The 55563-nt window shown below is 66.7% G+C and carries 46 protein-coding genes, 1 tRNA gene and 1 pseudogene; 27 read left to right on the forward strand and 21 right to left on the reverse strand.

The genetic code is table 11. From position 1 onward, the window contains the following. Window positions 1–184: 184 nt before the first annotated feature. From ABLE92_RS20300 to ABLE92_RS20315, 4 genes are all read right to left on the reverse strand, one after another. Window positions 185–1765: an HNH endonuclease signature motif containing protein gene (locus tag ABLE92_RS20300; protein ID WP_348806601.1), complete on the reverse strand. Its 1581-nt coding sequence runs from the start codon at window positions 1763–1765 to the stop codon at window positions 185–187. A 380-nt stretch (window positions 1766–2145) separates the two neighbouring features. Then, the gene (locus ABLE92_RS20305; protein ID WP_348806602.1) at window positions 2146–3681 is read right to left on the reverse strand and encodes an AMP-binding protein; all 1536 of its coding nucleotides are present in this window, start codon (window positions 3679–3681) and stop codon (window positions 2146–2148) included. Then, window positions 3678–4811: an acyl-CoA dehydrogenase family protein gene (locus tag ABLE92_RS20310; RefSeq protein WP_348806603.1), complete on the reverse strand. Its 1134-nt coding sequence runs from the start codon at window positions 4809–4811 to the stop codon at window positions 3678–3680. The genes ABLE92_RS20305 and ABLE92_RS20310 overlap by 4 nt, the downstream gene beginning before the upstream one ends. Before the next feature lie 27 nt (window positions 4812–4838). Then, window positions 4839–6056 carry an acyl-CoA dehydrogenase family protein gene (locus ABLE92_RS20315; protein WP_348806604.1) on the reverse strand — a complete coding sequence of 406 codons (1218 nt, stop codon included), beginning with the start codon at window positions 6054–6056 and terminating at the stop codon, window positions 4839–4841. A 129-nt stretch (window positions 6057–6185) separates the two neighbouring features. On the opposite strand from ABLE92_RS20315, the gene ABLE92_RS20320 reads away from it, so the two are divergent. The 14 genes from ABLE92_RS20320 (at window position 6186) to ABLE92_RS20385 (ending at window position 20763) form a co-directional block, all read left to right on the forward strand. After that, on the forward strand, window positions 6186–6377 hold the full coding sequence (locus ABLE92_RS20320; RefSeq protein WP_348806605.1) for a ferredoxin: 192 nt from the start codon (window positions 6186–6188) through the stop codon (window positions 6375–6377). A gap of 100 nt (window positions 6378–6477) precedes the next feature. Then, window positions 6478–7368 carry a 3-oxoacyl-ACP reductase gene (locus tag ABLE92_RS20325; protein WP_348806606.1) on the forward strand — a complete coding sequence of 297 codons (891 nt, stop codon included), beginning with the start codon at window positions 6478–6480 and terminating at the stop codon, window positions 7366–7368. 81 nt (window positions 7369–7449) lie between these two features. Further along, complete coding sequence (locus tag ABLE92_RS20330; RefSeq protein ID WP_348806607.1) at window positions 7450–8214, forward strand: MlaE family ABC transporter permease; 765 nt, start codon at window positions 7450–7452, stop codon at window positions 8212–8214. A 4-nt stretch (window positions 8215–8218) separates the two neighbouring features. Further along, complete coding sequence (locus ABLE92_RS20335; RefSeq protein WP_348806608.1) at window positions 8219–9070, forward strand: MlaE family ABC transporter permease; 852 nt, start codon at window positions 8219–8221, stop codon at window positions 9068–9070. A 3-nt stretch (window positions 9071–9073) separates the two neighbouring features. Then, complete coding sequence (locus tag ABLE92_RS20340; protein WP_348806609.1) at window positions 9074–10255, forward strand: MCE family protein; 1182 nt, start codon at window positions 9074–9076, stop codon at window positions 10253–10255. After that, window positions 10248–11309 (forward strand): MCE family protein, encoded by a 1062-nt coding sequence (locus ABLE92_RS20345; protein WP_348806610.1) that lies wholly within the window; start codon window positions 10248–10250, stop codon window positions 11307–11309. The genes ABLE92_RS20340 and ABLE92_RS20345 overlap by 8 nt, the downstream gene beginning before the upstream one ends. Beyond that, entirely contained in the window at window positions 11306–12544 is a 1239-nt protein-coding gene (locus tag ABLE92_RS20350) for an MCE family protein (RefSeq protein WP_348806611.1), read from the forward strand. The genes ABLE92_RS20345 and ABLE92_RS20350 overlap by 4 nt, the downstream gene beginning before the upstream one ends. A 1-nt stretch (window position 12545) precedes the next feature. Then, entirely contained in the window at window positions 12546–13817 is a 1272-nt protein-coding gene (locus ABLE92_RS20355; protein ID WP_348806612.1) for an MCE family protein, read from the forward strand. Next, a complete protein-coding gene (locus ABLE92_RS20360) occupies window positions 13817–15085 on the forward strand; it encodes an MlaD family protein (RefSeq protein WP_348806613.1) in 1269 nt (422 codons plus the stop codon). Before ABLE92_RS20355 ends, ABLE92_RS20360 begins: the two co-directional genes overlap by 1 nt. Then, window positions 15085–16578: an MCE family protein gene (locus ABLE92_RS20365; RefSeq protein WP_348806614.1), complete on the forward strand. Its 1494-nt coding sequence runs from the start codon at window positions 15085–15087 to the stop codon at window positions 16576–16578. Before ABLE92_RS20360 ends, ABLE92_RS20365 begins: the two co-directional genes overlap by 1 nt. After that, window positions 16539–17486 carry an Rv1363c family protein gene (locus tag ABLE92_RS20370; protein ID WP_348806615.1) on the forward strand — a complete coding sequence of 316 codons (948 nt, stop codon included), beginning with the start codon at window positions 16539–16541 and terminating at the stop codon, window positions 17484–17486. The genes ABLE92_RS20365 and ABLE92_RS20370 overlap by 40 nt, the downstream gene beginning before the upstream one ends. Continuing rightward, window positions 17486–18160 carry a hypothetical protein gene (locus tag ABLE92_RS20375; protein ID WP_348806616.1) on the forward strand — a complete coding sequence of 225 codons (675 nt, stop codon included), beginning with the start codon at window positions 17486–17488 and terminating at the stop codon, window positions 18158–18160. The genes ABLE92_RS20370 and ABLE92_RS20375 overlap by 1 nt, the downstream gene beginning before the upstream one ends. Window positions 18161–18448: 288 nt before the next feature. Beyond that, window positions 18449–19450 (forward strand): isopenicillin N synthase family dioxygenase, encoded by a 1002-nt coding sequence (locus ABLE92_RS20380; protein ID WP_348806617.1) that lies wholly within the window; start codon window positions 18449–18451, stop codon window positions 19448–19450. Continuing rightward, entirely contained in the window at window positions 19447–20763 is a 1317-nt protein-coding gene (locus tag ABLE92_RS20385) for an amidohydrolase family protein (RefSeq protein WP_348806618.1), read from the forward strand. Before ABLE92_RS20380 ends, ABLE92_RS20385 begins: the two co-directional genes overlap by 4 nt. Before the next feature lie 120 nt (window positions 20764–20883). Here ABLE92_RS20385 and ABLE92_RS20390 read toward each other — a convergent pair whose 3' ends face one another. The 3 genes from ABLE92_RS20390 to mhuD all read right to left on the reverse strand — a co-directional run bounded on the left by ABLE92_RS20390 (window position 20884) and on the right by mhuD (window position 23453). Further along, window positions 20884–22371, reverse strand: a complete 1488-nt coding sequence (locus ABLE92_RS20390) for an aldehyde dehydrogenase (RefSeq protein WP_348806619.1) — start codon at window positions 22369–22371, stop codon at window positions 20884–20886. 123 nt (window positions 22372–22494) lie between these two features. Then, window positions 22495–23130: an LON peptidase substrate-binding domain-containing protein gene (locus ABLE92_RS20395; RefSeq protein ID WP_348806620.1), complete on the reverse strand. Its 636-nt coding sequence runs from the start codon at window positions 23128–23130 to the stop codon at window positions 22495–22497. A 14-nt stretch (window positions 23131–23144) separates the two neighbouring features. Beyond that, window positions 23145–23453 (reverse strand): mycobilin-forming heme oxygenase MhuD, encoded by a 309-nt coding sequence (gene mhuD / locus ABLE92_RS20400; RefSeq protein ID WP_348806621.1) that lies wholly within the window; start codon window positions 23451–23453, stop codon window positions 23145–23147. Window positions 23454–23610: 157 nt separating this feature from the next. On the opposite strand from mhuD, the gene ABLE92_RS20405 reads away from it, so the two are divergent. Further along, on the forward strand, window positions 23611–24405 hold the full coding sequence (locus tag ABLE92_RS20405) for an alpha/beta fold hydrolase (protein ID WP_496560831.1): 795 nt from the start codon (window positions 23611–23613) through the stop codon (window positions 24403–24405). Between the two features lie 50 nt (window positions 24406–24455). Here the strand turns inward: ABLE92_RS20405 and ABLE92_RS20410 are convergent, their stop codons facing one another. Both ABLE92_RS20410 and ABLE92_RS20415 read right to left on the reverse strand, forming a co-directional pair. Further along, window positions 24456–25514: a DUF2189 domain-containing protein gene (locus tag ABLE92_RS20410; RefSeq protein ID WP_348806622.1), complete on the reverse strand. Its 1059-nt coding sequence runs from the start codon at window positions 25512–25514 to the stop codon at window positions 24456–24458. Window positions 25515–25605: 91 nt separating this feature from the next. After that, window positions 25606–26508 (reverse strand): HhH-GPD family protein, encoded by a 903-nt coding sequence (locus tag ABLE92_RS20415; protein WP_348806623.1) that lies wholly within the window; start codon window positions 26506–26508, stop codon window positions 25606–25608. Here ABLE92_RS20415 and ABLE92_RS20420 point away from each other — a divergent pair. Then, complete coding sequence (locus ABLE92_RS20420; RefSeq protein WP_348806624.1) at window positions 26507–27184, forward strand: carbonic anhydrase; 678 nt, start codon at window positions 26507–26509, stop codon at window positions 27182–27184. The genes ABLE92_RS20415 and ABLE92_RS20420 overlap by 2 nt on opposite strands. 120 nt (window positions 27185–27304) lie before the next feature. Then, complete coding sequence (locus tag ABLE92_RS20425) at window positions 27305–28075, forward strand: hypothetical protein (protein ID WP_348806625.1); 771 nt, start codon at window positions 27305–27307, stop codon at window positions 28073–28075. A 22-nt stretch (window positions 28076–28097) separates the two neighbouring features. On the opposite strand, the gene disA is transcribed toward ABLE92_RS20425, so the two are convergent. Continuing rightward, the gene (gene disA / locus ABLE92_RS20430) at window positions 28098–29210 is read right to left on the reverse strand and encodes a DNA integrity scanning diadenylate cyclase DisA (RefSeq protein WP_348806626.1); all 1113 of its coding nucleotides are present in this window, start codon (window positions 29208–29210) and stop codon (window positions 28098–28100) included. 110 nt (window positions 29211–29320) lie between these two features. On the opposite strand from disA, the gene ABLE92_RS20435 reads away from it, so the two are divergent. Continuing rightward, complete coding sequence (locus ABLE92_RS20435; protein WP_348806646.1) at window positions 29321–29872, forward strand: PaaI family thioesterase; 552 nt, start codon at window positions 29321–29323, stop codon at window positions 29870–29872. A gap of 22 nt (window positions 29873–29894) precedes the next feature. On the opposite strand, the gene ABLE92_RS20440 is transcribed toward ABLE92_RS20435, so the two are convergent. The 6 genes from ABLE92_RS20440 to ABLE92_RS20465 all read right to left on the reverse strand — a co-directional run bounded on the left by ABLE92_RS20440 (window position 29895) and on the right by ABLE92_RS20465 (window position 37337). Next, entirely contained in the window at window positions 29895–30863 is a 969-nt protein-coding gene (locus ABLE92_RS20440) for an alpha/beta hydrolase-fold protein (RefSeq protein ID WP_348806627.1), read from the reverse strand. 169 nt (window positions 30864–31032) lie between these two features. Next, window positions 31033–32427 carry a DNA repair protein RadA gene (gene radA / locus ABLE92_RS20445; protein WP_348806628.1) on the reverse strand — a complete coding sequence of 465 codons (1395 nt, stop codon included), beginning with the start codon at window positions 32425–32427 and terminating at the stop codon, window positions 31033–31035. Window positions 32428–32507: 80 nt separating this feature from the next. Then, on the reverse strand, window positions 32508–34313 hold the full coding sequence (gene selB, locus ABLE92_RS20450; protein ID WP_348806629.1) for a selenocysteine-specific translation elongation factor: 1806 nt from the start codon (window positions 34311–34313) through the stop codon (window positions 32508–32510). Then, window positions 34313–35644: an L-seryl-tRNA(Sec) selenium transferase gene (gene selA, locus ABLE92_RS20455; RefSeq protein WP_348806630.1), complete on the reverse strand. Its 1332-nt coding sequence runs from the start codon at window positions 35642–35644 to the stop codon at window positions 34313–34315. The genes selB and selA overlap by 1 nt, the downstream gene beginning before the upstream one ends. A 16-nt stretch (window positions 35645–35660) precedes the next feature. Continuing rightward, window positions 35661–35756, reverse strand: a tRNA-Sec gene (locus tag ABLE92_RS20460). A 591-nt stretch (window positions 35757–36347) separates the two neighbouring features. Further along, the gene (locus tag ABLE92_RS20465) at window positions 36348–37337 is read right to left on the reverse strand and encodes an HNH endonuclease (protein WP_348806631.1); all 990 of its coding nucleotides are present in this window, start codon (window positions 37335–37337) and stop codon (window positions 36348–36350) included. Window positions 37338–37339: 2 nt separating this feature from the next. Here ABLE92_RS20465 and ABLE92_RS20470 point away from each other — a divergent pair, with 2 nt between their 5' ends. The 3 genes and pseudogenes from ABLE92_RS20470 to ABLE92_RS20480 form a co-directional block, all read left to right on the forward strand. Then, a complete protein-coding gene (locus tag ABLE92_RS20470) occupies window positions 37340–37516 on the forward strand; it encodes a hypothetical protein (protein WP_348806632.1) in 177 nt (58 codons plus the stop codon). A gap of 476 nt (window positions 37517–37992) precedes the next feature. Next, window positions 37993–38991 carry a selenide, water dikinase SelD gene (gene selD, locus ABLE92_RS20475; RefSeq protein ID WP_348806633.1) on the forward strand — a complete coding sequence of 333 codons (999 nt, stop codon included), beginning with the start codon at window positions 37993–37995 and terminating at the stop codon, window positions 38989–38991. Between the two features lie 615 nt (window positions 38992–39606). Beyond that, window positions 39607–40119, forward strand: a pseudogene (locus tag ABLE92_RS20480) (GGDEF domain-containing protein); the annotation flags it as partial. Between the two features lie 75 nt (window positions 40120–40194). On the opposite strand, the gene nrfD reads toward ABLE92_RS20480, so the two are convergent. From nrfD to fdh, 3 genes are read right to left on the reverse strand one after another with little or no spacing between them, the layout of a single operon-like run. Beyond that, entirely contained in the window at window positions 40195–41298 is a 1104-nt protein-coding gene (gene nrfD, locus ABLE92_RS20485; RefSeq protein ID WP_348806634.1) for an NrfD/PsrC family molybdoenzyme membrane anchor subunit, read from the reverse strand. A 1-nt stretch (window position 41299) separates the two neighbouring features. Then, window positions 41300–42298: a 4Fe-4S dicluster domain-containing protein gene (locus tag ABLE92_RS20490; protein ID WP_348806635.1), complete on the reverse strand. Its 999-nt coding sequence runs from the start codon at window positions 42296–42298 to the stop codon at window positions 41300–41302. Then, window positions 42299–45583: a formate dehydrogenase gene (fdh, locus tag ABLE92_RS20495; RefSeq protein ID WP_348806636.1), complete on the reverse strand. Its 3285-nt coding sequence runs from the start codon at window positions 45581–45583 to the stop codon at window positions 42299–42301. Window positions 45584–45733: 150 nt separating this feature from the next. Between fdh and ABLE92_RS20500 the strand changes: the two genes are divergently transcribed. Further along, window positions 45734–46117: a hypothetical protein gene (locus tag ABLE92_RS20500; RefSeq protein ID WP_348806637.1), complete on the forward strand. Its 384-nt coding sequence runs from the start codon at window positions 45734–45736 to the stop codon at window positions 46115–46117. A 43-nt stretch (window positions 46118–46160) separates the two neighbouring features. Here the strand turns inward: ABLE92_RS20500 and ABLE92_RS20505 are convergent, their stop codons facing one another. After that, complete coding sequence (locus tag ABLE92_RS20505; protein WP_348806638.1) at window positions 46161–48437, reverse strand: sensor histidine kinase; 2277 nt, start codon at window positions 48435–48437, stop codon at window positions 46161–46163. A 101-nt stretch (window positions 48438–48538) separates the two neighbouring features. Here ABLE92_RS20505 and ABLE92_RS20510 point away from each other — a divergent pair, with 101 nt between their 5' ends. Together ABLE92_RS20510 and ABLE92_RS20515 are read left to right on the forward strand one after the other, a co-directional pair. Further along, window positions 48539–49186 carry a response regulator gene (locus ABLE92_RS20510; protein WP_348806639.1) on the forward strand — a complete coding sequence of 216 codons (648 nt, stop codon included), beginning with the start codon at window positions 48539–48541 and terminating at the stop codon, window positions 49184–49186. 135 nt (window positions 49187–49321) lie between these two features. Continuing rightward, complete coding sequence (locus ABLE92_RS20515) at window positions 49322–52300, forward strand: cadherin-like domain-containing protein (protein WP_348806640.1); 2979 nt, start codon at window positions 49322–49324, stop codon at window positions 52298–52300. Window positions 52301–52403: 103 nt separating this feature from the next. Here ABLE92_RS20515 and ABLE92_RS20520 read toward each other — a convergent pair whose 3' ends face one another. Next, the gene (locus ABLE92_RS20520; protein ID WP_348806641.1) at window positions 52404–53135 is read right to left on the reverse strand and encodes a hypothetical protein; all 732 of its coding nucleotides are present in this window, start codon (window positions 53133–53135) and stop codon (window positions 52404–52406) included. Between the two features lie 417 nt (window positions 53136–53552). Here ABLE92_RS20520 and ABLE92_RS20525 point away from each other — a divergent pair, with 417 nt between their 5' ends. The 3 genes from ABLE92_RS20525 to ispF all read left to right on the forward strand — a co-directional run bounded on the left by ABLE92_RS20525 (window position 53553) and on the right by ispF (window position 55293). After that, window positions 53553–54041: a CarD family transcriptional regulator gene (locus tag ABLE92_RS20525; protein ID WP_006372593.1), complete on the forward strand. Its 489-nt coding sequence runs from the start codon at window positions 53553–53555 to the stop codon at window positions 54039–54041. Between the two features lie 86 nt (window positions 54042–54127). Next, the gene (gene ispD / locus ABLE92_RS20530) at window positions 54128–54838 is read left to right on the forward strand and encodes a 2-C-methyl-D-erythritol 4-phosphate cytidylyltransferase (protein WP_348806642.1); all 711 of its coding nucleotides are present in this window, start codon (window positions 54128–54130) and stop codon (window positions 54836–54838) included. Beyond that, window positions 54835–55293 (forward strand): 2-C-methyl-D-erythritol 2,4-cyclodiphosphate synthase, encoded by a 459-nt coding sequence (ispF, locus tag ABLE92_RS20535; protein ID WP_348806643.1) that lies wholly within the window; start codon window positions 54835–54837, stop codon window positions 55291–55293. Before ispD ends, ispF begins: the two co-directional genes overlap by 4 nt. Window positions 55294–55563 lie beyond the last annotated feature (270 nt).

Consider the following 55563-nt stretch of genomic DNA (forward strand, 5'->3'; position numbering starts at 1 on the left):
CGGGCCGAGCTCTGTCGACGTCGAGACCACGCAACCTGACGCCGGAAACATATTGCAGCACAATCTCACTCCCGCCGGTCGAGGTGCGAGGAGCCCCTGGGCGACGAGCCTCGAGACCACCCAACACGGGGCTGGAAACCGATCACAGCGCAACACCACCCGACGGCAGGCCAAAGCCAGCGTCTTACCGCGGATAGGTGGTGATGGTCTCCCCGGTGGCCGGGTCTCGCCAGATGACAGCCCGGTCCGACAGCATGGTGGGGATCAACAATCCCATGTGTTTTCGCTGATGGTCCGGGGTGCACAACGGCATCAGGTTGAATTCCACGGTCCAGCCACCGGTGATCGGATCCTGGTGCACGAATTTCACCAGGTGATCGATCTGGCATTCACTGGCCGGTCGGCCGCAATGCGGGTACCGGCAGGTGCCATCCAACTCGATGATCTTCTCCCGCCACCACTCTGGTATCCGATACGTCAACGCACCTGATGGCGGGAGCAGATGTCCGCCGTGTCCGGTGGGGTCGATCGGTGGCGCGGGGAACGGATCGTCGAGGCGACGCCACGCCGCGGGTATCCGGTCCAGTGAGGTGGCGGTGTTGATGGTGGGGATGTCGAGGGTGGGAAACTCGCTGACGGTGACCAGCTGTCCCGAAGTGATCAGCGATCGGGCGTGGGAGTTGTCAATCACGCCGAAGTACTCCAGCCGGGCTTCCCGTTGCCCGGACGGGTCGGTGATCAACGACAGCGACAACTGCGAATCGGTGTCGGTGTCGGTGTCGGGTTGCGACTCTTCGGTATCCGTTGCTGCACAGTCAGTGTCGTCGCCGGTGATTGTCTCGGCATCGGCGGTCACGTCGGCGTCCGCATCGACATCGCCAGACAGATCAGGCGCGTCGTCGTCGACATCGATGTCGAGGTCGGTCAGACCACTGGGCTCTTCCGGCAAGGGGATCGCCCGCGAGCAGTCGCCCCGACCGCATTCACACGACAGGTGTGCCCCGGGCAGTCCTTGGATTTCGGCGAATGCCGCGACCTGCACCTGACCCTGACGACGCGGATCACGCGGGCAGATCCGTTCGCTGATCATCTTCGCGATCCGCGCCGCCAGATGGGCACCCATCTCACCTGGTGCGTAGACGGAGATGCTGCAGTGCCCGTTGGTGTCTCGGCGCACGCGAACGTTCTGATCGCGTGCGGCGGCTTCCTCGCGACGGTCGGCGGCGCCGTCGGGATCCAGGGCGATCACCATTTCGACGACCTGATCCCGCAGGGTCTTATCGGCCTGGTTACGTTCGGCGAGTTGCAGTGCACGGGTTTCGGCGAACGCGCGGGCATCGTCGTCGGACAGGACGGCGATCTCGTTGGCGATGATGCGGATACGTTCCAGGGAGTGGTCACCGTCGAGGAATGCGGCGGTCACCGTCGGGAGTGTCGACAGCAGGAAGCTCAACGTCATCCACGCCGTCGCTTGCGGCACCGACACACCCAGGGTGGTGGATACCTTGCCGGTGGCGGCCTTGTCGACGGCGCCGGTGGTGTGCACATTGGTCTGATGGCCTGAGAGCAGCATCTCGTCGTATACGGCGTGTCCGATCCGCGCCGCCGACAGCACTTTCCGAGCGATCACTTGCCGTTCCTGGCGTTGCAGCGAGCGGGCGAGTGCGGTGGCCGCCTCGACAGGGAGGTGATCGATCATGGCCGCGTCGGCGGCGGTCATCGACAGTTCCGGTGCCTTGCTGCTGCCAATGGTGTTGGTGGCCATAATGTTCACCTCCTCTGATCGGTCGGATCAACTGAACTGAGTCAAGTGTAGCGAGGGGGTACGACAACTATGTTGGCGCGGAATCGGTTGGGGGTGAGCGCTGTCAATGTCGGCAGAGCTGTGTTCGGTTGGCGGTGACCCGGTTTCGTCGTCGGGTTGCGGAGGTCTCGACTCGGTCCTCCGCTATCGCTCCGGACCGGCTCGACCAACGGAAGGGGCGGGTCGGCCACCGGAAGGGTGGCTCGACCAGCGGGGTTGCGGATGCACTCGACCGGCGGGGGTCGGGTGGTCTCGACCTCGACAAGCTGGCCCGGCGGATACGCGGGGCACTCGACCGGCGGGGGTTGGGTGCACTCGATCCGCGGGGTGGGAAGGTTGCGCTACTCGATCGGTGGGATGTAGTGGCCGTTCGTGCGGATCCAGGTGGGTGGTGTGCTGGTCTGCCGTAGATGGCGTTTCACGGTCTTGAAGGTCGCGGTCTCGGGGAGTGATTCGACGATCCGAACCCGGTGCGGCCATTGCTTCGGTCCCAGATCCCGCTGGGCGGAGAGGAAGTCGACGAAGTCGGTGGCGGTGAGGTGGTCCGAGCAGACCAGGACGGCCTCGATCTCGTCGCCGATCTCGACCGGTACTCCGAAGACCGCGGCCTGGCGGATCAGTGGGTTTCGCAGCAGGATTCGTTCGATCGGGCCGGTGCCGAGGTTCTCGCCATCCACGCGCATCCAGTCACCCAAGCGGCCCGCGAAGTGGATGAAACCCGCGTCGTCGACCCAGCCGAGGTCGCCCGTGTGATAGATGCCGCCACGCATCCGCTCGGCCGTGGCCTCCGGGTCGTTGTAGTAGCCACTGAACAGTCCTGGGCCGGAACTGTTCACCAACTCGCCGACCTGGCCGGCCGCGACAGGTTCACCGGTGTCCGGGTCGACGATCTGCGTCGGAGAAGTCAACGGTCCCAGCGCGTCCGGCGGTGTATCCGGAGTGCGGGTGATCGCCACACCGCCCTCCGTCGACCCGAATCCGTCCACGACGCGGCAACCGAAGCGCCGCGCGAAACGGTCCCGGTCGGCTGCCGAGGCCTCGTTCCCATAGACGATCCGCAACCGGGTCGACGCGTCGTCGTCCTGTTCCTCGGTCGCCAGGATGTAGTGCAGCGGCTTGCCGACGTAATTGGCGTAGGTGACCCCGTACTGCTTCACATCCTCGACGAATCCGCGTGCAGAGAACCTGCGCCGCAGCGCGATCGACGCCCCACCGGCCAACGCCACCGACCACCCCGCGATCATCGCATTCGAGTGGAACATCGGCATCGACAGGTAGACGACGTCGTCGGCGCCGATCGAGAAGCGCTCGGCCAGCATCACACCCGCAGCGGCAAAGGTGCGCTGTGTGCATCGCACAGCCTTCGGTTCGCCGGTGGTTCCGGACGTGAAGATCAGCATCAGCAACTCGTCCGGGAGGACTTCCCGAATACCCACGCTGTCGGCCGCAGGAGACTCGCCGCCGAACACCTCGGCAACGTCGAGAACCGCCATCCCCATGTCCACGCCATCGACCAGACCGGCTGTCTCGGAGTCGACGAGAACGAACTGACAGTCGGCGCGCGCCGCGTCGGCGGCCAGCGCCTCACCCCGGCGAGTGGTGTTGAGTCCGACCATCACCAATCCGTCGATCGCCGCGGCGGCGACAAGAACGGCGAATTCGATGGTGTTGGAGAGTAATACGCCGACGTGGGGTGGCCGCTCAGAGTCGAGACGCTCACGCAACCGGCCCGCGCACAGGCGCGCGTCCGACACATACCGGGAAAACGGTGTGAAGCCGTTCTCGTGATGAATCCCGCGATCGTCGACGTCGGCGAGTGCGGTGAGCAACGACGAGATCGTCGCGGTGGACGCCGTCAGCTGCCCTGCTCCGGTCATGCCGGCGCCGATGCCAACCCCGCGCCGATGGACTCGAGGACCACCGGCGCCGAACCCATCGTGAACTCGTTCTGCTTGGCGCGCAGAAAGTATCGGTGCGCCGGATGCGTGGTGTCGAGGCCGACGCCGCCGTGCACGTGGACGGCGGTATGGGCCACGCGGTGCCCGGCGTCGCACGCCCAGAACTTGGCGGTCGCGATGGCCATCCCGACGTCGTCACCGTCGTCGAGGTCGTCGGCGCGGGCGAACAGCCACGCCGCCTGGGTGGTGGTCAATGACAAGCCCTGCGCGTCGATGTATCCGTCGGCCAGACGCTGCGCCACCGCCTGGAAGGACCCGATGGCGCGACCGAACTGCTCTCTCTCGACGGCGTACGAGGCGGTCAATTCCATTGCACGAGAGACCGTTCCGGATTGATCGGCACACACCGCCAAGGTCATGCGGTCGGCCACCTCGGCGACGGTGTCGCCACCACCGGCGAGGACATGATCGTCGTCGATCACAACCGAGTCGAAGTCGACGATGAATGTCGGGGTCTTGCCGGTCACCGGGGTGTCGGTGATGCCGACCCCGGGAGCGGTACTCGCCACGGCGACCACCCGCACCCCGTCGTCGGAGACCGCGTTCACCAGAATGGCCGCGGACTCGGCGGCGTAGGGCACGTTGACCTTGGTGCCCGACAGCACCCACCGGGAGTCGTTCCGTGACAGCGTGGCCTGTGGCGCACGGACATCGGCACCGAGTTCCTCCTCGAACGCCACCGTCAGGATCTTCTTGCCGGTCGCGGCGGCGGCCAGCAGCGACTCGCGTAGCGTCGACGATCCGGTCTTCGCGAGTACCGGTAGCGCTGCCACCGCATGCGTCCCGAACGGGACACGCGCCAGTGCACGTCCCAATTGCTCTGCCACCGTGACGGATTCGACGATGCTCAACCCGTCGCCGACATCGACGGCGTCGGCCGACAATTCGAGTGCCAACAGTCCGGCGGCGCCGAGTTCCCGCCACAGCACGTCGTCCATACGACCCGCGGCCTCCAACTCGGCGACCCGCTCGTCGGTGCTGACCTTGGAGGCGATGTCACGGGCCAACCCCGCAATGTCGAGGGTGGCCTCATCCAGCGTGAAATCCATTGTCCTGCTCTCGAAGTAGGGGTTGTCTCAGCGTCGCTGATGCGGTAGCCCGAGCGCGGCCATCGCGATGATGTCGCGCTGCACCTCATTGGTGCCGCCGCCGAACGTGAGGATCAGCGAGGTGCGCTGGAATCGCTCGACCCGGCCGAGTAGCCGGGCATGGGAACTGTCCGCGCGGATGGTGGCGGCCGGACCGATCACCTCCATGAGCAAACGGTATGCCTCGGTGGCGAATTCGGTGCCGAAGACCTTGGTCGCCGAGGCATCCGCGGGGCTCGGTGCGCCCCCGGAACTGGCCGCGGACGCGATCTTCCAGTTGATCAACTTCAGGAACTCGACCTTCGCGTGCACCCGTGCGAGGTTCTGCCGCACCCAGTCGGTGTCGATCACCCGGCTGCCGTCGCCGGTCTTGGTCTGCTGCGCCCATGCCACGGTCTCGCGCAACGCGGTCTGAATCGGTGCGGCACTACAGAGGGCGACGCGTTCGTTGTTGAGCTGATTGGTCACCAGCGACCAGCCGCGTCCCTCGTCGCCGACCCGCGCGGTGACCGGCACCCGCACGTCGGAATAGTAGGTGGCGCTCGTGTCGACGCCGGACATGGTGTGCACCGGAGTCCAACTGAAACCCTCCGCGTCCGCGGGGACGATGAGCACCGAGATCCCGTGATGCCGCTTGAGTCCGCGGGCGCGACCCTCCTCGGTGAGCACGTCCGGATCGGTGCGGCACGCCAGCCAGATGTAATCGGCATAGGCGACCAGCGAGGTCCACATCTTCTGACCGTTGACCACGTAGTCGTCACCGTCGCGGACTGCGGTGGTGCGCAGCCCCGCCAGATCGGTGCCCGCGCCGGGTTCGGAGTAACCGATCGAGAAGTGCAGGTCGCCCGCGGCGATCTTCGGCAGGAAGAACGACTTCTGCTCATCGGTGCCGTAATGCATGATCGTCGGCGCCACCGAGTTGATAGTCAGGAACGGCACCGGCGCACCCGCGATCGCGGCCTCGTCGGTGAAGATCAGCTGATCCATCATCGAGCGGTTCTGGCCGCCGAACTCCTCCGGCCATCCCAGTGCCAGCCAGCCGTCGGTGCCCATCTGACGTACGACGTCACGGTAGGCATCACCCTCGCCGAGTTCGCCGTCACCGCCGGACAACGCGGCCCGACGTTCCTCGGTCATCAGGCCGGCGAAGTAGGCGCGCAGTTCGCGTCTTAGGTCTGCCTGTGCGTCGGTGTAGGCGATGCGCATGGAATGCTCCTTCATCGGTGGCGCCGATAGTCGGCGAATGCAACGGCACTCGCCAATATCTGAAACACGTTCTAACCTGTTTGACGAAGCCCGTCAACCAGCGGGCGCATGCAAAAGGAGTGTCAGGCGATGAAGATCAAGGCCGATTTCGACCTCTGCGAGTCCAACGCCATCTGCGTGGGGATGGCACCCGACATATTCGACCTCGATGATGACGATTACCTGGTCATTCTCTCCGACGAGGTCCCCGAGGGCAGGGAAGAGGAGCTCCGTCAGGTGGTGGCGAGCTGCCCCAAATCCGCGCTCTCAATCGAGGAGTGAGTTTCTGACGAAACCGCCCCGGAGGTACGGCCGCACCGACTAACCTGTTAGAACAGGTTCTAGTTTCTGTTCGCCGGTGTGTGTCAAGGGGAGGTCTCGCGTGACTGGATCGTTGGAGGGCAAGGTTGCCGTCGTTACCGGCGCAGGAGCCGGATTGGGCCGGGCCGAGGCCCTGGGACTGGCGGCACAGGGAGCGACCGTCGTCGTGAACGACCTCGCCTCGGCACTCGACGCCAGCGACGTCATCGACACGATCACCGCATCGGGCGGCACCGCGATCCCGGTGGCCGGCGACATCTCCGACTCGGCGACCGCCGCCGAGATCATGCGCACCGCCACCGAAGAGCACGGCGGCCTGCACGTGGTGATGAGCAACGCCGGAGTCGTCCGCGACAAGATGCTGTTCAACATGAGCGACGACGACTGGGATCTCGTCATCCGCGTGCACCTGCGCGGGCATTTCCTGCTCAACCGCAACGCGGCCGCCTACTGGCGCGCCGAATCCAAGGCCGCCGGCGCGCCCGTGTACGGCCGCCTCATCAACACCGCGTCGGAGGCCGGGCTCCTCGGCCCCGAGGGCCAGGCCAACTACGGTGCCGCGAAGGCCGGCATCACCGCGCTGACGCTGTCTGCGTCGCGCGCGCTCGGACGCTACGGCGTCCGCGCCAACGCGATCTGTCCGCGCGCCCGGACCGCGATGACGGCGGCGGTGTTCGGGGAGGCGCCCACCGACGGTATCGATCCACTCGACCCCGAGCACGTCGTCCGGCTTGTGCAATTCCTTGCCGGAGCGGATTCCGATTCGGTCACCGGCCAGGTCTTCGTCGTGTACGGTCCTCGGGTCATGGTGATGGCCGCACCGAGCGTGGACCATGTGTTCGTCGCAGACGGGGATGCCTGGGACGCCCACGATCTCGCGAAGACCCTGGGGTCCTACTTCGCCGACCGCGACCCGCGCCGAACCTTCTCGGCGAGCGGACTGATGGGGTGAGAGAATCCAGTGGGTCGATCGTCCCACTGGCGCGGTCTTCAATGGTAGCTTTTGTGTGCTGTACGAGTCGTGAGGAGTGCTGTGCTGAACAAGCTGGCCGGACCCCTCGACGGAGTGGGTGACTTCGTCGCACTCGGCGTCGACTCGACGCGCGAGTTGTTCCGCCGCCCGTTCCAGTGGCGTGAAACGGTCGAGCAATCCTGGGCCATCGCACGCGTGTCGATGGTGCCCACTGTTCTCGTCGCCATCCCCTTCACCGTGCTCGTCAGCTTCACCCTCAACATCCTGCTGCGTGAGATCGGTGCGCAGGACCTCTCGGGTGCCGGAGCCGCACTCGGCACCATCACCCAGATCGGTCCGATCGTCACCGTGCTGATCGTCGCCGGCGCCGGCGCCACCGCCATCTGTGCCGACCTGGGGGCCCGCACGATCCGCGAGGAGATCGACGCGATGAAGGTGCTCGGCATCAATCCGACGCACCGACTCGTCGTCCCCCGGATCATCGCGTCCACCGGGGTGGCACTGCTGCTCAACAGCCTGGTCTGCACCATCGGCATCGGCGGCGGATTCGTCTTCTCGGTCTATCTGCAGGACGTCAACCCGGGTGCGTTCATCGCGAATCTGACCCTGCTCACCGGGTTCGGCGAGTTGATGATCTCGATGGTCAAGGCCGCCCTGTTCGGACTGTTCGCCGGTATGGTCGGCTGCTATCAGGGCCTCAACGTCAAGGGCGGCGCCAAGGGTGTCGGCGACGCCGTCAACGAGACCGTCGTCTACTCCTTCATGGCGCTGTTCGTGGTGAACGTGGTGGTCACCGCGGTCGGTCTCAAGGCGACGGCGGGCTGAATCGATGGTCCTTCCGTTCACCACCCGGCTGCGCACCGCGCGCGTCGCGGTCAAACGCGCCGGTGAGGACTGGAACCAGATCGGCGATCAGGCGCTGTTCTACTGGGACAGCATCGTCTCCATACCGCGCGCGGTCCGCCTCTACAAGAAGGAAACCCTGCGGCTGATCGCCGAGATCTCCATGGGCACAGGCGCTTTGGCGATGATCGGCGGCACCGTCGTGGTCGTCGGGTTCCTCACCCTGTTCACCGGCGGAACCATCGCGGTGCAGGGCTACAGTTCGCTGGCCAACATCGGTGTCGAAGCGCTCACCGGCTTCTTCTCCGCCTTCATCAACGTCCGCATCGCGGTCCCGGTGATCTCCGGTATCGCACTCGCCGCGACGATCGGTGCCGGGGCGACAGCACAATTGGGTGCGATGCGGGTCAGCGAGGAGATCGACGCGCTGGAGACGATGGCCATCGCCTCGATCCCGTTCCTGGTGAGCACCCGCATCGTCGCCGGGATGATCGCGATCATCCCGCTGTACTCGCTGGCCTCCCTGGCGTCATTTCTGGCCAGCCGGTTCGCCACCGTCGTCCTCTACGGGCAGTCCCCGGGCGTCTACGACCACTACTTCGACACCTTCCTGATCCCCTCGGACATCCTCTGGTCGTTCGTGCAGGCCATCTGCATGGCCATCGCGGTCATGCTCATCCACACCTATTACGGCTACAACGCCACCGGTGGTCCGGTCGGCGTGGGCGTCGCGGTCGGCAACGCGGTCCGTGCGTCGCTGGTCGTCGTCGTCATCATCACCCTGCTCACCTCGCTGGCCATCTACGGCTCCGACGGCAAGTTCAATCTGGCGGGCTGAGCGATGGCGAAACGACAACAACGCAGCAACACCACGCGCAAGATCGCGGCGGTCATCATGGTCGGCGCCCTCATCGCGATCATCGCAGCGGCATCGGGATCCTTCCTGGGCTGGTTCGCCTCCACCGAAACCGTCACCCTGCAGGCACCACGCGCCGGGCTGGTGATGAGCCCCGATGCCAAGGTGCGCCTACGTGGAGTGCAGGTCGGCAGCGTGAAATCGATTACCGAACAGGGCGATCAGGCGGTGCTCGTCCTCGATATCAACTCCGATCAGATGTCGCAGATCCCCGGCAACGTGACCGCGGCCATCAAGTCGAACACGGTGTTCGGCGCCAAGTCGGTCTACTTCGAGGTGCCGCAGTCGGGGGCGGAAGGCCGGCTGCAACCCGGCCAGGTTCTCGACGCCGATCACGTCGTCGTCGAACTCAACACCGTCTACGAGCAACTCGTCACGGTGCTCGCCGATCTGCAACCGGAGAAGCTCAATGCCACCGTCGGTGCGGTCAACACCGCGCTCACCGGGCGCGGTGAGGCGATCGGCAACGCGCTGGCGCAGTTGTCGGATCTGCTGGGCAAGACCAATCCGCATCTGCCTGAGCTGAATGAGCTGATCCGGCAGACCGCGACCGTCACGAACGTCTACGGCGACGTGATGGGTGATCTGATGCGCACCGTCGACAACGCGGTGTACACCGGAAACACGTTGCGCGCCAACGCTTCCAACTTCGATTCGCTGTTGATCAACGTCACCGGGATGGCCGACACCATCAACGACGACGTGCTGGTGCCGTCGAAGAACGACCTGATGGCGACGCTGACGCAGTTCTCCCCGGTATCCCAACTGCTGGGGTATCAGTCACCGGGCATCTCCTGCTTCCTGCGGACCGCTGCGACCGCCGCGGACATGGCCAAACCGTTGATGGGCGGCAACAACGGCATGCTTCAGCTGTACGCGGGTCTGCTGCCCGGCAAGGAGCCCTACACCTACCCCGAAAGCCTGCCGGAGGTCGGAGCGGCCGCACCACCCACGTGCGCAGGCGGATTGAGCGATCCCAACACCACCGTGCACACCGACTTCTACGTCACCGACAACGCGCCGGTCCCGTATCAGCCGCGGACGACACCAAAGGTCAACCGGCAGAAGCTGTTCAACCTGCTGTTCGGGGAGCCGGCACTTGGATAACCGCGCCCGCGCCTTCCGCGCGACCCTCATCAAACTCGGTGCGTTCGCCATCGTGATGGTCCTGGTCTTCATCGGGCTGGTCGTCGTCTTCAGCAACTACCGACCCGGCAGCTCGGATGACTACAAGGCCCTGTTCACCAGCGCCTCGCAGATCAAACCCGGCAGCAAGGTCAAGATCGCCGGCGTGGAGGTGGGCACCGTCGATGACGTGTCACTGACCCCCGACAACGAGGCGCAGGTGAGCTTCAGCGTCGACGACAAGTACACCGTCCCGACGTCGGTGCGGGCACTGATCCGATATCAGAACCTCACCGGGGATCGGTACCTGGAACTGCAGCAGGGACCCGGCGATCCCGACGACCGATTGTCTTCCGGCGTCACCATTCCCGTCTCGCAGACCGAGCCCGCCCTCGATCTGGACAAACTGCTCGGCGGGTTCAAACCACTGTTCCGGACGCTGGACGCCAACGAGGTCAACGACCTGTCGACCTCGCTCGTCGCGGTCTTCCAGGGGCAGGGCCCGGCGCTGAACAAACTCCTCGCCGACACCGCGTCGTTCACCAATCAGCTCGGTGACCGCGACGAACTGATCGGCAGCGTCATCGACAACCTCAACGACGTGCTCGGCACCCTCGACGGGGATCGGCGCGGACTCGACACCAGCCTCGATCAGCTGCAGATGCTGATCACCGGGCTGTCGGCGCAACGTGGCACCATCGGCAACGCGATCACCCAGACCGCGCAGGTCACCGATTCGCTGACCGACGTCTTGGCGGCGACCCGCCCCGGACTACATCAGACGCTGACCAGCATCGGCACCGCGTCGGGCACGCTGTTGCAGGCCGAGCCGTACCTGCGGTCGCTGCTGCCCCGGTTGCCCACCGACTACAAGATGCTTGCCGACCTCGGCAGCTACGGTGCCTGGCTGCAGATCTATTTCTGCCGGATCCGGTTGTTGCTCAGCGGACCCGACGGCAAGCAGTACTTCTTCACCTCCAACGACGTCATGGGCGACACCACCAAGGCCGGGGGGAGGTGTGCGACGCAATCATGAGTGGATCATTCGGAAACCTCTTCCGCAGCAACCGCTCCGAGTCGGACTCGGCGGATGTGGCACGCGAGAACAAGCGTGGTGGGCGCACCCGCCGGCAGATCGGCGTCATCGGCGTCGTGGTCACCGCGATGGTGGTCGTCGTCGCGCTGCAGATGGACAAGCTGCCGCTCATCTCCCCGATCAGCACCTACACCGCCTACTTCGACGACGCCGGCGGTCTGGTGACCGGTGACGTGGTGATCGTCGCCGGCGTGACCGTCGGCACCGTGGAGGGCATCGAACTGGCCGATACCGACGACGGCACCAAGGCGGCGGTGAGCTTCCGGATGAACGACACCGTGTCGATGGGCACCGACACGCAGGCGGCGATCAAGACCGAGACCGTCCTCGGGCGTCGCAACCTGACCGTGATCCCGCACGGGCCGGGACGGATCGCACCGGGCGGCGAGATCGCCTACCGCAACACGGTCGCCCCATACTCGCTGACCGACGCGCTCGACGACGCGACGTCCACGCTTGCCGAGACCGACACCACCAAGCTCAACAAGGCCCTCGACACCCTGTCGGTGACCTTCTCGGCCACCCCCGATCAGGTGCAGGGCGCCGTCGACGGCGTCGCGAAACTGTCCAAGGCCGTCGCCGACCGCGACAACGCCCTGCGCGCCCTGTTGGCCAAGGCCAACGGGGTCAGCGAGATCCTCGGCGCCCGCAACCAGCAGATCAACCAGCTGCTCGTCGACGCCAACCTGCTGCTCGGCGAACTGCAGTTCCGGCGTGCGGCCATCGCCCAGCTCATCACCGGGACACGCGATGTGGCCGCTCAGATCAGTGGGTTCATCAACGACAACAATGCCGAACTCGCCCCGGCGCTCGACAAGTTCAACTCGGTCCTCGATATCCTCAACGACAACGAGGAGAACCTGAAGAACACGGTGGATCGCCTGGGGCCCTTCGCCAACGCGCTCGGCGAATCGGTCGCCAACGGCCCCAACTTCGATTCTCTCGTCGGCGTCAGCACCTTCGGCGACTACACGGCGACCTTCATGAAGGTGCTCCAGCAGAAGTATCCGGAAGTCGCTCAGGCGTTTGCCTATTCGGGATTCCCGTTGCTGCCCAACGCGTGGAGTCAGGCGCCGGGTGCCGGCTCTCGCCCCGCCCCGGCGCCGGCGCCGAGCCCGACGATTCCCACGCCCCCGCCGGCGACCCCGAATACAACGCCAAGGTCAGGTGGTTGAGATGACCAGACGATTCGGGATGGGGAAGCGGTTCTGGCAGGTCGCCGCGCTCGTGGTGCTGCTCGCACTGCTCGCGACGGCCGCCTACATCGGCTTTCACCGCGCCACCACCAAACGGTTCACCGCCTACTTCGCCACCACCACCGGACTGTACGAGGGCGATCCGGTGAAGGTGATCGGCGTCAACGTCGGACGCGTCACCGCCATCACGCCGCGCACCGGGGATGTGAAGGTGGACATGGAGATCGACCGGGACGTCGACGTGCCCGCCGACGTCAAGGCGGTGGTGGTCGCCCAGAGCCTGGTGTCCGGTCGCTTCGTCCAACTCTCACCGGTGTACTCCGGTGGTCCGCAACTGTCCGACGGCGCCGACATCACCATGGATCACACCGCCGTCCCGATGGAATGGGATCAGGTCAAGGCGCAACTGCAGCGCCTCACCGAGGCCGTCGGGCCGCAGGGTGCCGACCCGGGTACCGCCGCCCGCGCCATCGACGTTGCCGGCCAGAACCTCGAGGGCAACGGGGAATCCATCAACACCTCCATCACCGAACTGTCGGATGTGATGGGCACCTTGGCTTCCGGCCGCGACGACTTGTTCGCCACCATCCGGAATCTGCAGAAGCTGACCGATGCGTTGTCCACCAGCCACGAACAGTTGGTGCAGTTCAACGGTCGCATCGCCTCGGTGACCGACGTCCTCGCCGACAACACCGAATCCCTCGACGGCGCACTGCACAACCTCGATTCGGCGATGACCGACGTGCAGAAGTTCATCGACACCAACCAGTCCGCCATCAACGGCGCCGTGTCGAAACTGGCTCAGACGGCCGGGATTCTGGCCGAGAAGGACGAGCAGATGCGGGGGCTGCTGCATTCGTCGCCCAATCAGCTCGCCAACTTCTACAACATCTACAACCCGCTGACCGGATCGTTGTCGGGCGTCTTCGGACTCGGTATGGGCAACAACCTGATCACCCTGCTGTGCGGCACCATGGAGGCCAACAACCGGCCCGGACAGAGTCAGGTCGACATCGACAAATGCGTCGACACCCTCGCCCCGATCCTGCAGTCGATCGTGGTGGCCTATCCGCCGTTCATGGCCAACCCGGTCAACGGCATCAACGCCACCCCGGACCAGATCACCTATCAGAACACGAGCGTACAGGCGCGTGCGCAACAAGGGATCCGAGACCAGGATGCGGCCACGCGGAAGGCCAACGGCGGTGGGCCGCTTGCCGATCTGCTGGTCCCGTGGGGAGGTGAGGGGTGATGGGTCGCAGGACGTCGCGGATTTCTTCGCGTCGCGGGCGTGGTCTGCGGGCCGCGGTACTCGTCGCCACCTCCGCCGCGCTGGCCTCGGCCTGCGGCTTCGACGGCGTCAACAGCCTGCCGGTGCCCGGCGCGGAGGGCGCCGGAGAACACTCGTATCAGATCAGCGCGGTGATCCCCAGCGCCGCCGGACTGGTGAACAACGCGCCGGTCCTCGTCAACGACGCCACGGTCGGCAGTATCGGTGACATCTCGGTGGAGCCCAACTGGAGTGCGAAGGTCGACATCCGGCTCAACCCCGGTGTCAAGGTGCCAAACGGCTCGTACGTGATGGTCGGGATGACCAGCGTGCTCGGCTCCACCCACCTCGAGATCGTCGAACCCGAACAGGCCCAGAACGGCTACCTGCAGGCCGGCGACCAGATCCCGCTGCCGAAATGTCCGACGCCGACCAACATCGCGCAGCCGACCGACGACGCCGTCGCCGATGTGAACTCCGCACAACAGATCCCGGGCTGCAACTACCCGACCACCGAACAGGTGCTCAGCGCGCTGTCGGTGGTGCTCAACGGTGGTGGTCTCTCGCAATTCGGCGACATCGTGCACGAGATGAGTCAGATCTTCGACGGCCGCGACGCCCAGATCCGGGCGCTGATCCCGCGGCTGACGGTGCTCGTCGGCGACCTGAATCGGCAGACCGGCAACATCATCCGGGCCACCGAGGGCCTCGACCGCCTCACCGCCACGATCAATGAGCAGACGCCGACCGTGGAGAAGGCGTTGCGTGACGGACCGGAAATTCTGAAACTGCTCAACGATGAACGAGCGCAGTTCATCTCGGCGTTGGCGTCGGTCGGCAAGCTCTCGTCGACCACCAACGACGTCCTCGACGCCAACTCCGAGGACATCAAGACGATCGTCGCCAACATGGCCAAGGCGTTCCAGGGTCTCGCCGACGCTGGACCGGGGCTACCCGGTTCGCTGCGCCTGCTGCTGACCTTCCCGTTCCTCGAGGAGATGATCCCGACCATCGTCAAGGGTGACTACGTCAACTCCGACCTCGTGCTCGACCTCACGGTCCCCAAGCTGCAGCGCAGCATCCTGCGTTCGGTGGGAGTCGTCGGGCCGTCGGCGGTCGCCGGGCAACCGGCCGGTGCCGCCGGCCGCGGCCTCAACCCGTTCACCTCGCCCCTGCAATCCGGTGATGAGACACCCTCGCCGACAAGCACTCCGGCGCCCGCGCCATCCACCCCGGCAGGTGGTCGCTGATGAAGATCACCCGCTTCGTGCGCATCCAGCTGATCGTCTTCGCCATCATCACCGTGATCGCGATGGTCGCGATGGCGATCTATTACGTCCGGGTACCCGCGATGTTCGGCGTCGGGCGATACACGGTCACCCTGAACATGCTCAACACCGGCGGGCTCTACCAGAACGCCAACGTGAGCTTCCGCGGCGTCAACGTCGGCAAGGTCGAATCGGTCAGCCTCACCGAGGACGGCGTCACCGCACAACTGTCCATCGACAGTTCGGCCGACATCCCGACGAACTCGGAAGTCACCGTGCGCAGCGTGTCCGCGGTCGGCGAGCAGTATGTGGAATTCACTCCGCCGAGCGGGGATTCGAGTACCGACTTCCTCACCGACGGTGCGACGGTGTCGGCCAAGGACCAACCGGTGGAGATCTCGGCCGTCCTCGATCAGGCCACCGCGTTGCTCAACAAGGTCGGTGACACCAACCTGCGCTCACTGATCGACGAGGCGTTCACCGCATTCAACGGGACCGCAGAAGATCTACGGCGACTGATGGATTCGATGATCCTGCTCGTCGACGACGCCGACAAGAACGCCGACGTCACCATCGACCTGGTGCGTCAGGCCGGACCGCTGATGGCCACCCAGTCGGCGACCGCCGCGCAGATCCGGGCGTGGACCGCCAACGCGGTGAAGGTGACCGATCAACTGCGCGCGAACAATCCGGAGATCACCGACCTGCTGCAGAAGGGCCCGGCAACCGCGGCGTCGGCGCAGGAGTTCTTCGCGTCGATGGATCAGTCGTTGCCGCTGCTGCTGGCCAATCTCAACGTGGTGTCGAAGACGACCGCGGTGTATCTGCCCAATCTGCAACAGGTCCTGGTGATCTATCCGCGGCTGATCAATGCCCTGCTCACCGCACTGAACGCGGGCGATCCACGGTACGGTCCGAGCGTCGAGTTCTCGCTCGGCTTCCAGGACCCGCCGCCGTGCACGATCGGCTATCTGCCGCCGTCGGAATGGCGTTCACCGGCGGTCCAGACCGCTCGTGACCTGCCGCCCGGCATGCTGTGCCGGGTGCCGCAGAACTCGCAGATCGCCGTCCGCGGTGCGCGCAACTTCCCGTGCGTGGAGTTCCCCGGACGGCGGGCCCCCACTCCGGAGGAATGCGTGACCGGATACAAGCCGCTGAGCAACCGGGTGGTGCCGTTCCCGAACGGCATTCCCGGACTGTTGCCCCGTCCCGCCGGGTACGTGACACCCGGGACGCCATCCGACCAGCAGGACGGAACCGCCGTGTACGGCACCACGTACGATCCGGAGTCAGGAGATTTCATCGGCCCCGACGGACGTACCTACAACGCCGGAACCGGGGCGCAGGCCACCGGTACACAGGGCAGCGGCGGGACGCAGGACAACGGGACGCAGGACAGCGGGACACAGGGCAGCGAGCAGGGACAGGGCACGTCATGGCAGAGTCTGATCACCGGGGCGGTGACCGACCGGTGACGTCGACGACGAAGGACACCGCACCCGAGGGTGCGGCACCGGACGAGGCCGCACAGGTCGCGCCGGTGCCCGTCCGGTCTGCGCCGGTCAAGTCTGCACCGGTCAGATCTGCACCGCTGCGACGCCGCAAGTCCGGCAAGAAGGCCGCCTCCGCCGCCGCGACGCCGGCCGCCGAGTCCGACGCGGATGTCGCTGCAGACGAGCCCACCGGGGGCGATTCCACCGACGTCGAGGCCACCGCACCCGAGACGGCCACCGTCGATCTGACCAAGCGCGCATCATCGGCGGACACCACCACCGATCCCGATGACCTGTCGGCCGGGCTGAGCTACCGGGAGCGTCGTCGTCGACGCACCGCCGCCCAGCCCACCGAACCCGCACCCGTCGCCAAGGTGTCGGCCCTGCGTCGGCGTTCGGACCGCTCGGTGGTCTACCTGGTCGCGATGTCGTTGTCGGTGCTGGTCATCGTCGGCGCTCTGGTCGCCTCCGCCGTCTTCACGATCGCCTACGGACGTATCCAGCATCAGCGCGACCTGCGGGCGGAGTACTCGAGTTTCGCCCAGCAGATGACCGTCACCATGACCAGCCTCAATCCCGGCAACGTGGACGCGGCGATGAAGACGATGACCGACCGGACCAGCGGGGCGGCGCAGCAGCGGCTCAAGGAATCGATGGCGCAGGCGGTCTCGCTCATCCGGGACCAGAACCTGGACGTGAAGTCGACGGTGATCAGCGACGCCGTCACCAAGGCCACCGACGACGAGGGCACCGTCATCCTGGTGTACGGCTGGCAGATGAAGCCGGAGAATCCGCAGGAGGAGACCATCGTCCAGACCTTCCGGTGGAAGATCGACATCACCCGCATCAACGGTGAGCTGAAGATGACCAGCTTCGAGTGGGTGACCTGATGCGCCTTCGGGTTTCGCAGGTCGTCGCCGGCGTCGTCGCGCTGCTCGTCGTCGCATCCGCGGCATTGGCGGTCGCGCTGGGCTACCGCTACCTCGACGCGCGCTGGACCGAGGGGTCACGCGACGAGTCGCTGGATGCCGCAAAGTCGTACGCCACAACGATGTTCGGCTACGATCCGGGGAATGTCGCCGACCACGTGGCGCGGTCCCAGTCGGTGGTCACCGGGTCGGCGAAGTCCCAGTACGACAAGCTGATCGCCAATCCCATTCCCGGACAGGACATCAACTTCGTCGACGGGGTGAAGCAGCAGCAGGTGGTGTCACAGGCGGTGATCCAGGACGCCGGCGTCGTCACCAACACCCGCGACACCTCGACGGTGCTGATCTTCATGAATCAGTCGGTCAGTCGTGGCGGCAAGGACCTCATCCGCGTCGATCCGAGCCGTCTCACCTTCAGCATGGTCCGCACCGACGGCCGCTGGCTGATCGACAACATCGACATCATCACCGACGACTCCTTCCGCAGCCGGATCTCGCAGGTGTCGACGCCGCCGTCGGGTGCGGTGCCGCTCCCCGCGCCGAGTGAGTCGGGCGAGCCGTCGGGTGCCCCGGCGTCGGTCCCGGCGGCCCCCGAATCCGCTGTTCCGGAGGCGTCGACGGTGCCGACGCCCTGACGCGGTTGTCGCTGGTCGGCGCGGTGGTTCCATACTCACGCGCGCTGTGCAATGACCGCGCGAGCACAGCGGTGCCGCGCCGACGAGAAGCGCCCGCGTCGGCGTGGTGAGGTTGGGCGGTCACGGCTTCGGGTGGCGAGCCGGACGGGCGCAGGCTAGTCTGTTCCCCACGAGAGCGTATGTAGCAGCCGGCACGAGTCCGGATGTTCGCGTCCGCCGTGGCCTTTCTCTCAGGTCGCAGCGTCGAAAAGCGCATGTCGCTCTCTTCGCACAAGAGAGATCACCACCATGACGAACACGTCCGCATACGACATGACCGAACTCAATCGCGAGGCGGCGATGGGCGGTCTGGGTACCGAGACCACCGACCGTGAGGTGCGGCGCATCAGCCTCGCCGACTTCGAGAGCCGCCGTGACCGGATCGCCGACGAACTGTGGTCGGCGGCAACCGATATCGGCTTCTTCCAGGTGGTCGATCACGGTATCGACCTGGCGCAGGTGCAACACGCCTTCGACATGTCCGAGAAGTTCTTCGCGCTGCCGGGCGAGGTCAAGGAACAGTTCCCGCTGAAGAAGGGCACCAACGTCGGCTGGGAGTTCATGAGCCAGGTCCGCCCGTCGGTGGGGACACCGGACCAGAAGGAGTCCTATCAGGTCACGCTGCCCCGGATGGATGGGCTGTGGCCGTCGGAGGACGAACTCGCCGGCTTCCGGGCGATCCTCCTCGACTTCGAGCACCGCTGCTGGGAACTGGCGATGAACATCCTCGGTTGCTTCGCCGAGAAGCTCGGCTTCGACCGTGACTTCTTCACCCGCGCACACGATCCCGCGTCGTCGACCTACCAGTCGACGTTGCGTCTGCTGCACTATTACGCCTTCCCCGACGAGATGCTCGATCAGGACAATGTGTGGCGCGCCGGTGCACACACCGACTTCGACGCCTTGACGCTGCTGTTCCAGCGCGCCGGTCAGGGTGGCCTGCAGGTGCTGCCGGGTGCCGAGGCCGCCGATCAGGCGTGGACGCCGGTCGAGCCGTCCGACGAGGCGATCACCTGCAACATCGGTGACATGCTGATGCGCTGGTCCGATGACCGGCTGCCGTCCAACTTCCACCGGGTGCGCGCACCGCGCCGTGGCGAGTACCAGGGTCCGCGCTACACCATCGCCTACTTCGCACAGGCCAACACCGACGTGCTGATCGAGAGTGCGGCAGGCAAATACGAGCCGATCACCGCCGCCGATTACATCGCCGCACGTCTGTCGGCCAACTTCGACAAGAAGAAGCCATGAGCGACACCGTCTTCGCCGACGTCACCGTGTACAGCGGCGGCATCTGGCTGCCCCATCGGGACGTCCGGGTGACCGGCGGTGTGGTGGAGTCGATCGACGACACCGGTTCCGGTGCAACACCTTCGGATGCGGACATCCGGTTCGGCGGGTACCTGATCCCCGGATTCGTCAACACCCACACCCATCTGCAGCAGTCGTTGATGCGGGGCATCGCCGAATGCACGCCGCTGCTCGAATGGCTGCTCGCCGTCGGTGAGGAGTCGGTGGCGATCACCCCGCAGCGGGCGTACACCGCCGCGGTCGCCGCCTGCCTCGAGGCGCTGCGGTCGGGTACCACCACCGTCGTCGAACACATGTGGCCGCATCCCGACGACGAGGTGCACGGTGCGGTGATCCAGGCGTTGCGCGACACCGGGATTCGTGCGGTGCTCGGACGTGGCGTCGCCGACCGTCCCGACGCCACGCGCAAGTGGGGATTCGAACCACGACTGATGCAACCCCTCGACGAGGTGTGCGATCACATCGATCACCTCCGGGATCAGGTGAACGGATCGCCGATCACGATGGCGCTGGCCGTACCGAATCCGCGCTCGCTCACCGAGAACGGCATGACGCACCTGCGGGAGTTCGCGCAGGAACGCGACATGTCGGTGTCGATCCACCTGCTCGAGACGCCCACCGACGACCGGATGTGTCTCGAACACGCCGGCGTCGGCGCCGTCGAATACCTTGACGGCGCAGGATTTCTGTGGGACCGGGTGCTGGCCGTGCACTGTGTGGAACTCGACGACGTGGGGCAGGGCATTCTCGCCGAACGCGGAGTTGCGGTGTCGCACAACCCGTTGTCCAACATGCGTCTCGGCAGCGGGGTGGCCCCGGTCCCGCAGATGCTCGACCGCGGGCTCGCGGTGGGACTCGGGGTCGACGGTGCGGCCAGCAACGACACCCAGGACATGCTGGAGACCTTCCGGATCGCCGCTTATCTGCAACGTGCGACGCACAAACGTGCCGACCTGCTCGGCTTCGGTGAGATGCTCGACATCGCCTGCGGCGGAGCCAATGTGGCACTCGGACTACCGGAGATCATCGGCGGCGTGAGCGTCGGCGATCCGGCGGATCTGACGCTGATCCGCTTCGACCGCGACTACGCGACGCTGCCGGTCCGTGACCCGGGTGCCTCGGTGCTGACCACCGGATCACCCCGCATCGTCGACACCGTGATGGTCGACGGGCAGGTCGCCGTCGCCGACGGCCGCAGCACGCGCATCGACGAGGACGAATTCACCAAAGAGGTTCTGGCACTACAGAAGTAATGTGCCCACTCGACGGGGATGGGCGCCCACTCGACGGGAATGGGCGCCCACTCGACGGGGATGGGCGCCCACTCGACGCGAAAGGGCGCCCACTCGACGGGAAACAGTGCCCACTCGACGTCACTGCGGTTCGTAACCCATCGGCAGCATCGTCGATTTGTGTTCGACGAAGGACTCGAGTCCCTCGGGGCCGCATTCGCGGCCGATGCCGGAGCTCTTGAACCCACCGAACGGCGAACCGGGGTCGATGGCGTAGAAGTTGATGCCGAAGGTGCCGGTGCGGATCTTTCCGGAGATCTCGATCCCGCGTTCCACATCGGAGGTCCACACGGAGCCGGCGAGCCCGTAGTCGGAGTCGTTGGCGATGGCGATCGCCTCGTCGACGTCGTCGTAGGTGATCACCGACAGCACCGGACCGAAGATCTCCTCCTGCGCGATCACCATGTCATTGGTGACGTCGGTGAAGATGGTCGGGGTGAGGAAGTGGCCGCCGGAAAGTCCCTCGGGCCGCCCGCCTTCCAGTGCTGCGGTGGCCCCGGCCTGCTTACCGGCGGCGATGTAACCCTCGATTCGTTGCAGTTGCCGATCACTGATCACCGGGCCGAGCTGGACCTCCGGGTCGGTCGGCAGGCCGACCTTCATCGCCTTGGCGGCCTCGACCATCGCGGCGACGATCTCGTCCTTGCGGCTGCGCGGCACCAGCACCCGGGTCTGGGCGACGCAGGCCTGCCCGGTGTTGAACAGTCCGAGGAACACCAGCATGCCGATGTTGGCGGCGACGTCGACGTCGTCGAGGACGATGGCCGCCGACTTGCCGCCCAACTCCAGCGAACACCGCTTGAGTGACTGGGCGCAGGCCGCGCCGATCGCCTTGCCCGCGGCGGTCGATCCGGTGAAGGTGATCTTGTCCACCTCGGGGTGGGCGACGAGCGCCTCGCCGGTGGCCGTGGCACCGGGCACCACCGAGATCACGCCCTCCGGCACGCCCGCCTCGGTGAAGATCTCGGCAATCAGGTTGGCGGTCAACGGTGTTTCGGGTGCCGGCTTGAGCACCACGGAGCAGCCGGCGGCGAGGGCGGCGCCGAACTTGTTGCACACCAAGAACAATGGGACATTCCATGCCGTGATCGCGCCCACCACGCCCACCGGTTCACGGGTGATGCGGGTGGTGCCGAACATGCCGGTGCGGTATTCCTCCCAGGCGTATTCGCGGGCCGCGTTCGCGTAGGCGCGCAGCACGCCGGTGCCGGGCAGCTTCTGCAGCATGTCCACCGCACTGGGCGGGGCGCCCATCTCCGCCGACACCACCGCACCGATCTCGTCGATGCGGGCGTCGATCAGATCGGCGACGCGATCGAGGACGTCGGCGCGTTCGGCGGCCGGTTTCGCCGACCACACACCGGAGGCGAAGGCCTCGCGGGCGGTACGCACCGCGGTGTCGACGTCGGTCCCGTCGGCCAGTGGGACCGAGCCGATACGTTCGCCGGTGGCGGGGGAGAACACCTCCAGTGTCTCGGTGGAATGGGGGGCGACCCACGTCCCGCCGATGTACAGCGCGCTCTGGTCGGTCCCGATGCCGGTCTGCGCGGCCTCGACGGTGTCGGTCATGAAGGTGCTCCTCGCCTGCCTGTCTCCGCGTACACGCGCCGATGCGCGCGACGGGGTGTGAACTACTCCACAACCGATACTAGAACACGTTCTAATTCGAGGTGACGGGGATGACGAAGTCGCTTACCCGCCGAAGCGAATCCGGGCCTCGAGGGTGGCGATGGCGTCGTCGAACACGTGGCAACGCGCGGGGCCGTCGTCGGCTTCGAGGAGGGCCTGGCGGTCGGCGGCGCCGATGGGCAGGCGCCCGGCCCAGCCGAAGATGCCGACCTCGGCGAGGTCGGCGGCGTCGAATCGTGGGATGTCGTCACCGACCGGGAGGTCGCGGTGGGCAAAGGATTCCTCGATGAGGGAACGAATGCGTGAGCCGAGGGTCACCAGCCGTGCGGTGGTGGCGTCGTCGGCGGGAGGTTCCGGCAATGGCGTGATGTCGGCGCGGGGATACGGGTCGTCGGGCAGCCATCGGTTCACGCGGAACCGCCAGGTCCCGGTGCAGGACAACAGGGATTGGCCGTCGGGATCGCGGACGACGGTGTCGATGGTCGCGAAGGTGCCGATGCCGGTTCGCGCGTCGCCGCCGCCCACCTCGTGGCCGCGTTCGATGAGGACGACACCGAAGCCGTGCGCGCCATCCGGGGTCGGCGACGTCGCCGGTGCCTCCTCGGACAGGCAGTCGTCGAGCATCTGCCGATAGCGGGGTTCGAAGACCCGCAGAGGTAGACGTTCCCCCGGCAGCAGCGCGCTGCCGAGGGGAAACATCGGGCTGAGGATGCTCAGGAGCTGGGCTTGGCGTCGAGGACGACCTCGAACTCGAGGAGATCCGCGCCGGTGGCGACCGGCTTGGCGCGTTCACCGGCATGGGCCTCGCGGGCCGGTCCGGCGGCCCACGCCTGGAAGTCCTCGTCGGACTCCCATTGCGTCACCACGAAGTATCGGTCGTCGCCCTTGACCGGACGCAGCAACTGGAATCCGAGGAAGCCCTTGGAGCCGTCGACCGAGTGGGCGCGGTGGGCGAAACGCTTCTCGAGTTCTTCGCCGGAGCCTTCGGGGACATGGATTGCGTTGATCTTCACTACTGCCATGCGTCAACCCTAATCAGCCGGCGCGCGGGCCGACAGGGCCTTGGGTCGCTCGTGTGGTTGCCGGGTTCTGCAATCCGGGGAAACACGCGCCACCGCGCGGCCCCGGAGTGGCGTTGCGGGCCGCTGCGGACCACCCGGGTAACCTCGGTGCGTGCCGATTCCCGCCGCCGACCTGGGCTTACTCGATCATGGTGGGCTCGGCGTGGACGATCCGGACGTGGGCGTCGGTCCCATCGTCCTGGTGCACGGCCTGATGGGCCGCGGCCGCACGTGGCGTCGTCAGATCCCGTGGCTGCGCCGGTACGGCCGGGTGTTCACCTTCGACGCCGCATTTCACACCGGCCGCGACGCCCCGGCCGACCCGAACATCTCCACCGAACGTTTCGTCGCCGATCTGGCCGAGATCCTCACCTGGATCGACCTCGGGCCGGCCGTCGTCATCGGGCATTCGATGGGTGGCCTGCACGGCTGGTGCACCGCGGCCGCCTACCCGGAACTGATCTCCGCGCTCGTCATCGAGGACATGGCGCCGGACTTCCGGGGCCGCACCACCGCCAACTGGACGCCGTGGTTCGACTCGTGGCCGGAGCGGTTCGACGACGAACGGGTCGCGGTGGCCCTGTTCGGCCCGGTCGCCGGACGCTACTTCTACGACGCCTTCGACGACGGCCGGCTGCACGGCGACCTCGAGGTCTGGGCGGCCATCGCCGAGGAATGGGGACAGCGGGACTTCTGGTCGCAGTGGCGGGCCGTCGGCGTGCCGACGCTGCTGATCGAAGCCGGCAACGGTGTCACCCCGCCGGGACAGATGCGAAAGATGGCCTCGGTCAACGACTCCGCGACCCACATCGCCGCGGCGGGAGCAGGGCACCTGGTACACGACGACGCCCCCGACTTCTACCGGGGTGCGGTCGAGGCATTCCTGTCGGGATTGCCGTTCACGCGGGGGTAGCGGTCGGGGGCGTCGGTCGTCGGGGTCGGTGACTTTGTCGGGGTGGGTGACTACTGCGGGGCGGGTGCCACGTAGCCGCCGGACAGGCGCCGGTAGCAGTGGGCGTAGAAGAGCTGACCCAGCGGCCAGGTCACGATCAGGCCGACGTAGCAGAGGAGGGCGCCGACATAGGACAGCGCGTACGAGACCACCAGCGTCAGAAGCGAATTGGACACCGACGACCGGGCCAGTTCGCTGGACGCCTTCATCGCCTCGACCGGTGAGAGTCGCTTGTCGATGACGAAGAAGAGCGAGAACTGCAGCAGGAAGATCGCGATCAGTCCCGGGACGATGCACAGCACGATGCCGATCGCGGTGATCAGGCCGACGAGGATCGCGGTGCCGATGACCACACCGAGACGCTCCGGCTTCAGGAAGGTTCCCACAGACACCGGCTGGCCGTCGGCGACGCGGAGTGCACCGGTGATCATGCCGGCGGAGAGATAAATGATCGCGACGAGCACCACGAAGTACAACAGAATGCTCACGATAGTGCCGCCGGCACCGATTCCGGATGACACCTCGTAGCTGTACCCGTACTGGCCGGAGACCGTGGTCGTGGTGGTCGTACCGAAGATGGCCAGTACGGCCCAGTACAGCCCGGCGGCGATGGCGAAGACCAGAACGGCAAGCAGGCTTGGCACGATCATCGGTCCCGGGTTGGCCTTGAACTGAGCCCACGCCCAGCTCAGCGCCTCGCCGATGTTCACCTGCTGCGGCGGACCGGCAACCGGCGCGCCCGGTGCCCCGGCGGGCTGGCCGTAGCCCGGCGCGGGCTGACCGTACGACGGCGGCTGACCGCCGGTGGGTGGCTGGCCGTATCCGCCCGGCTGCTGCCCATATGCCGGGGGCTGCTGACCCGTCGGTGGCTGGCCATAACTGGGCGGCTGCTGCCCATAGGACGGTGGCTGCTGCCCATAGGACGGTGGCTGCTGGCCGTATCCCGGGGGCTGCTGACCGGGCGCCCCGTACTGGGTCTGCCCGTACGGATCGGGATTGGCGGGCGGCGGAGTCTGCCCGGGTGTTGGCGGCTTGTTGAAGTCGGGACCCTGATTGGGCGGTTCTGTCATGCGAAAAAGCTAGCAATACCGGCACCGTAAGAGAAGTGTGTCCACACCGATGTCATCGGTGCGTATACGGGCCGACCGACCTGCGTCACCGTCAGCCTGCGTCACCGTCGCCGGCCAGGCAGTATCGTCCGTCGCGGGTCAGTTCCACCAGACCGTCGGTCAACAGGGAATCCAGGGCGCGGTCACGCTGGCCGTGATCGGTGGTCCAGACTGCGTCCAACCGCGCCCGATCCACCGGAATGTGATTGTCGCGCAACACATCCAGCAGCAATCCCCGCACCTGCCGGTCGGTCCCGGTGAACTTCTGGACTCGTTTCTTCGGCCCGGTGTGGGCCGGGCGACCGAGCCCGACCCAGGTACACGAGGTCACCGGGCAGTCATCACAGCGGGGATTGCGGGCGGTACACACCAGCGCACCGAGTTCCATCAGCGCGGCCGAGTACCGTGGCGCGCTGCGCGCATACGAGCCGTCGGCGGAGCGCGGAAGCAGCGCTTCGGCGTCGGCGAGATCGCGCTTGGACGCGTTGCCCGGTTCGGCGCGGCCATGCACCGCGCGTGCGATCACCCGCCGCACGTTGGTGTCGACGACCGGCACGGACTGTCCGTAGGCAAAACACGCGACGGCCCGCGCGGTGTAGTCGCCGATGCCGGGCAGAGTGAGCATCGTCGTCACGTCGTCGGGAACGCGGTCGTTGTGATCGGCGGCGAGCACCTTGGCGCACTCGTGCAGGCGCAGGGCGCGGCGCGGATATCCGAGTTTGCCCCAGGCCCGCAAAACGTCGGCGGGACTCGACGTCGCCATCGCCGACGGGGTCGGCCACCGCTGCACCCACTCCGTCCACGGCCCGACAACCCGCGACACCGGGGTCTGCTGCAGCATGATCTCGCTGATCAGGATCTGCCACCCGGAGAGCCCGCCCGCGCGCCATGGCAGATCGCGTTCATTGCGGTCGAACCAACCCAACACGGCCGACGGTGGCAGACTAGTCCCCATGATCGGACTGACCCCCAAACGCGCATGGCAGGTTCTGCTTGAGGGCAACAGGCGTTTCGTCGCCGGTGAATCGCAACATCCCAGTCAGGGTATCGAGGACCGGCATCGTCTCGTCGCCGGCCAGCATCCGCACGTCGTGCTCTTCGGTTGCGCGGATTCCCGACTGGCCGCCGAGATCATCTTCGATCAGGGACTCGGCGACATGTTCGTGGTGCGCACCGCCGGTCACGTCCTCGACTCGGCGGTGCTCGGCTCGCTGGAGTACGCCGCCGAGGTCCTCGAGGTACCACTGATCGTGATCCTCGGCCACGACAGCTGCGGTGCGGTCAAGGCCACCCTCGACGCCCTCGATGAACTGCAGATTCCGGGTGGATACATCCGCGATGTCGTCGAACGCGTCACCCCCAGCATCCTGGCCGGCCGCAGCGAGGGACTGACCCGCGTCGACGAGTTCGAGGCCCGACACGTCGTGGAGACCGGGCAGCTGCTGATGCAGCGCAGCCGCATCATCGCCGACCGCGTGGCCGCCGGAAAACTCGCGATCGTGGGCCTGACCTACGCACTGAGCGAGGGTGCCGTGCAGCTGCGCGGCGTGTACGGCGACATCGGGTCGGCCGACGTGGTCGTCCCGACGGTGGTCAAGCCGGCCGCCCTCCCGGAGGCCGAATCCGCCTGAGGTCGGACCGGCTCAGACCTGCATAGGCATTGGGCCCGATACCTCACACGTCACACAAATTCATGCGACACGCCGCGCGTGGTCGCCGGGACCTGTCCGAATCGCCGTTAGCGTTGTGGCGTGATCGAACCGCAGGGCCCGCTCCCACCAGAAATCTATTGGCGACGACGCATTGTCGCCGGTGGAGTGCTGGTTGCCATCGTGGCCCTGGTGATCGGGCTGGTCGTGTGGACGCAGAGCGGCGGAAGTGACGACACCTCCAACACCGCTGCCACCGGAACCCCGTCGTCGACGACACCGTCGACGGCCACCACCAACGAATCCGTCGACCCGTCTCAGGCACCGTCCGGCGGTGGGGTCGGGGGCGGTGGCGGAGGTGGTGACGCCGGTGCTGCCGGTGCCTCGGAGAGCAGCGCGGCGCCATCCGGCGAGGCCGCGCCGTCGACGCCCGGTGCCACCCCGGTCGCCGGAGACGCGGGCGTCCCGCTGTGCCCGGACAACAGCATCGCGGTGGTCCTCTACACCGACAATTCGACCTACACCACCAACAGTCAGCCGGTCTTCACCCTGGTCACCACCAACGCCGGCCTCAGTGCCTGCACACGTGACGTCGGCAAGGCCGCGCAGAACGTCGTCGTCCGCACCCTCGACGGAACCCGGACGCTGTGGTCGGCGCGCGACTGCTCACCGATCAACACCGTCAACAACGTGGTCCTGCAGCCGCAGCAGCAGGTGAAGGACACCATCACCTGGTCGGGCACCACCAGTACCCCCGGCTGCAAGACGCCGCGCGAGCCGGTTCCCGCCGGTTCCTACCAGGCGATCGGCAAGATCGGTGAACGCGAATCCGAGCCGGTGACCTTCAACTTCGTGGCGCCGGCGACGCCGTAACACTGCCCGGTCGTCACAGGGTCTAGTCGTACCGCTCGATACTCGACTCGGCCAGCCGCGACAATCCCTCGCGGATGTGGCGGGCCCAGATGCTGCCGATGCCCTCGACCGCCTGCAGGTCCGCCGCCGACGACGCCAGCAGCGCCTGCAGGGTGCCGAAACTGCGCACCAGACGGTCCACATGGGCGAACTGCAACCGTGAGATCCGGGCGAGCATGCGGTACCCGCGCGGACTCATCGCGGTGTCCTGCGCCTCGATGGTCGTCGGGTAACCGAACGCGCCGGCGAGCAGGGTGAGGTCGAGGAGATCGGCGTCCGACAACGCTTCGATGGTCTCGAGGGTGCTGTGCACCTCTTCGGTGGTCGCGGGTTCGGGGCTGGCGTAGTAGTCGCGGACCAGCAATTCGCGCACGGCGTCGTTCTCCGCGATCAGTTCCTCGAGTTGCAGGCTCACCTGGCGGCCGTTGACGCCGAGTTCGAGGACGTACTCCTCGATCTCCACGCCCACGCGACGCACCATCTCCATCCGCTGGGCCGTCGACATGGCGTCGCGCAGCAGCACGTAATCCTCGATCTCGGCACGCCCGAGCGCGGAGATCACCTCGTCGAGGCGGGCCTTGTAACGCTCGAGGGTCGACAGGGCCACGTTGGCGCGCGACAGGATCGGGTCCGGGCTCTCCACCACACGCCGCACCCCGTCGGCGTAGACACTGACGATCGACATCGACGCACTCACCGAGATGACCGGATGACCGGTCTGGATGGCGGTGCGTTCGGCGGCGCGGTGCCGGGTCCCGGACTCCTCGGTGGGGATCGACGGGTCGGGCACCAGCTGCACGTTGGCACGCACGATGTGTTTGCCGTCGGTGGACAGGACCACCGCACCGTCCATCTTGGCCAGCTCCCGCAGGCGGGTCGGCGCGAACTCGACATCGAGGTGGAAGCCGCCGTCGCAGATGCGTTCCACGTCGGAGTCGTGACCGAGCACGATCAGGGCGCCGGTGCCGCCGCGCAGGATGCGTTCGAGACCATCGCGCAGACCGGTGCCGGGGGCGACGCGGGCCAACGTCGCCTTCAACAGTTCCGATCGTCCGCCGTCGGGGCGGCCGTGATCGGACCTGACTCCGTCGACCATGCTGGTGCATCCTCTCGATCATGCGGATCCACCCGTGACACTGCGAGTGGTGACATGGCCTAGGGTAACGCTGCGTGAGCACCCCATCTGGACCGGCGCCTGCGCGCGGCATGGCGATACCCGACGATCTCGAACCGATGCAGCGGCATCCGAAGGCTGCCGGGCCGGGCCAACCCATCCGGATGCACAACCCGATGTGTCTCGGCTGCGGTGAGGACGCTCCGCGCGGTCTGCACCTGGTGGTGCGAGCCGGGCCCGCGGACGTCGCAGACGGTTTCTCGGTCGAAACCGAGATGGTGGTCGAGCCGTGGATGGAAGGTGGTCCCGGCGTCATCCACGGCGGCGTGCTGTCCACCGCCTTCGACGAGGTGATGGGAACCGCCCCGCTGCTCGTCGGGCCGTCGGCGGTCACCGTGCACCTCGAGGTCGACTTCATCGCGCCGATACCGATCGGCTCGACCCTGCACCTGAGTGCCCGCCTGCTCGGCCGGCAGCGCCGCAAGGTCTATGTTGCGGCCAGCGCACATCTCGGTGATCCGGATTCTGTTGTGGCGATAGGGAATTCGATCTTCGTGACCATCAATCCCCGGGAGCACTTCGCCGACCATCTGGACAACAGTCAGATGGCCGACGAATACCGACAGCGTCTGTCCCGTCCCTGACGGACGCCACCGGTGATCGTCATCAGCCGTTCTTGAACCATCCGGCGCGTTCGATGTTCCAGATGCCCTGCTGCCAGTAGCCCCAGGCGTGGGTGCCGGTGATCGGGAAGTCGGTACGCAGCTTGACCCCGAATGCGGGCGCGAGAAGCGCGAACGAACGGCTCTGCTCGCCGGCGAGGGCCTCGATCGCCGTCGAGTTGAAACCGGTGAACAGGAAGTCGGCATTGTTGGCGCCGGCCGGCTGATGGTCACCCCAGATGCCGGTGCCCGCATACATCCACAGGTGCAGTCCACTCATCCACGGCAGGTTCTCGATGGGGGACTTGTTGAAGGCCTGCAGATTCGGGAACCAGCCCCACATGTCGTTGAGGTTGTACCGACCGGCGTCCCACGCGGCCAGACGCATCATCGTCTGCATGCCGGTGGCGACGATGTTCATGAATCCCGACATCGACACGACCCGCGAATACAGGTCGCGTCGCTGGTTACCGATCATCACCGCCTGGCTCGCCGACATCGACAGGCCGACCAGGGTGCGGTTGTGGAAGGCGTGCTTGTCCAGGAATTGGGGAAGGCTGTTCTTCAGGACCGATTCCCAGCGGTACGGGTTGACCTGACCGGCGCTGGTGCTCGGGGCATTCCAGTCGGCGTAGAACGACGACTGCCCGCCGATCGGCATGACGACGTTGTAGCCGTGCTGCGACAGGTACGCGACGTTGGTCTCGCGTTCCCAACCGTTGTAGTCATTCGTGGCGCGCAGGCCGTCGAGGAAGATGACGGTCGGGGCGTTGGCCGGCGCGGTGGTCTGCGACGGCCAGGCACGCACCCACACCGGGTCGTCCATGCCGTAGTTGTTGATCTTCTCGTTGATGAAGCCCTTCACCTTCGCCGCGGGTGGCCCCCAGGCGGTGGCGGTGGCCGCACCTGCCAGCAGTGCGGCGACGGTGAGGATGGTGGCGATCACGGTGAACATCAGACGGCGCACGCCCATGACGTGGCCAGACCTCGGCAACATGCGACTCATTTCCGGCGAAGTGATGAAGCCGCGTACCCGGCCCCCGACGCCGATACCCTACGCCACCTGTTGCCGGATCGTTACCCGTGCGAAGCGTGCATTCGGCACCAATCGGTCTCACCGTGGGCCGGATCACATGAGCCGCTCAGAACGGCGCCTCCACAACCTGCAGGGTCGACGCGGTAAATGCCTTCCCGGTGGCCTCCGCCAGGTTCGCGACGCGTGTGACGCGAATTCCCTTCGGCAGTTTCTCGTCGGTGCCGGACGGGATGAGGACGTGTCCGAATCCGAGGCGTTTGGCCTCGGCGACCCGGCGCGCGACCGCCGACACCCGCCGCACCTCGCCGGCCAGGCCGACCTCACCGATGACCGCGGTGCTCCGCGGGATCGCCTTGTTCTGCAGGGCGGAGAACAGGGCGAGCGCGATCGCCAGATCCGCGGCGGGTTCGGTCACCCGCATCCCGCCGACGGTGGACACATAGGCCTCACTCTTGCCGATCGCCTCGATCCTCATCCGGCTCTGCAGGACCGCGAGGACCATCGCCACACGCGGTGAATCTAGCCCCGACACGGCGCGACGCGGGGTGGCCATCGTGGTCGGGGTGGTCAACGCCTGGATCTCACCGGCGAGGGCACGTTTGCCGTCCATCGTGATCAACGTCGCCGAACCGCTCACGTCGGCGGCGTGATGGTGGACGAAGATGCCGGACGGGTCGGTGACCTGATGGATGCCGTCGTCGCGTTGCTCGAAGCAGCCGACCTCGTCGGCCGCACCGAATCGGTTCTTGATGCCACGCACCATCCGCAACGACGAGTGCCGATCGCCCTCGAAGGACAACACCACGTCGACGAGATGCTCGAGCGACCGCGGGCCGGCGACGGCGCCGTCCTTGGTGACGTGCCCGACGAGGATGACCGCGATGCCGCGGTTCTTGGCCAACGACACCAGCGCGGTGGTGACCGCGCGGATCTGGGTGACCCCGCCGGTCACGCCGTCGGCCCCGGAGGCCACGACCGTCTGCACCGAGTCGACGATCATCAGTGACGGATTGACGGCATCGACATGTCCGAGAATCGTGGCGAGATCGGATTCGGCTGCGAGATAAATGTTCTCGTGTACGGCGTCGGTGCGTTCGGCGCGCATCCGGACCTGACCCGCGGATTCCTCACCGGTGATGTACAGCGCGCGCCGACCCGACTGCGCCCAGTGCTTGACCGTCTCGAGCAGCAGCGTCGACTTGCCGACGCCGGGCTCACCGGCCAGCAGGATCACCGAGCCCGGCACCACGCCGCGACCCAGGACGCGGTCGAACTCGCCGATCCCGGTGGGGACGGCCGAGGAGGTCGCCGCGTCGACCGCGGTGATCGGGACGGCCGGGCTGGTCGGGGTGATGGTCGCCGTCGTGGCGCCGCCCGCCGACGTGATGGTGGTGACCTCGTTGAGTGCGCCCCAGGCATGGCATTCGGGGCATCGCCCGAGCCACTTGGGTGCCTGGTAGCCGCACTCATTGCACCGGAAAACCGACTTGGATTTAGCCACGGGGATCAGACTACGGTCGACCTCCGACAACTCGGCTCAGGCGCGGTGGCGGCTGTGGACAGGCCGAGGTCCGCCCGCCGTCAACGGATCACTTCGCGGTGGCCGGCGTCGATGCGGCGCGTCCAGCCGCGGGCGTCGAGGTGCTCGAGCAGCGGGATGACGACCCGTCGGGTGGTGTGGAGGGCACGGCGGGCGGCGCTGGTGGTGAACGGCTGCTCAAGGGTGACCAGGGTGCGCATCGCCAGAGCCGGGGCCGTGGGCGCCAGGACGACGCCGGCACCGAGGCGCAGTAGCCGGCGGGCGCGTTCGGCGGCGGCGAGTTCCCGATCGCCGAGGCCGAGGGCGGCGAGATCATCGGCCTCGGGTGCGGCGAACGGATCGGCGGCCAGTCGCCGTTCCAGTGCGGCGACGGCGTCCTCGGCCGGTCCGAGGTTCGCGATGCGTTCCCGGGCCGTGAGGTGCGCGTTCTGGTGATCGACACCGGACTGGGCGATCACCGCGTCGACGAGTTCGGCGTCGTCGGGGATGCCGAGGAGCGTGGGGACCGAGGCGCGCGACAGGCCGGGCGACAGCGGGTCGTCGCGGTGGGTCGCGTCGACCGCGGTGCGCAGGCGGCGTGCCCAGTCGTCGAGAGCGGTGGCGTCGGCCCACCAGCCTCCGATGGCACGTACCGATTCCGGTGGCGGATCGTCCGACGTGTCGTCGGTCCCGATGAGGCCGAGACGTCGGAGGTGATCGACGCGGACGACGCCCCGTCGGGACACCTCGGCTTCCACGCTGGGGACCGACTGCATGGATGCCAATTGGGTTGCGCGCCTGGTGCCGTCGCCGCGGCGGCGCAGATCCGGCGGATCGGCGTCGAGGATGCGTGCACCACCCACGATCCGGGTTCCGGGATCGCGCAACACCATTCGGTCGCGGACGATCAGGGGGAGCGCATGGTCGAGATACAGCCGGGCGTGGTCGGCGTCGAAGGGCCGGAGACGGGCCGGTTGCGCGGAGGTGCCGATGTGGACGACGAGATATTCTGGGACACTGGTGAAGTCGTCGCCGCTGACCCTTGCGATGTCGACGATGGCGGTGTGTCGCCAGTCGTCGGGGGTGAGCAGCACATCACCGCGTGCGACGTCGTCGGTGTGGACGCCACGCAGGTTGACCGCCGTTCGGCGGGTCGGGCCGATCTCGTTGCGTGGGTGTCCCTCGCTCTGCAGGCCGCGGACGGTGACGGTCCGGGTTCGGTGGGCCGTGGACAGTTCGAGGCGATCACCGGTGTGAATGGTTCCGGCGGAAAGGGTTCCGGTGACGACGGTGCCGGAACCGCCGATCGTGAACGACCGATCGACCCAGAGTCTGGTGGGTGCCGACGGTGACGGTGACGGGCCTTCGGCGAGAACGGTGTCGAGTGCGGCACGCAGGTCGTCCAAACCGGTCGCGGTTGCCGCCGAGGTGATCACCACGGGTGCGGTGGCCAGTCCGGTCGAGGAGAGTCCGGTAAGGGTGTCGGTGATGGTCTGGGTGATCCGATCGTCGGGGGCGAGGTCGGACCGGGTGATGACGATGACGCCCCGGTCGATCCCGAGCGCGGCGATCGCGTCCCGGTGATCGTCGGATTGGGCCTGCCAACCCTGATCGGCGGCGACGATGAACATCACGACGGGTGCGGCACCGAGTCCGGCCAGCATGTTACCGAGGAATCGCTGGTGGCCGGGGACGTCGACGAATGCCACGTCGGCTCCGGAAGGCAATGTGGTCCAGGCGAATCCGAGGTCGATGGTGAGCCCGCGCCGACGTTCCTCCTCCCAGCGGTCGGGTTCCATCCCGGTGAGGGCGTGAACCAGGCGGCTCTTGCCGTGATCGACATGTCCGGCGGTCGCGACGACGAACACTATGTACCCGGCGTGGGTGCGGCGCCGGACGGGGATGCGGTGGCGGCGCGGACCGCGGCCAGGACGATGTCGTCATCGGATTCCGGAATGCATCGGAGGTCGATGAGGCTTGCGCCGTCGTGGACGCGGGGGAGTACCGCGGGTTCGCCGCTGCGCAGGCGCGCGGCGGCTGACTCCGGAAGTTGAAGTGCCCAGCCCGGCAACGGAACTCCGGGCGCACCGCCACCTCCGACGCGGCCATCGTGGGGGACGACCGGCACGTTCAGTTCGGCGGCCAGTCGTTCGGTGCGGGCACGTAGGCGCACCGGGTCGGCGTGCAGGTAGGCGGCGACCGGTGGGGTTGCGCCGTTGAGGGTGGCCTCCAGTGCCGCGAGAGTGAGCTTGTCGGTCCGTACCGCCCGTGCCAGTGGATGCCGGGACAGGCGGGCGATCAGGTCCGCGTCGCCGAGCATGATTCCGGCTTGTGGTCCGCCGAGAAGCTTGTCACCGCTGGCGATCACGAGATCGGCGCCCGCGTTGAGCGCCGTCGTCGCGTCCGGCTCGTCGGGCAGCGTCTCGTCGGGTTGCAGGAGTCCGCTGCCCAGATCGACGACGAGCGGGATGCCGCGTTCGGTGCACAGGCCGCGGAGTTCGGTGAGTCCGACCTCGCTGGTGAACCCGTGGACCCGAAAGTTGCTGGGGTGCACCTTCAGTACGCATCCGGTGTCGGGGCCGATGGCGTCGGCGTAGTCCCGTAGGTGGGTGCGGTTGGTGGTGCCGATCTCGCGGAGGCGGGCGCCGGTGGACACCATGAGGTCGGTGAGCCGGAATCCGGCGCCGATCTCGATCATCTCGCCGCGGCTGATCACCACTTCGCGGCCGATGGCCAATGCGGTGGTGGTCAGCAGGAGTGCGGCGGCGCCGTTGTTGACGACGAGGGCGTCACCCGCGGCGGGACACGCGTCGAGAAGTGCCTGGCGGGTAGCGGTACCGCGTCGTGACCGGGTGCCGGTGTTCAGATCCAACTCCACGTCGACGTATCCGCCGGCGGCGATCACCGCGTCGAGGGCGGCCGGTGACAGTGGCGCACGGCCGAGGTTCGTGTGCACGATGACACCGGTGGCGTTCAGGACGGGTCGAAGACTGTGCGGGTGTCGGACCGCCAGGTTGTGGGATACCACCTCCGCCACCTCGGTGGGGGCGATCTCGCCTCGTCGGGCGGCGTCCTGTGCGTCGCGGACGACGTCTCGGATGACGTTGTCACCCAGACGTTTCCGGGCATCGACGACACTCGGTTCGGCCAGCAGCTGATCGGTGCGTGGGATCTGCCGACGCGGATCTGCAGCCGTCACCGAACCTCCTTGGTCGTGGCGGAGGCGGACGGGAATCGAACCCGCCAGACCGAGATACTCGACCTCACCGGTTTTGAAGACCGGGGGGACCACCAGGAACCCTGACGCCTCCATGCCGTACCCAACTTAGGCCATTGTGCCGGTGCGGTCGACAAACCCGGGCGGGTTCGGGTGTCGCATGCTGCGTACCTCGGCAAAGCGGTCGAGCACGAGGCCGTCGAGCACGCGACACCCAATGGGCGATTCACTCTGGAATTTTCAAGGAACCCTCCCGCTGGTCGAGTAACCCGAGGAACGAGGGCGTATCCGCCGGGCCGAGCTTGTCGAGGTCACGTGAGGCGAGGCTGGTGCACAACCTCTCGATTCAGGAACTGTTGTTGTTGTGTTGTCGCCGGCCACTTACGGCTGGTCGAGCCCTTATCTCGCCGGACGAGCGCTTACCCTGCGGGCCGAGGGCTTATCTCGCTGGTCGACCCCTTACCCCGCTGGCCGAGCGCTTACCCCGGCGGGCGAGCCCCATTGCCCGCCGGTCGAGCCGGTGAGGAGCGCTAGCCGCCGCGTTGAGCTCCGTCGAAACGGAGTCCGTGTCGTTTCGACGGAGCTCAACGCAAGGAGACTCCGCAAGGCAAGGCTGTAGATCGAATTGTCATGCCACACCCGGCAATCCATCCAACGTCATGGTCCTGCGGTGATAGGACCGCAACTATCGGCGTTGTGGGTCAACCGTTTCCGGTGGGATCAACCAGGGGTGGTGGTCGGCTCCCATGACGACGTCCCATCCGTTATGGTGGACGTCGTCATGACAGGCCGTGCAGAGCAAAGCGCCGTTCTCCAAACAGGTTTCGCCGCCGTCGATCCAGTGGTCGATATGGTGCGCCTGGGTCCGTGAGGGCGGCGCTCCACACTTGATGCACCCTTTGTCGCGGTGCGCCAGGGCTCGTCGTTGGGCCCGGTTGAACAGTCGGATGGTCCGTCCGAGTGACAGTGGTACTTCGTCTTTGCTGACGATCATGACGCCGACGGTGGCGTCGCAGCAGAGTTTTCGGGCGGTGGCTTCGGTGACCGATCCCATGAACTGCAACGACGCCAATGATGGTGTGCCGGTGGGGATGGTGAGGTTGACCAGTTCGGTGGGCATGCGCGGTCCGTCGTCGCTGTGTTCGCCTGCGGCAGCGCGGGCGGCGGTGTCGAGGATGACCTCGAGGGCGTCGGCACGCATCTGACCTGCGGAGCGTGGATCGCGGGATCCGTCGGGTTGGGGTCGTGGCGCCGACAGCACTTCGATCGCCGTCCTCAACTTCTCCCCGAGCACGGCATGCAGATCGGCGGTGACCGTGAGGCGTCCATCAACGGAATCGTGGAAGTCCAGCGTGTTGATACTGCGGTCTTCGCCCGCGGGGAGTCCGTCGGTGTCGTCGGCCTGCTGATTGCCGCGACTCTTGGCGTAGTCACGGATTTCGGCGGGTGTGAACCCGGCGGTGGCGTGCCGAGCAGGGCGATGCTGTGCGCGTCGCGTTCCTCGGCGGTGACACGCTCGCCGGATCGTTTCTCGATGTGCGTCAATCCTCGGACGATGGCGTCGGCGTGTTCGGCCGAGAGTGTGCCCAGTGAGGTGTGGCGGTGTACGCGCTCGATGTCGGGTGTGGTGCCCAGGCGGATCATGCGGGACGCCGAGGCCGGCGCGACACCCCACTCGTGCAGGAGTTCCTGCAGTTTGCGGCCTTCCTTCTCTGCGACCTTGAGGTGATCACAGAGTCCGACAAGCACACTCGCGTGGTGATCGACCAGATTGCGGATCAGCAGGATGGTGTGCAGTGCGTGCTTTGCGTCGTCGCGGGTGAGGCTGCCGTTGGTGTAGTCGAGTTCGGATAAGAAGTCGATGGTGGTGTCAAGTTCCCCCGATGTCATGTGCACCACATTACGCCGGATTCGCGGTCGGCGCAAGGGTGAGTTTCTCCAATCCTGTTGCTGTGCATAACTTTTGGTCTGTGGATAACGTGTTGTCGGCGAGGTTTTCTTGTCGGTGGGGTGTGGTATGGGGCGTCGTTTTCGCGGGAGGTGTTGTGGTGGTGGCGGTTCCAGCGTCATGTTGCGTGGTCTCGACTCGACCCTGCGCTATCGCTCCGGGTCGGCTCGACCGGCGGTTTTGGGGTCGGCTCGACCGGCGGGATGAGGTCGGCTCGACCGTAATATGAGCGATGTCAACGGAATTGAGAGCGCTGTCAACGGAATTGCGAGCGCTGTCAATGACGAGGAGAGCGCTGTCAACAAAGTGCAGAGCGCTGTCGGTGGGATGGTGGGCGTGAATCGACGGTGCAACAGAGTTTGCGGCGCATACCATCGGAGGCATGAGTGCCATCGATGACCCGCGGACCTTGCGACTGACCGGATTTGCGCACGGTGGGGGATGCGCCTGCAAGATCCCGCCGGGGGAGCTCGAGCAGGCGGTCGCGGGGTTGACCGGACAGAGCGGCGGCAACATCCTCGTCGGACTCGACGACGGTGATGATGCCGCGGCCGTGCGGGTGCGTGATGACCTCGCGGTTCTGTCGACCGCCGATTTCTTCACGCCCGTCGTCGACGATGCGTATACCTGGGGTGCGATCGCGGCGGCCAATGCGTTGTCCGACATCTACGCCATGGGTGGACAGCCCGTCGTGGCGATCAATCTCGTCGGCTGGCCCCGCGATGTCCTGCCCATGGAACTGATGACCGAGGTGTTGCGCGGCGGACTCGACGTCGCGGGTCGTGCGGGCTGTCCGGTGATCGGTGGCCACAGCATCGACGATCCCGAACCCAAGTACGGGATGGCCGTCACCGGGACCGCCCACCCGGACCGGTTGATCCGCAACGACGCGGCGGTCGCCGGACTGCCCCTCACCCTCACCAAACCGATCGGGGTCGGCCTCCTGAACAACCGGCACAAGCAGACCGGCGAGACCTTCGATGCCGCGGTCGAGGTGATGACCACACTCAACGGCCCGGCGTCGGAGGCCGCCCTGGCCGCCGGGATCCGAGCCGGCACCGATGTCACCGGCTTCGGATTGCTCGGACATCTCCACAAGCTCGACCGCGCCTCGGGTGTGGGCGCGATCATCGAGCGTCAGGCGGTCCCGGCCGTCGACGGCGCCCTCGACGCGCTGCATGAGGGATTCGTCTCCGGCGGCACCCGACGCAACCTCGACTGGGTCCGCCCCCATCTGGAAACAGGCGCAGGTATCGACGAGCAGGATCTCCTGTTTCTCGCCGACGCCCAGACCTCCGGTGGGCTCCTCCTCGTCGGGGAGGTACCGGGGTACCCGGTGATCGGCGAGATCGTCGGCGCCCCCGGCATCGTCGTGCGGTAGGGCATAGCGAGTCGGTGTCCGAATTCGCTATACTCCCGACACAAATTCACGCGGGCGTAGAGGGGGACTTTGATGCCCGACAGTGTGCCGGGTCTTGCCGCGTGGTTCTTTCGCCGGGGCGAAGTGGAATGGGGGGTTCCGTTCTTCGTCCGCCGGGGGAAGTCGACCATGCAGCGTGTCATCTTGTCGATCGGTGCCGGGACGCTGGCGCTGACCTCGGCGACGGCGGCGCTCTCGCCGCCGAACGAGTTCACCGCACCGGTGCGCACGGCGATGGTCGTCAGTGCGGTCGCTGCCGTCCTCTACGCGCTGCGGCTGTGGATCATGCCGCTGCCCGGCAGTGGCGGCGCAACGGTGGCCGCACTGGTGAGCACCGCGGGGATCTCGGCGGCCTGTCTCGATCATCCGTCGGCCGCGGTGGGACTGGCCGGAACCGCCCTGCTGCTCCTGATCAGCGTGTTCATCACCTTCTACTGCAATCCCACCACGCATCTCGCTCACGCACTGGTCGCGGCGACGGTGATTCTCATTCTCACCGTGCGGCTGGCGGCCGGTGGAACAGACCAGGCCGCCTTGGCGATCTCCAAGGGCGCCGGACCGATGGTTCTGGTCCTGATGGTCTTCCCGGTCTGTCACTACGTCTTCTCGCTGCTCGGCTCCGATGCCCTGGTGGCACACGATGATCCGCTCACCCGACTGGCCAACCGTCGGGGGCTCACCACATTTGCCGAAGCATCCGCCAAGCCCGGCCGCCACATGACCGCCGTTCTCGTCGACATCGATGATTTCAAGTCCATCAACGACACCTACGGTCACGCCGTCGGCGACACGGTGCTGGTGCAGGTCGCCAACCGCATCGCCGATCTCGCCGCAAAACTCAAGTCGCAGAACCTGAACGTGATCAGTGCGCGCACCGGCGGCGAGGAATTCGTCATGGTCATCGACACCGGTCTCGACTCGGCACGCGCCGTCGCAACCGATCTCTGCGCGGTGATCGCCGATCACATCTCACCCCCGGTCACCGTCAGCATCGGCGTGAGCGTCACGACCGTGACCGAATGCTGGGACCTGGAGGAGCTGATCAGTACGGCAGACCGGGCCATGTATCGCGCAAAGACCCGGGGCGGCAACCAGGTTGCCGCAGAAGGGGACCAGCGCACCAGTGTCGACGATCTCGCCCCGGTCTGGGTGCTGCCCCAGGAATCAGTACCCGGTGGTGATGGAGTCGTCGACGATCCCGGCGGCACGACGGGCGGCGAGATGCCGCTTCTGCGGGATGATGGTGTACCGGGGATCCTTGGCGGACTCGATACCGGCGTGAAAGACCCCGAACCGGGTACACGCCGACGCCGCCAAAAGCGTCATTCCCGACGCCGCGGACAGGATGCGTGAGCGGCCCGACACCATCGCGCCGATCCCACCGACGACGGCGAGACGCTCGGCCCAGCGCATCAGCGTGCCCGGCGTCCCGTGGTGCAACGGTTCGGCCGCAACGGAATCCATCCGCGACTCCATGATCCGGGTGGCCGCCACATCGCCGGCGGCACCGAGTGCTGCGAGGACACGTGCGGGTGCTGCCTCGCCGACCGGTGTGGTCACCATCGCCAAACCGCTCGCGGCGAGACTCGCCGAGCTGACGAAGACGAATGGCAGGTCGCGGTGCATCGCATTCCAGGTCGGCGTCGCCGTGTCGCCGAGCAGCACCGCCGTGTACACCGCGAGGAGTGGTCCGACGCCACCTGCGGCCAACCCGGCTGGAGCTTCGACAGTGCGCAGCACAGATCGTAACGGCCCCAACGGGAGCCGTTCACCGGTGAGGCGGTCGATGTCGGCGACCGCGGCCACGCCGAGTGCGCCGGAGAAGGCAGACAGAATCCACGACCCCACACTCATCGGTGAGGTGACCTTGAAGGTGCGCAGCATGTTGTAGAAGCGATCGGGGCGGCCCAGATCGGCGACAAGGGCGACCGCACCCACGCCGACGGCCGCGAGACCACCCAATCGTGTGTTGCGCCGCAACGCGTCCCGTCCGGTCAGCTGGGCACCCGCGGCGAGGACACCGGAACCGCCGGCGACTCCGCCGAGGAAGAGATAGAGCGCGATTTCGTCACCCCATGGTGGTGGCTTGACCACCGGGTGGCCGTAATAACCGGCGCCGGAGAGCTTCTCGACCTCCACGTCGGGAACCATGGACATCTCGGCGCTGCCATCGGCACGGCATGGGCGGCGCAGGGCGCCGATTCGTTTGCCGCGGCGCCTCTTTCGCGACGGTTCCGGCGGGCGGGTGGCGTCGTAGTCGGAGGTCATGTCACCGTCGACCGGTCAGGAACGAGATGGTCGCTGCCGCAAGCATTCCGGCCGCGGCGACACCGGCGCGGCGGTACATGCTCGGCAGATCGGCGGTACACACCCGGGGGTCCGGTGGCAGGCCGTACACCTCGGGTTCGTCGAGCAGCAGGAACACCGAACCGGTGCCGCCGACACCGTCGTTCTCGTTGGCGCCGTACAGCCGTGCCTCGGTCATCCCCTGGGCGTGCAACTGTGCGACGCGCTCGTGGGCGTTCTCGACGAGATCGTCGTGATCGCCGAATTTGATCGACGTGGTCGGGCAGGTCTTGGCGCAGGCCGGGGTCTCGTCGTCGACGAGGCGGTCGTAGCAGAGCGTGCACTTCTGTGCCACACCACGTCTGGGCACCTCGGGTTGTTCGCCCTTGCGTTCACCCTGTCGGGTGGTGGGGGCGGCGGTGCCGTCGGCGCGTCGCTCCACCACCCCGAACGGGCAACCCGCCACGCAGGTGCCGCATCCGTTGCACACGTCGTGCTGCACCACCACCGTGCCGAACTCGGTACGGAACAGTGCCCCGGTCGGGCAGACGTCCAGACATCCTGCGTGCGTACAGTGTTTGCACACATCCGACGACATCAGCCACCGGAACTCGGGGGTGTCGGGAGTGACGGCGGCGGGCGCCTCGGGCGGAGCCGGCGCCGTCTGAGGAGGCATCGGCATCCCGAGATCGGTGAGCTGCCTGCCGGATTCGCGGGCGGTCTCGATGCGTTCGCGATCCTGCTCGATGAACGCGACATGCCGCCACGTGCTCGCGCCCAGGGCAACGGTGTTGTCATAGGACATGCCGGTCAGCTCGAGGTCGCCGTCGCGGGGATTGCGGTTCCACTCCTTGCAGGCCACCTCACATGCCTTGCAGCCGATGCAGATCGACGTGTCGGTGAAGAATCCCTTGCGGGGACGTTCGCGATCGCCCCAGTGCGCGTCGCCACTCGGATCGGTGGGCCCGGACAGCTGCCCCATCTACTCCTCCTCCCGCTCGGTGAGCCGGACGTTGTCGGTCTCGACCGTCGTCCCCGAACGACGCTGATACTCCGCCACCAGATCCAGCAGTGCCTGCCCGCGTGGCCGCCGACCGGCGACCACATCGCAGGACCCCACCTTGGATTCCTGGATCTGGACGTTGGGATCCAGTGTGACACCGATCAGATCGTTGGCGGCGTCACCGCTGACCACAGCATCCGAGCCCACGCCCCAGTGATAGGGCAGGCCGACCTGGTGGACGTCGCGGCCGTTGATCCGCAGCGGTGTGAGCCGGTCGGTCACCAGGACCCGCGCCTCGATGGCCGCCCGCGGCGAGATGATGGTCGCCCAACCCTCGTTGACCAGTCCGCGTTCGGCGGCGAGTTCCGGTGACACCTCGCAGAACATCTCCGGCTGCAACTCCGCCAGGAACGGCGACCAGCGGCTCATCCCGCCCGCGGTGTGATGTTCGGTGAGCCGGTAGGTGGTGAACACGAACGGATACACCTCGCTGCCGGGGGCACCGGCGCTCGGTGCGTCCAGATTGTCGGTGCGCGCGAAGATCACCCGCGCGGGTGCCTGCTGCTGCGGATACAACGCGTTGGCCACCGGTGACTCCTGCGGCTCGTAGTGCGCCGGCAACGGGCCGTCGACCAGGCCCTTCGGTGCGAACAGCCATGCCTTACCGTCGGATTGCATGATGAACGGATCGACACCGGAGAGTCCCTCGGCGCCACCGAGTTCCGGGTCGGGACGGTCATCGGGGGCCTTTTCGACCGGGAAGTCCGGGACGTCGTCGCCCACCCAGCGGCGCGTCCGCGCATCCCACCAGAGGTAGCGTTTGCGTTCACTCCACGGCTTGCCGTCGGGATCGGCCGATGCCCGGTTGTAGAGGATGCGCCGATCTGCCGGCCACACCCATCCCCATTCGTGCTGACTCACCGAATCCCCGCCCTGCGGAACCCGTCTCGCGGCCTGATTGGTGGCGTGCGCATACACGCCGGTGTAGATCCAGCAGCCACCCGCCGTGGTCCCGTCGGCACGCATCTGCGTGTACGAGGTGAGATTGGTTCCCTGCTCCGGCCCGGAAGTGAAGTAGCCGTTGATCTCCGAGAGCACCGACTCCGGTTCGGGATTGCCGTGCTCGTCGAGCGGATAGTCCCACGTCATGTCCAGCAGCGGACGGTCGCGCTCGTCGGTGGAGTCGGCCAGTCGTTCCCGAATCCTCTTGCCCAGCTCGTAGAAGAAGTCCAGTTCGCTCTGCGCCTGACCGGGAGGTGTGACCGCCTGATGGCGCCACTGCACCATGCGCTGGGTCTGGGTGAACGATCCGGCCTTCTCGACGTGCGTGGCGGCCGGCATGAAGAAGACCTCGGTGCCGATGTCGGTGGAACGCAGTTCACCCGAGTCGATCTCGGGGCCCTCCTTCCACCAGGTGGCCGACTCGATCATGTTGAGGTCGCGGACCACCAGCCACTTCAGTTTGGACATGGCGAGGCGTTGCTGGCGTCCGTTGGCCGACCCGACCGCCGGATTCTGGCCCAGTACGAAGTACCCCTCGACCGTGCCGTCGAGCATGGCGACCGTCGTCTGATACGTCCCGGCCGGCCCGTTCAGCCGCGGCAGATAGTCGAAGGCCCAATCGTTCTCGGCGGTCGCGGCATCTCCGAACCACGCCTTGAGCAGGCTCACCATATACGTGTCGGCGTAGGCCCAATACCCCTTCTGATGCGGCGATCCGACGGCGTCGAGGTAGTCGCCGAAGGTGTCGTGCTTGCCGACCGACGGCATCGGCAGATATCCCGGCAGCAGATTGAACAATGTCGGGATGTCGGTGGAACCCTGGATGCTGGCATGCCCGCGCAACGCCATGATGCCGCTGCCCGGCCGCCCGACGTTGCCCATCAGCAACTGCAGAACCGCTGCGGTGCGGATGAATTGGGCGCCCAGCGTGTGCTGCGTCCAGCCGGTCGCATACCCGAAACAGGTGGTGCGTTCACGGCCCGAGTTGTCCGCGATCGACTCGGCGAGATAGGTGAACTCCTCGACGGAGATGCCGCACATGTCGCGCACCATCTCCGGTGTGTAGCGGGCGAAATGGCGCTTGAGGATCTGGAACACCGACCGCGGATGGGTGAGCGTCTCGTCCCGATAGATGCCCGACGGATCGAGGGCGGGACCACCCGAACCATGCGACTCACCCACGCCGCGTTCACCTTCGGTGGGTGCGGAACCGTCGGACCCGGAATCGGCGGTGTCGTCACCGCTCTCGGCACGGTCATAGGCCCATGTCGATTGGTCATAGCTGCCGGACTCGGGATCGAACCCGGAGAACAGGCCGTCGAGATCCTCGGTGTCGCGGAACTCCGGTGAGACCAGCGTCGCCGCATTCGTATACGCGACAACGTAATCCCGGAAGTATCGCTCGTGGGTGATCATGTAGTTGATCAGTCCGCCGAGCAGCACCACATCAGAGCCGACGCGGATCGAGATGTGCTTGTCGGCGTTGGCCGAGGTCCGGGTGAACCGCGGGTCGACGTGAATGACACGCGCTCCCCGCGAGCGTGCCTCCACCACCCACTGGAATCCGACCGGATGTGCCTCGGCCATGTTGCCGCCGATGAGCACGATGCAATCGGCATTGGCCATGTCCTGCAGTGATTGCGTGGCGCCGCCGCGTCCAAATGAGGCTCCCAAACTGGGAACGGTGGCGGAGTGTCATATGCGCGCCTGATTCTCGATCTGGATGGCGCCGGCCGCGGTGAAGAGCTTCTTGATCAGGTAGTTCTCTTCATTGTCGAGGGTTGCGCCACCCAGGGAGGCAATTCCCATGGTGCGTCGCAGGATTCGGCCCTGATCGTCGACGTCCTGCCAGGTGCGGCGTCGTGATTCGACGAACCGGTCGGCGATCATGTCGATCGCGGTGTCCAGATCGAGGTCGGTCCATTCGGTGGCATACGGCGCGCGGTAACGGATCTTCTTCTGCCGCAACGGGTTGTTGACGAGTTGCTCGCTGGACGCACCCTTGGGACACAGTCGGCCGCGCGAGATGGGGGAGTCCGGATCACCCTCGATCTGGGTGACGCGCCCGTCCTTGACGTACACCTTCTGTCCGCAACCGACGGCGCAGAACGGGCAGACACTCTGCACCACGGCGTCGGCCGTCGCGGTCCGCGGCACCACCGCACGGGTACGCGCCGACTGCACGGCCGGACCACGGCCGAACGTGTCGCCGGAGCGCAATTGCCGGAAGACCGGCCACTCCAGTGGGCTGAAGGAGGGCACGAGGCGAGTCTAGACCCGACCGTGCCCGTGATGGCCGGTCATGCCCCCAAGAGATGGGGCATGTGCCCGGATCGAGAAGTCTCTAGCGTTCGAGGTGACACGGTCAGATGCCGTGTGACCAGCGTGAACTCGATCGGAAGGAAGACCCTCATGAAATTGGTCAGGTTCGTCTCCGCGTCCGCATTCGCCGTCGCCGCAGCGGCGGTGATGGCCGCGCCCGCACACGCCGACGTCGACTCGATCGCCATCGCCGATCCCCTCGGGGACTCCTATGCGAGTTCCTGTACCTACCAGGTCGTGGGGACCGCGACCGGCAACTCCCCGGTGAGCTTCCTCCAGAAGGCGCCCGGCTCGGCAGCGTTCACACAGGTGGGCGCGAATGCGCTGCCCATCAATGACGGCGTCGCATTCTCCTGGACGCCGTCGACCGCAGGGAAATACACCCTGAGACTCGAACAGGGCAATACGTCGAAGGAGGCGACCGTCGACGTCGCCACCGGAATCAACCTGGGCAGTCTCTGCATGGCGCTGTGAGGCAAGTCCGGCGGCGCGTGCGCCGATATCCGACGCGGGTGCGTCATCGAGGGTGCCGGGCGGCCATCTCGGTGACCATCGACCGCACGTGCCCGGCTCGGTCGATGTCGATCCACTCGCAGCGGTCGTCGTCCTCGGTCACGACGGTCACCGCCATCGATCGGGCCGGGGGCAGAGTACGAATCCGTACCGTCCCGGCCCGGGCGGTGTCGAGAGCGTCCACGATGACGCGGCGCGTCGCGTCGTCGAGTGGAGGTGGTCGATCGGTGTCGTTGCCGTCGAGACCACGGTCGTCGAGCAGGGTGACCGCCACCCCGCGCCGGCGTGCGTCGACGACGGCCTCGTCGACGTCGGGGGTACACAAACCCCTGGCGCGCAGGAGGTCTCGGAGTCGCGCCTCGGTCAGTCGGCATTGGGTACGGGTGGCGTGGTCTACTCGATCGCCGTCGGCGAGCCGTAGCAGGAGGGGACGCGCCAGCGCGGTGACCGGGGTCAGCTGCAACTCCCGCTCATGTGCGGCGGCCTGGGCGGCGGCTGCGTCGGCGGCGGCGTGGGTCGCCCGGCTCCGCGCGTCGATCAGGTTGCGTGCCAACGTCCGGTTGACCCGCGCGAAGACGATCGAGATGGCGACGAAGCCCCCCGACGGGCCGATCAGCAGAATCCCCGGCAGCGCAGAGCCCTCACGGACGAATGACCAGGCACCGACCACCACCAGTGCCGCCAGAAACCCGATGACCGCGGCATACGGGCGGCGGCGCATCCCCAAGATCGACACCACCAGCGCCGGCGGTCCGGTCACCCACAGCGGAATCGTCTGCGTGCCGTCATCGAGCGAGAACAGGTACACCCCGCACATGAATGCCGGTGTCGCCGCGACGATCAGCGTCGGCAGGGTCGGTGGCCGATCGGAATCGCCGGTGACCAGCAAGGCGGTCGACGCGGCAAGAGCGGCGATGACGACGACCGGAACCCACCACGCCACCGCTCCCGGGGTGGCCACCGCCGAGGCCGCCATCACGGCGACTACCAGCGCGCCCAGGCGCCGGCTGGTCGTCGACCGGATGCCGAGCAGATCGGTGGTGTTGACGGCGGCGGGAATGTCGGTCGCACGCCACGACACCGTGACGGTGGTGCCGGCCCCGGGCCTCGAGGTGATCACCGCATCGCCACCGCTCACCCGGCGCATGCGTTCGCGGATGGAGACCGCGATCCCGAGTCGTTCCCGTGGCGTGGCGGCGGGATCGAAGCCCCCGCCCTCGTCGCTGACGGTGATGGTGACCCGATGATCGGTGACGCTGATATGGCAGCGCCGCGGTCGGTCGGCGGGGACATGCCGATAGCAGTTGCGCGTGGCCTCGGCGGTGGCGCCGACCAGTGCGGCGACCGCGTTCACCGGATACGTCGACGAATCGTGCGCACGCACGGCGGTGGTCACGTCGATCCCGGGATCGTTGTGCCGCGCGGCGTCGGCGATCGTGGTTGCGACGCGAGCGGCATCCGGATCGAGTCCGGCGTTGGTGGCGCGCACGGTGGAATCGAGCGCCTCGAGGGCACTCGCGGCGCGCCGCGGCAGATGCGCCGAATCGGGGTTCCGATCGGCCTCGAGCATGCTCGCCATGATCTCGTCATGGGTCAGCGCCCGGGCGACGGTGCGTTCCGCGGAACGGGCGGTGGTGGCGGCGGTGTCCTCGGCGAGCGCGATCGCGGTGGCCTCGGTCCGATCGAGTTCGGCGGCCGTGCGCAGACCGGAGATGCCCAGGGCCAGCGGGACCACGGCGAATGCCGCGCTGCACGCAGCGTCGGTGAGCATCGTCGCCGTCCCCGAAAAGCTTTGTGCCACATTGCCGGTCAATCGGATCGCGACGGCGATGGCGAGCAGGTAGACGGCTGCGACCGTCGGCGGCCAGGCGATCATCGCGCAGATGCTGCCCAGTACGACGAACGGTCCCAACCAGAACACCGTGGCGTCGTCGAGGTGGGTCCCGTTCCAGGCCACCCACCACAGTGCCACGGCCACCAGGATGCCGAGGGTGCCGACCCGCGCCCAGCGCCGCAGCCAGGTGGGATCCCAGGACAAGGCGCCATACAACCCGACGATCAGGCCGGGGACGACGACGATGGTGATGGCGGTCGGCGTCCACCACGACGCCGAGACGGCCCGGGCCTGCGCCATCGCGGGCAGCAGGAACGGGAGGAAGACGAGATAGGCCGCGCCCGCGAAGATGCCGTAGTGGCGCAGGGTGCGGGCGAGGGCCGAGTTGGCGTCGACAGGTCCGGTCATCGGCGCCACGAGCCGGGTGAGGGACCTGGGTGAGCTCACCGTGCGAATTATCCCGATGTCGGCATGAATCCGTTCGGAGTCTGAGCGAATGACGTGACAATTGGTTTCGATAGAGGACACGAGACATGTGGAGGTGGACGATGACGTGGCGCATCGGAGTGGTCGACGACCACGAATCGGTGATCGAGGGCGTGCGGGCGTTTCTGGGCGACTCATCCGACGTCGAGTTCGTGCGGGGCGCTCCGACGGTCGCCGGGCTGCTGGCGGCGCTCGGCGACGACCCGCTCGACCTCGTCGTGCTGGATCTGCGACTCAATGACGGCACCACACCCGCCGACAACATCGCCGCGTTGGCCGACGCCGGGATGGCGACCCTGATCTACACCTCCGGTGACGAGCCGTACCTCGTTCGTGAGGCCGCCGGTGCCGGCACCCTCGGTGTGGTGCGCAAGAGCGCCGCCAAGGCCGAGGTCTGCGCGGCCATCCGCGCGGCCGCGTCGGGGTCGACGGTGCCCTCGATGGAATGGGCGGCCGCCCTCGACTCCGATCCCGGCTTCGTCAACCTCTCACCGCGTCTGCGAGAGGTGTTGGAACTCTACGCATCCGGCGGCTCGGCCGGACACGTCGCCCGGGTGACCGGGTTGTCCGCGGACACGGTCAGTGAGTACATCGACCGCATCCGGACGAAATACCGTGAGGCACATCGGGATGCGCCGACCAAGACCGACCTCTACAAGCGGGCCGTCGAGGACGGGTGGCTGCCGATGCCGCATCGTGGGGTGGACTGATCGTGCTGCGCGTCGCTTGACCGGATGCCCCCCAAAGAGGGGCTGTCGGCGATTGCCGCGACTTCGTAGCGTCAGAGATGTTGGTGCGCTGGACTCCTCGCCGGCGCAGACACTCGCGACGGACGGAGATCGGCGATGTCCAGTACTCGGGCTATGGGTGGTGTGCGGCGCGCCAGGGTGGCCGCGGCCGGGGTGGGAATCGGGGCGGTGTTGTGGTGGGGTGGGCAGGCCACGATGACGGCGGGCTGGGCGTATGCCGAGCCCGTCGACTCGTCGGCCGTGTCGACGCAGGAGTCGGTGCCGGGTTCCGGCGATGAGGCGGGCGCGGCGGATGTGCCGGCCGACAATGCCGGTCAGGCCGTGGATTCCGGACCCGCGGCCCTCGAGCCGGCACCGCCACCGGCAGAATCGGGCGACACCGGGCCGGTGGTGACGGAACCGGCCGCGCCGACGACTTCCGAGGAGGAGGCGGTGACATCGCCCGCCGCGGATCTCGACGAGTCGCAGAATCCCGTCGCGCAGCCCGAACCATCTGATGTGCAACCGTCCGAATCGTCGGAATCGGCTGATGTGCAACCGGTTCCGTCTGGCGAACATCCCGCCTCGCCGGGTGGATCTTCGGCGGCAGCGGCTGACGAATCGGCGCCGTCGACCAGTGGCGCTCAGTCCGATGAGTCGGAGCAGGCCGCGTCGCCTGCGGCGCTGTCCCGCGTGACGGCCCTGCTGGATGTCGAGGCGACGCCTGCTGTTGCTGCCCTGCCGGTGACAGTGGTGGGTTCGACGCCCGCTCCTCTCACGATCGTCGACGGTGTGCCGGTGGTGAATGCGCCGACGAAGTTCGTCGCCACCGTACTGGGGTTCTTGGGCTTCAATCCCTTTGCCGACAACGCCGGCGGAACCCCGACCCCATCACCGGCGTTGGTGTTCGCCTGGGGTCTGTGGCAGCAGATCAACCGCCGCGTGTTCAACTCCCATCCGGTGCTGTCGCCGTCCGAGCCGACCACCAATTCCGATGGGACGGTCAGCGGTTCATTGGGTGCGAGCGATCCAGACCAGGATGTGTTGACCTACACCCTGGTTACCGCACCTGAGCACGGAACCGTCGTGATCAATCCCGACGGGACGTATGTCTACACCCCGGACGCGGACTACGCACGTGAGCTGTCGGCCAGCGGTGGTGGCGCCGGGTCGGATTCCTTCACCGTCTCCGTCAGCGACGACACCGCGGTGAATGGTTCACACCTGCACTGGCTTTCGGCTACAGCGGAATCCTCGGGCACGTCGACGGTTGCGGTGACGATCACGCCGACGAACACCGATCCGGTGCTGTCGGTGAGTTCGTCGCCGTCGGGTGCCTCGACCGTGTACACGGTGTCCAGGACCGACGCCGATGATGATGCGGTGACGGTGTCGGCGTCGACACCGGCGCATGGGAGCATCGTCGACAATGGGGATGGGACGTGGACGTACACCCCGAATCTTGATTATGCGCATGGTCTTTCGGCGGGCGGGTCGACGGTTGCGGGTAGTGATGTGATCGTGTTCAGTGCCGCTGACGGTCATGGAGGTGGCGATGAGGTGACGGTGACCCCGGTGATCGCACCGGCGAATGCCGATCCGACGGTACATGCGACATCGACCGCCAACTCGGATGGAACGACGACGTACGTCCTGACCCCGGTCGACGCCGACGGTGACGTGACCACTATTGCCATTTCGCCTGAGCCACAGCATGGTTCCCTGACTGTCATCACCGATGCGGCCGGCGGGCCGATGATCATCTACGTTCCCGATCCGACGTATGCGCACGCGCTGGCCGAGCAGGGATCGACGCTGTCCATGACCGACGCTTTCACTGTGGACATCGACGATGGTCACGGGGGCCTGACGTCGACGACACTCACGCCCGCTATCACACCGGCGAATGTCGGTCCGACCGCCACCTCGACGGTGCAGGGTTCGCCGGTGACGGCGGCAACGTCGTATTCGGTGTGGTACACACCCCGCGGAGTCGCGGCGATCAGCCCGGATGGAAAGACGTACTACGTCGCCAGTATAGGGAACTCGACGGTGACCATCGTCAACATCGCCACCGGGCTGAAGCAGACCTCCACAGTGGGCAGCGAACCGGCTTACATCGCTCTGTCCCCAGACGGTACGCGGGCCTACGTCACCAATTACTCCACGGTTTCGGTGATCAACACCTTGACCGGACGCACGATCGGTCCGGAGATTCCGGTGGGGTCGGATACCTATGGCGTTCAGGTCACACCCGACGGCAAGTATGTCTACGTCGCCAGCAGGAGCACAGGGTCCGTGTCGGTGATCAACACCTCGACCGCGAAAGTGGTGCAGTCGATTCCGGTGTCGGCGGTGTATGGCTTGGCGATCACACCGTCAGGTGATCGCGTCTATGTCACGAATATGTCGAGTGTGGGTACTGTCTCGGTGATCGATGCCGATCCAACCCACGCGACGTACAACACGGTGGTTGCCACGATCCCGGTCGGCGCGAGCCCGAGTGAGGTGGCCATCGGCCCGGACGGTACCCGAGCCTACGTTGTCAACGAAACGTCCGGCACGGTGTCGGTGATTGATACCGATCCGGTGAGCGTCCACTACAACACGGTGATCGCCACGATCGCGCTGGGCTCCTCCCCGACCGGTGTGGCGGTCAGCCCCGACGGAAGCCGGGCGTATGTTGCGGTGAATGGTGCCAATCGGATCGCGGTGATCGACACCGGCACAAACAAGGTGCTGGGGACGGTCGCCGTGACCGCCCCGAGGTCGATGGCCGTCAGCCCCGATGGTACGACTCTCCTCGTGTCGTCGTCCTGGGGCTCGACCAGTGCGGCGGTTGCCATCCCGACCGGAGTGGTGCACGGCGCGGTCACCGGAGCCGACGCCGACGGAGATACCGTGACGTACTCACTCGCGACCGCTCCGACGAAGGGCTCGGTCGTCCTCGACCAGACCACCGGGACATGGACCTACACGTCCACGGTCCCGGGCACCGTCGACGCCGATTCGTTCGTCGTCGCGGTGTCCGACGGTCACGGCGGGACGACGACGGTTCCTGTCGCCGTCGGATCGGGTGCGTCGACGTCGGTGTGACGTGCGGCCGCACGAACAACCGTGGGGCCGCATCCTTTTCGGATGCGGCCCCACGGATTTGTCTGTGGCAGTGGAGAACTACGGGCGCTGGGGAATTACGAGCTCAGTGCCCGCCCTCGCCTTCGCCCTCGGCCTCGCCGCCGCGCGGAGTGTCGACGCGGGTCTGCAGGATCGTCGAATCAACGGCGGCGTCGACGGGGACGGTGCCCGCGTCGGTCCAGTTGCCATTGGCGTCCTGAACCTCGAAGTAGAAGGTCAGCTCGGTGGTCAGGCCCGCGGCCACCGACTCGCCGGTGCCGTTGAGGGTTGCCTCGATCGCGGCCTCACCCAGTTGCGGGGCCTCGACCTCGCCGACGCTCGGGCTGGCCGACGCGGAGGTGGTCGCGGATTCCGAGGCCGATTCCGATGCCGACGTCGTCTCCGATGCCGATGCGGCGGCACTGGATTCCGAGGTCGTGATGCCGGCCGGGTTCGAGTTCGCCGGATTGCCGGCACGCACCAGCATGCCCGGATCGATGGTGGGTTGCGCGCTCAGCGTGACCTTCGCCGACGACGGTGCGCCCTGCTGGGTCACCTCGACCTTGGTCAGGCGGTAGATCTTGGTCTGTCCGCTGTTGATGACGGCGAAGGACACCTCGAAGGGACCGCCGTTGTCGAAGACGTCGCCGGCCTTGTCGGCGGGGTAGATGATCTGCACGTTGCGGACCTCGACCTCGCCCCACGTCGCTGCCGCGTTGCCGCCGTTGACGGCCGGGAGCTGATTGGCGGTCTGCGAGATCTGACCGGCACCGCAGCCGGTGGTGCCGAGCGCGACCGCGACACCGATCGCTGCCATCGCGGTGGCCGTTGCCAACCGTCGTGTGACCGAAGGCCGCCGCCCAAATCGAGTTGGCACAGACACCCGTTCCTCCCAGGTAATCGAACGCGAAAAAACGCAGTGAGGGACACCCTGCACTACGCAGCGTAGTGGGCCCGGGTCACAAAATCCCGGCGGGGTGCCAGATTGGTCGGATCCGACTGTCGCGGGGCCCGGTTCGGGTCATCGAGAGGAAGGGGAACCGGGGCGCGAATCGGCGTCCGGAGCCGCCCTGAATCCGACTCTTGCGCTTGTGAACTTCCCTTGTTATGGCACATCGCTCCACCTGCCGAAACATCCCCGGTCAGCCGCGTGCAGGGCCGTGACCTGCACCGTTGTCTGGGCCGTCTGGGGCGCCCGTGTTAGACTGGCCATACTCGAAAGGGGCACGGAACATTGAATTTCAAAGTTGGCGACACCGTTGTCTATCCCCATCACGGTGCTGCTCGGGTCGAAGACATCGTGATTCGGACCATCAAGGGTGAACAGATCGAATATCTGGTTCTCAAGGTTGCCGACGGTGACATGACCGTCCAGATTCCCTCATCGAAGCTCGAGTACGTCGGCGTCCGTGACGTCGTCGGTGAAGAGGGACTCGACCAGGTTTTCCAGGTTCTCCGCGCTCCACACACCGAAGAGCCCACCAACTGGGCGCGCCGATTCAAGGCCAATCAGGAGAAGCTCATCTCCGGCGACATCATCAAGGTCGCCGAGATCGTTCGTGACCTGTGGCGTCGTGAGCAGGACCGCGGCCTGTCCGCGGGTGAGAAGCGCATGCTGACTCGCGCGCGTCGCGTGCTCGTCGACGAGCTCTCGCTGGCGCAGAACACCGACGACGAGAAGGCCACCAGCATTCTCGACGAGGTTCTCGCCGCCGCATCCTGATCGCACTTCGCTTGTGATCAGGATTTTTCTTTGACCAGTGATTTCGCTGTGCGAGCAGCAGTCGTGGTGATCAGAGCGGGTCTACGGTGACCGACCCGGATGTGCGGGTTGGCATCATCGTCCCCGCAGCAGGATCGGGCACCCGACTGGGTGAACCGATTCCCAAGGCCTTCGTGGACCTCGGTGGCCGGACCATCCTGGAGCACTGCGTCGACGGACTGGCCGGGCTTTCGGCGTCGGTCGTCGTGGTGGTTCCGGTGGAACTCATCGACCGTGCGCGTGCGCTGGTACCGGCATCGGTCGTCGTGGTCGCCGGCGGTGCCCATCGCTCCGACTCGGTGCGTGCCGGGCTCGCCGCACTCGACGACGCCGACATCGTGCTCGTTCACGATGCCGCCCGCGCGTTGACACCGGCGTCGGTCTTCCGGCGCGTCATCGCCGCGGTGGTCGGCGGCCATCGGGCCGTCGTGCCGGGCCTGCCCGTCGTCGACACCCTCAAAGAGGTCGAACCGGGTGGCGACGCCGAGCGTGTCTTGGGCACCGTGGATCGCGAGCCGCTGCGTGCTGTGCAGACGCCCCAGGGTTTCACCCGTGAGGCCCTCGCCGCCGCCCATGCCGACGATTCCGGACTGGCCACCGACGACGCCGGCCTCGCCGAGCGCATCGGCATCCCGGTGCACGTCGTCTCCGGCGATCACCTCGCCTTCAAAATCACCACCCCGTGGGACCTGCGAATCGCCCGAGACCTCGTCGCCGAACGTGACTCGGCGGCCGTACCCGGAGGAGAAGAGGCATGAGAGTCGGTATCGGCTCGGATGCGCATCGCGTCGTTGACGGCGTTCCCTGCTGGATGGTCGGACTGCACTTTCCCGACGACGCCGGCTGCGAGGGGCATTCCGACGGCGACGTCGGCGCCCATGCGCTGTGCGACGCCGTGCTGTCGGCGGCCGGACTCGGCGACGTCGGCTCGGTGTTCGGCACCGGACGCCCCGAATGGGACGGCGTCTCCGGTGCCCGGATGCTCGAACACGTGGCCTCGCTGGTGGCCGACGCCGGGCTGACCGTCGTCAACGGGGCCGTCCAGGTGATCGGCAACCGCCCCAAGATCGGTCCGCGTCGCGAGGAAGCGCAGCGGGTGCTCTCCGAAGCGCTCGGTGCGCCCGTCTCGGTGTCGGCGACCACCACCGACGGCCTGGGGATGACCGGACGCGGCGAAGGGATCGCCGCGGTGGCGACCGCGCTCGTCGAATAGCGGTCGGTCAGCCGTTGGTTACCCCGGCACGTTGACAGCGCTCTCGTGAACCCGCGACGTTGACAGCGCTTTCGACAGTGTTGACAGCGCTCTCATCAACGTTGATAGCGCTTGAGTGAGCGCTGTCAGTGGTGGGGCGAGCGCTGTCCGGTGAGTGTCAAGCTGTGGTGAGTCAGTTCCCGATTTTGTTGTGTTATGCGGTGGGTTGGTGGTGCAGGTTGATGGCGACGCGTTGCTGCGGTCGTTTGACTGTGGGTGGTTGGTGGAAAC

The sequence above is a fragment of the Gordonia oleivorans genome (assembly GCF_040044975.1).
GTDB lineage: Bacteria > Actinomycetota > Actinomycetes > Mycobacteriales > Mycobacteriaceae > Gordonia > Gordonia oleivorans.

Bases quoted from the DNA above. Each gene is read 5' to 3' on its own strand.
- ABLE92_RS20440 (WP_348806627.1), bottom strand. From the start codon at position 30,863: ATGGGCGTGCGCCGTCTGATGTTCACCGTGATCGCCACCATCCTCACC.
- ABLE92_RS20355 (WP_348806612.1), top strand. From the start codon at position 12,546: ATGACCAGACGATTCGGGATGGGGAAGCGGTTCTGGCAGGTCGCCGCG.
- ABLE92_RS20510 (WP_348806639.1), top strand. From the start codon at position 48,539: ATGACGTGGCGCATCGGAGTGGTCGACGACCACGAATCGGTGATCGAG.
- ABLE92_RS20370 (WP_348806615.1), top strand. From the start codon at position 16,539: ATGGCAGAGTCTGATCACCGGGGCGGTGACCGACCGGTGACGTCGACG.
- ABLE92_RS20515 (WP_348806640.1), top strand. From the start codon at position 49,322: ATGTCCAGTACTCGGGCTATGGGTGGTGTGCGGCGCGCCAGGGTGGCC.
- ABLE92_RS20500 (WP_348806637.1), top strand. From the start codon at position 45,734: ATGAAATTGGTCAGGTTCGTCTCCGCGTCCGCATTCGCCGTCGCCGCA.
- ABLE92_RS20310 (WP_348806603.1), bottom strand. From the start codon at position 4,811: ATGGATTTCACGCTGGATGAGGCCACCCTCGACATTGCGGGGTTGGCC.
- ABLE92_RS20420 (WP_348806624.1), top strand. From the start codon at position 26,507: ATGATCGGACTGACCCCCAAACGCGCATGGCAGGTTCTGCTTGAGGGC.
- ABLE92_RS20300 (WP_348806601.1), bottom strand. From the start codon at position 1,765: ATGGCCACCAACACCATTGGCAGCAGCAAGGCACCGGAACTGTCGATG.
- ABLE92_RS20360 (WP_348806613.1), top strand. From the start codon at position 13,817: ATGGGTCGCAGGACGTCGCGGATTTCTTCGCGTCGCGGGCGTGGTCTG.
- ABLE92_RS20435 (WP_348806646.1), top strand. From the start codon at position 29,321: ATGGCGATACCCGACGATCTCGAACCGATGCAGCGGCATCCGAAGGCT.
- ABLE92_RS20340 (WP_348806609.1), top strand. From the start codon at position 9,074: ATGGCGAAACGACAACAACGCAGCAACACCACGCGCAAGATCGCGGCG.
- ABLE92_RS20335 (WP_348806608.1), top strand. From the start codon at position 8,219: ATGGTCCTTCCGTTCACCACCCGGCTGCGCACCGCGCGCGTCGCGGTC.
- ABLE92_RS20350 (WP_348806611.1), top strand. From the start codon at position 11,306: ATGAGTGGATCATTCGGAAACCTCTTCCGCAGCAACCGCTCCGAGTCG.
- ABLE92_RS20380 (WP_348806617.1), top strand. From the start codon at position 18,449: ATGACGAACACGTCCGCATACGACATGACCGAACTCAATCGCGAGGCG.
- ABLE92_RS20410 (WP_348806622.1), bottom strand. From the start codon at position 25,514: ATGACAGAACCGCCCAATCAGGGTCCCGACTTCAACAAGCCGCCAACA.
- mhuD (WP_348806621.1), bottom strand. From the start codon at position 23,453: ATGGCAGTAGTGAAGATCAACGCAATCCATGTCCCCGAAGGCTCCGGC.
- ABLE92_RS20375 (WP_348806616.1), top strand. From the start codon at position 17,486: ATGCGCCTTCGGGTTTCGCAGGTCGTCGCCGGCGTCGTCGCGCTGCTC.
- selD (WP_348806633.1), top strand. From the start codon at position 37,993: ATGAGTGCCATCGATGACCCGCGGACCTTGCGACTGACCGGATTTGCG.
- ABLE92_RS20320 (WP_348806605.1), top strand. From the start codon at position 6,186: ATGAAGATCAAGGCCGATTTCGACCTCTGCGAGTCCAACGCCATCTGC.
- ABLE92_RS20365 (WP_348806614.1), top strand. From the start codon at position 15,085: ATGAAGATCACCCGCTTCGTGCGCATCCAGCTGATCGTCTTCGCCATC.
- ABLE92_RS20390 (WP_348806619.1), bottom strand. From the start codon at position 22,371: ATGACCGACACCGTCGAGGCCGCGCAGACCGGCATCGGGACCGACCAG.
- ABLE92_RS20385 (WP_348806618.1), top strand. From the start codon at position 19,447: ATGAGCGACACCGTCTTCGCCGACGTCACCGTGTACAGCGGCGGCATC.
- nrfD (WP_348806634.1), bottom strand. From the start codon at position 41,298: ATGACCTCCGACTACGACGCCACCCGCCCGCCGGAACCGTCGCGAAAG.
- disA (WP_348806626.1), bottom strand. From the start codon at position 29,210: ATGGTCGACGGAGTCAGGTCCGATCACGGCCGCCCCGACGGCGGACGA.
- ABLE92_RS20395 (WP_348806620.1), bottom strand. From the start codon at position 23,130: ATGTTTCCCCTCGGCAGCGCGCTGCTGCCGGGGGAACGTCTACCTCTG.
- ABLE92_RS20305 (WP_348806602.1), bottom strand. From the start codon at position 3,681: ATGACCGGAGCAGGGCAGCTGACGGCGTCCACCGCGACGATCTCGTCG.
- ispF (WP_348806643.1), top strand. From the start codon at position 54,835: ATGAGAGTCGGTATCGGCTCGGATGCGCATCGCGTCGTTGACGGCGTT.
- ABLE92_RS20490 (WP_348806635.1), bottom strand. From the start codon at position 42,298: ATGGGGCAGCTGTCCGGGCCCACCGATCCGAGTGGCGACGCGCACTGG.
- ABLE92_RS20315 (WP_348806604.1), bottom strand. From the start codon at position 6,056: ATGCGCATCGCCTACACCGACGCACAGGCAGACCTAAGACGCGAACTG.
- ABLE92_RS20415 (WP_348806623.1), bottom strand. From the start codon at position 26,508: ATGGGGACTAGTCTGCCACCGTCGGCCGTGTTGGGTTGGTTCGACCGC.
- ABLE92_RS20520 (WP_348806641.1), bottom strand. From the start codon at position 53,135: ATGGCAGCGATCGGTGTCGCGGTCGCGCTCGGCACCACCGGCTGCGGT.